59 protein-coding genes and 1 tRNA gene (1 of these 60 running past the window's edge) are annotated in these 56485 nt (G+C 64.3%); 15 read left to right on the forward strand and 45 right to left on the reverse strand.

Features of this window, described 5'->3' with window-relative positions; all coding sequences use genetic code 11:
• Nucleotides 1-135 precede the first annotated feature (135 nt).
• On the reverse strand, nucleotides 136-3369 hold the full coding sequence (locus ACFWPK_RS26785) for a (Fe-S)-binding protein (RefSeq protein ID WP_378920301.1): 3234 nt from the start codon (nucleotides 3367-3369) through the stop codon (nucleotides 136-138).
• 458 nt (nucleotides 3370-3827) lie between these two features.
• Between ACFWPK_RS26785 and ACFWPK_RS26790 the strand changes: the two genes are divergently transcribed.
• Nucleotides 3828-4553, forward strand: coding sequence for a hypothetical protein (locus ACFWPK_RS26790; RefSeq protein WP_378920303.1), 726 nt, complete (start codon nucleotides 3828-3830; stop codon nucleotides 4551-4553).
• An 85-nt stretch (nucleotides 4554-4638) separates the two neighbouring features.
• Here the strand turns inward: ACFWPK_RS26790 and ACFWPK_RS26795 are convergent, their stop codons facing one another.
• Nucleotides 4639-5163 (reverse strand): YdcF family protein, encoded by a 525-nt coding sequence (locus ACFWPK_RS26795; RefSeq protein ID WP_378920453.1) that lies wholly within the window; start codon nucleotides 5161-5163, stop codon nucleotides 4639-4641.
• Between the two features lie 209 nt (nucleotides 5164-5372).
• On the opposite strand from ACFWPK_RS26795, the gene ACFWPK_RS26800 reads away from it, so the two are divergent.
• Nucleotides 5373-6695, forward strand: coding sequence for a UDP-glucose dehydrogenase family protein (locus ACFWPK_RS26800; RefSeq protein ID WP_378920305.1), 1323 nt, complete (start codon nucleotides 5373-5375; stop codon nucleotides 6693-6695).
• Nucleotides 6696-6755: 60 nt separating this feature from the next.
• Complete coding sequence (locus tag ACFWPK_RS26805) at nucleotides 6756-8114, forward strand: Hsp70 family protein (protein ID WP_378920307.1); 1359 nt, start codon at nucleotides 6756-6758, stop codon at nucleotides 8112-8114.
• A gap of 26 nt (nucleotides 8115-8140) precedes the next feature.
• Here the strand turns inward: ACFWPK_RS26805 and ACFWPK_RS26810 are convergent, their stop codons facing one another.
• From ACFWPK_RS26810 to ACFWPK_RS26820, 3 genes are all read right to left on the reverse strand, one after another.
• On the reverse strand, nucleotides 8141-9415 hold the full coding sequence (locus ACFWPK_RS26810) for a YibE/F family protein (protein WP_378920308.1): 1275 nt from the start codon (nucleotides 9413-9415) through the stop codon (nucleotides 8141-8143).
• 463 nt (nucleotides 9416-9878) lie between these two features.
• Nucleotides 9879-11132 (reverse strand): pyridoxal phosphate-dependent aminotransferase, encoded by a 1254-nt coding sequence (locus ACFWPK_RS26815; protein ID WP_378920310.1) that lies wholly within the window; start codon nucleotides 11130-11132, stop codon nucleotides 9879-9881.
• 61 nt (nucleotides 11133-11193) lie between these two features.
• Complete coding sequence (locus tag ACFWPK_RS26820; protein WP_378920311.1) at nucleotides 11194-12453, reverse strand: helix-turn-helix domain-containing protein; 1260 nt, start codon at nucleotides 12451-12453, stop codon at nucleotides 11194-11196.
• A 202-nt stretch (nucleotides 12454-12655) separates the two neighbouring features.
• Here ACFWPK_RS26820 and ACFWPK_RS26825 point away from each other — a divergent pair, with 202 nt between their 5' ends.
• Nucleotides 12656-13165 (forward strand): hypothetical protein, encoded by a 510-nt coding sequence (locus tag ACFWPK_RS26825; RefSeq protein ID WP_378920313.1) that lies wholly within the window; start codon nucleotides 12656-12658, stop codon nucleotides 13163-13165.
• On the opposite strand, the gene dcd is transcribed toward ACFWPK_RS26825, so the two are convergent.
• Entirely contained in the window at nucleotides 13084-13683 is a 600-nt protein-coding gene (gene dcd, locus ACFWPK_RS26830; RefSeq protein ID WP_067455312.1) for a dCTP deaminase, read from the reverse strand. The two genes, ACFWPK_RS26825 and dcd, sit on opposite strands and share 82 nt — an antisense overlap.
• Before the next feature lie 176 nt (nucleotides 13684-13859).
• Between dcd and ACFWPK_RS26835 the strand changes: the two genes are divergently transcribed.
• Nucleotides 13860-14279 carry a transposase family protein gene (locus tag ACFWPK_RS26835; RefSeq protein ID WP_378920315.1) on the forward strand — a complete coding sequence of 140 codons (420 nt, stop codon included), beginning with the start codon at nucleotides 13860-13862 and terminating at the stop codon, nucleotides 14277-14279.
• Nucleotides 14280-14408: 129 nt separating this feature from the next.
• A tRNA-Gly gene (locus ACFWPK_RS26840) sits at nucleotides 14409-14479 on the forward strand.
• A gap of 224 nt (nucleotides 14480-14703) precedes the next feature.
• Here the strand turns inward: ACFWPK_RS26840 and ACFWPK_RS26845 are convergent.
• Nucleotides 14704-15396: a hypothetical protein gene (locus ACFWPK_RS26845; RefSeq protein WP_378920316.1), complete on the reverse strand. Its 693-nt coding sequence runs from the start codon at nucleotides 15394-15396 to the stop codon at nucleotides 14704-14706.
• Nucleotides 15397-15624: 228 nt separating this feature from the next.
• Here ACFWPK_RS26845 and ACFWPK_RS26850 point away from each other — a divergent pair, with 228 nt between their 5' ends.
• A complete protein-coding gene (locus tag ACFWPK_RS26850) occupies nucleotides 15625-16029 on the forward strand; it encodes a hypothetical protein (protein ID WP_378920318.1) in 405 nt (134 codons plus the stop codon).
• Nucleotides 16030-16039: 10 nt separating this feature from the next.
• Here ACFWPK_RS26850 and ACFWPK_RS26855 read toward each other — a convergent pair whose 3' ends face one another.
• From ACFWPK_RS26855 to ACFWPK_RS26875, 5 genes are all read right to left on the reverse strand, one after another.
• Nucleotides 16040-16537: a flavin reductase family protein gene (locus ACFWPK_RS26855; RefSeq protein WP_378920320.1), complete on the reverse strand. Its 498-nt coding sequence runs from the start codon at nucleotides 16535-16537 to the stop codon at nucleotides 16040-16042.
• A complete protein-coding gene (locus ACFWPK_RS26860; RefSeq protein ID WP_378920322.1) occupies nucleotides 16530-17057 on the reverse strand; it encodes an NADPH-dependent FMN reductase in 528 nt (175 codons plus the stop codon). The genes ACFWPK_RS26855 and ACFWPK_RS26860 overlap by 8 nt, the downstream gene beginning before the upstream one ends.
• A gap of 27 nt (nucleotides 17058-17084) precedes the next feature.
• Nucleotides 17085-18425, reverse strand: coding sequence for an acyl-CoA dehydrogenase family protein (locus ACFWPK_RS26865; RefSeq protein ID WP_378920324.1), 1341 nt, complete (start codon nucleotides 18423-18425; stop codon nucleotides 17085-17087).
• A complete protein-coding gene (gene sfnG / locus ACFWPK_RS26870; RefSeq protein WP_378920326.1) occupies nucleotides 18425-19540 on the reverse strand; it encodes a dimethylsulfone monooxygenase SfnG in 1116 nt (371 codons plus the stop codon). Before sfnG ends, ACFWPK_RS26865 begins: the two co-directional genes overlap by 1 nt.
• A gap of 92 nt (nucleotides 19541-19632) precedes the next feature.
• Nucleotides 19633-19935 carry a hypothetical protein gene (locus ACFWPK_RS26875; protein WP_378920328.1) on the reverse strand — a complete coding sequence of 101 codons (303 nt, stop codon included), beginning with the start codon at nucleotides 19933-19935 and terminating at the stop codon, nucleotides 19633-19635.
• 129 nt (nucleotides 19936-20064) lie between these two features.
• On the opposite strand from ACFWPK_RS26875, the gene ACFWPK_RS26880 reads away from it, so the two are divergent.
• Both ACFWPK_RS26880 and ACFWPK_RS26885 read left to right on the forward strand, forming a co-directional pair.
• Nucleotides 20065-20814, forward strand: coding sequence for a crotonase/enoyl-CoA hydratase family protein (locus ACFWPK_RS26880; protein ID WP_378920330.1), 750 nt, complete (start codon nucleotides 20065-20067; stop codon nucleotides 20812-20814).
• A gap of 166 nt (nucleotides 20815-20980) precedes the next feature.
• Nucleotides 20981-22087, forward strand: a complete 1107-nt coding sequence (locus ACFWPK_RS26885) for a DUF4185 domain-containing protein (protein ID WP_378920331.1) — start codon at nucleotides 20981-20983, stop codon at nucleotides 22085-22087.
• A 75-nt stretch (nucleotides 22088-22162) separates the two neighbouring features.
• Here the strand turns inward: ACFWPK_RS26885 and ACFWPK_RS26890 are convergent, their stop codons facing one another.
• The gene (locus ACFWPK_RS26890; protein WP_378920455.1) at nucleotides 22163-23434 is read right to left on the reverse strand and encodes an MFS transporter; all 1272 of its coding nucleotides are present in this window, start codon (nucleotides 23432-23434) and stop codon (nucleotides 22163-22165) included.
• 250 nt (nucleotides 23435-23684) lie between these two features.
• Between ACFWPK_RS26890 and ACFWPK_RS26895 the strand changes: the two genes are divergently transcribed.
• On the forward strand, nucleotides 23685-24356 hold the full coding sequence (locus tag ACFWPK_RS26895) for a class I SAM-dependent methyltransferase (protein WP_378920333.1): 672 nt from the start codon (nucleotides 23685-23687) through the stop codon (nucleotides 24354-24356).
• Here ACFWPK_RS26895 and ACFWPK_RS26900 read toward each other — a convergent pair whose 3' ends face one another.
• On the reverse strand, nucleotides 24357-24959 hold the full coding sequence (locus ACFWPK_RS26900) for an alpha/beta family hydrolase (protein ID WP_378920335.1): 603 nt from the start codon (nucleotides 24957-24959) through the stop codon (nucleotides 24357-24359).
• Between the two features lie 211 nt (nucleotides 24960-25170).
• Here ACFWPK_RS26900 and ACFWPK_RS26905 point away from each other — a divergent pair, with 211 nt between their 5' ends.
• Complete coding sequence (locus ACFWPK_RS26905) at nucleotides 25171-27006, forward strand: acyl-CoA dehydrogenase (RefSeq protein WP_378920457.1); 1836 nt, start codon at nucleotides 25171-25173, stop codon at nucleotides 27004-27006.
• A 405-nt stretch (nucleotides 27007-27411) separates the two neighbouring features.
• The gene (locus ACFWPK_RS26910; protein WP_378920337.1) at nucleotides 27412-28125 is read left to right on the forward strand and encodes a helix-turn-helix domain-containing protein; all 714 of its coding nucleotides are present in this window, start codon (nucleotides 27412-27414) and stop codon (nucleotides 28123-28125) included.
• Between the two features lie 184 nt (nucleotides 28126-28309).
• Here the strand turns inward: ACFWPK_RS26910 and ACFWPK_RS26915 are convergent, their stop codons facing one another.
• Nucleotides 28310-29284, reverse strand: a complete 975-nt coding sequence (locus tag ACFWPK_RS26915; protein WP_378920339.1) for a GlxA family transcriptional regulator — start codon at nucleotides 29282-29284, stop codon at nucleotides 28310-28312.
• A 74-nt stretch (nucleotides 29285-29358) separates the two neighbouring features.
• Between ACFWPK_RS26915 and ACFWPK_RS26920 the strand changes: the two genes are divergently transcribed.
• Entirely contained in the window at nucleotides 29359-29940 is a 582-nt protein-coding gene (locus ACFWPK_RS26920; RefSeq protein WP_378920341.1) for a cysteine hydrolase family protein, read from the forward strand.
• Here the strand turns inward: ACFWPK_RS26920 and ACFWPK_RS26925 are convergent.
• The 24 genes from ACFWPK_RS26925 to ACFWPK_RS27040 form a co-directional block, all read right to left on the reverse strand.
• Nucleotides 29937-30302 carry a DUF86 domain-containing protein gene (locus ACFWPK_RS26925; RefSeq protein WP_378920343.1) on the reverse strand — a complete coding sequence of 122 codons (366 nt, stop codon included), beginning with the start codon at nucleotides 30300-30302 and terminating at the stop codon, nucleotides 29937-29939. The genes ACFWPK_RS26920 and ACFWPK_RS26925 overlap by 4 nt on opposite strands.
• Nucleotides 30299-30742: a nucleotidyltransferase domain-containing protein gene (locus ACFWPK_RS26930; protein WP_378920345.1), complete on the reverse strand. Its 444-nt coding sequence runs from the start codon at nucleotides 30740-30742 to the stop codon at nucleotides 30299-30301. Before ACFWPK_RS26930 ends, ACFWPK_RS26925 begins: the two co-directional genes overlap by 4 nt.
• Nucleotides 30743-31103: 361 nt before the next feature.
• Nucleotides 31104-31541: a hypothetical protein gene (locus tag ACFWPK_RS26935; RefSeq protein ID WP_378920347.1), complete on the reverse strand. Its 438-nt coding sequence runs from the start codon at nucleotides 31539-31541 to the stop codon at nucleotides 31104-31106.
• Nucleotides 31541-31795, reverse strand: a complete 255-nt coding sequence (locus ACFWPK_RS26940) for a hypothetical protein (RefSeq protein WP_378920349.1) — start codon at nucleotides 31793-31795, stop codon at nucleotides 31541-31543. Before ACFWPK_RS26940 ends, ACFWPK_RS26935 begins: the two co-directional genes overlap by 1 nt.
• Nucleotides 31795-33078 (reverse strand): hypothetical protein, encoded by a 1284-nt coding sequence (locus ACFWPK_RS26945; protein WP_378920351.1) that lies wholly within the window; start codon nucleotides 33076-33078, stop codon nucleotides 31795-31797. The genes ACFWPK_RS26940 and ACFWPK_RS26945 overlap by 1 nt, the downstream gene beginning before the upstream one ends.
• A 41-nt stretch (nucleotides 33079-33119) precedes the next feature.
• Nucleotides 33120-34160 (reverse strand): hypothetical protein, encoded by a 1041-nt coding sequence (locus ACFWPK_RS26950; RefSeq protein ID WP_378920353.1) that lies wholly within the window; start codon nucleotides 34158-34160, stop codon nucleotides 33120-33122.
• Entirely contained in the window at nucleotides 34157-35230 is a 1074-nt protein-coding gene (locus tag ACFWPK_RS26955; RefSeq protein WP_378920355.1) for a hypothetical protein, read from the reverse strand. Before ACFWPK_RS26955 ends, ACFWPK_RS26950 begins: the two co-directional genes overlap by 4 nt.
• A 6-nt stretch (nucleotides 35231-35236) precedes the next feature.
• Nucleotides 35237-36292, reverse strand: coding sequence for a hypothetical protein (locus ACFWPK_RS26960; RefSeq protein ID WP_378920357.1), 1056 nt, complete (start codon nucleotides 36290-36292; stop codon nucleotides 35237-35239).
• A gap of 137 nt (nucleotides 36293-36429) precedes the next feature.
• Entirely contained in the window at nucleotides 36430-38034 is a 1605-nt protein-coding gene (locus ACFWPK_RS26965; RefSeq protein ID WP_378920359.1) for a phage tail protein, read from the reverse strand.
• Nucleotides 38034-38927 (reverse strand): phage tail protein, encoded by an 894-nt coding sequence (locus ACFWPK_RS26970; protein WP_378920361.1) that lies wholly within the window; start codon nucleotides 38925-38927, stop codon nucleotides 38034-38036. The genes ACFWPK_RS26965 and ACFWPK_RS26970 overlap by 1 nt, the downstream gene beginning before the upstream one ends.
• Complete coding sequence (locus ACFWPK_RS26975) at nucleotides 38924-40327, reverse strand: hypothetical protein (protein WP_378920363.1); 1404 nt, start codon at nucleotides 40325-40327, stop codon at nucleotides 38924-38926. The genes ACFWPK_RS26970 and ACFWPK_RS26975 overlap by 4 nt, the downstream gene beginning before the upstream one ends.
• A gap of 63 nt (nucleotides 40328-40390) precedes the next feature.
• The gene (locus tag ACFWPK_RS26980) at nucleotides 40391-40807 is read right to left on the reverse strand and encodes a DUF5361 domain-containing protein (protein ID WP_378920364.1); all 417 of its coding nucleotides are present in this window, start codon (nucleotides 40805-40807) and stop codon (nucleotides 40391-40393) included.
• A gap of 367 nt (nucleotides 40808-41174) precedes the next feature.
• Entirely contained in the window at nucleotides 41175-41684 is a 510-nt protein-coding gene (locus ACFWPK_RS26985) for a hypothetical protein (protein ID WP_378920366.1), read from the reverse strand.
• Nucleotides 41685-41835: 151 nt separating this feature from the next.
• Nucleotides 41836-42273: a hypothetical protein gene (locus tag ACFWPK_RS26990; RefSeq protein WP_378920368.1), complete on the reverse strand. Its 438-nt coding sequence runs from the start codon at nucleotides 42271-42273 to the stop codon at nucleotides 41836-41838.
• Nucleotides 42266-42895 carry a hypothetical protein gene (locus ACFWPK_RS26995; RefSeq protein WP_378920369.1) on the reverse strand — a complete coding sequence of 210 codons (630 nt, stop codon included), beginning with the start codon at nucleotides 42893-42895 and terminating at the stop codon, nucleotides 42266-42268. Before ACFWPK_RS26995 ends, ACFWPK_RS26990 begins: the two co-directional genes overlap by 8 nt.
• A 394-nt stretch (nucleotides 42896-43289) precedes the next feature.
• Nucleotides 43290-43811, reverse strand: a complete 522-nt coding sequence (locus tag ACFWPK_RS27000) for a hypothetical protein (protein WP_378920371.1) — start codon at nucleotides 43809-43811, stop codon at nucleotides 43290-43292.
• Between the two features lie 370 nt (nucleotides 43812-44181).
• A complete protein-coding gene (locus ACFWPK_RS27005) occupies nucleotides 44182-44709 on the reverse strand; it encodes a hypothetical protein (RefSeq protein ID WP_378920373.1) in 528 nt (175 codons plus the stop codon).
• A 14-nt stretch (nucleotides 44710-44723) separates the two neighbouring features.
• Nucleotides 44724-46565 (reverse strand): hypothetical protein, encoded by a 1842-nt coding sequence (locus ACFWPK_RS27010; protein WP_378920374.1) that lies wholly within the window; start codon nucleotides 46563-46565, stop codon nucleotides 44724-44726.
• A 202-nt stretch (nucleotides 46566-46767) separates the two neighbouring features.
• On the reverse strand, nucleotides 46768-47544 hold the full coding sequence (locus tag ACFWPK_RS27015) for an N-acetylmuramoyl-L-alanine amidase (RefSeq protein ID WP_378920376.1): 777 nt from the start codon (nucleotides 47542-47544) through the stop codon (nucleotides 46768-46770).
• Nucleotides 47545-47771: 227 nt separating this feature from the next.
• Nucleotides 47772-48068, reverse strand: coding sequence for a hypothetical protein (locus ACFWPK_RS27020; protein ID WP_378920377.1), 297 nt, complete (start codon nucleotides 48066-48068; stop codon nucleotides 47772-47774).
• Nucleotides 48046-48276 (reverse strand): hypothetical protein, encoded by a 231-nt coding sequence (locus ACFWPK_RS27025; protein WP_378920379.1) that lies wholly within the window; start codon nucleotides 48274-48276, stop codon nucleotides 48046-48048. Before ACFWPK_RS27025 ends, ACFWPK_RS27020 begins: the two co-directional genes overlap by 23 nt.
• A 32-nt stretch (nucleotides 48277-48308) precedes the next feature.
• A complete protein-coding gene (locus ACFWPK_RS27030; RefSeq protein WP_378920381.1) occupies nucleotides 48309-49076 on the reverse strand; it encodes an alpha/beta fold hydrolase in 768 nt (255 codons plus the stop codon).
• Between the two features lie 275 nt (nucleotides 49077-49351).
• Complete coding sequence (locus tag ACFWPK_RS27035) at nucleotides 49352-49921, reverse strand: ImmA/IrrE family metallo-endopeptidase (protein WP_378920383.1); 570 nt, start codon at nucleotides 49919-49921, stop codon at nucleotides 49352-49354.
• Between the two features lie 745 nt (nucleotides 49922-50666).
• Nucleotides 50667-51359, reverse strand: coding sequence for a hypothetical protein (locus ACFWPK_RS27040; RefSeq protein WP_378920385.1), 693 nt, complete (start codon nucleotides 51357-51359; stop codon nucleotides 50667-50669).
• A gap of 380 nt (nucleotides 51360-51739) precedes the next feature.
• Between ACFWPK_RS27040 and ACFWPK_RS27045 the strand changes: the two genes are divergently transcribed.
• Nucleotides 51740-52129, forward strand: a complete 390-nt coding sequence (locus ACFWPK_RS27045; RefSeq protein WP_378920387.1) for a helix-turn-helix transcriptional regulator — start codon at nucleotides 51740-51742, stop codon at nucleotides 52127-52129.
• Nucleotides 52130-52182: 53 nt separating this feature from the next.
• Here ACFWPK_RS27045 and ACFWPK_RS27050 read toward each other — a convergent pair whose 3' ends face one another.
• The 6 genes from ACFWPK_RS27050 to ACFWPK_RS27075 form a co-directional block, all read right to left on the reverse strand.
• Nucleotides 52183-52566 (reverse strand): hypothetical protein, encoded by a 384-nt coding sequence (locus tag ACFWPK_RS27050; RefSeq protein WP_378920389.1) that lies wholly within the window; start codon nucleotides 52564-52566, stop codon nucleotides 52183-52185.
• A gap of 545 nt (nucleotides 52567-53111) precedes the next feature.
• The gene (locus ACFWPK_RS27055) at nucleotides 53112-53264 is read right to left on the reverse strand and encodes a hypothetical protein (protein WP_378920391.1); all 153 of its coding nucleotides are present in this window, start codon (nucleotides 53262-53264) and stop codon (nucleotides 53112-53114) included.
• 69 nt (nucleotides 53265-53333) lie between these two features.
• Complete coding sequence (locus tag ACFWPK_RS27060) at nucleotides 53334-53705, reverse strand: hypothetical protein (protein WP_378920393.1); 372 nt, start codon at nucleotides 53703-53705, stop codon at nucleotides 53334-53336.
• Nucleotides 53702-53920, reverse strand: coding sequence for a hypothetical protein (locus ACFWPK_RS27065; protein WP_378920395.1), 219 nt, complete (start codon nucleotides 53918-53920; stop codon nucleotides 53702-53704). Before ACFWPK_RS27065 ends, ACFWPK_RS27060 begins: the two co-directional genes overlap by 4 nt.
• 131 nt (nucleotides 53921-54051) lie before the next feature.
• Nucleotides 54052-54921 (reverse strand): MaoC family dehydratase, encoded by an 870-nt coding sequence (locus ACFWPK_RS27070; RefSeq protein WP_378920397.1) that lies wholly within the window; start codon nucleotides 54919-54921, stop codon nucleotides 54052-54054.
• Nucleotides 54921-56276: a 3-oxoacyl-ACP reductase gene (locus tag ACFWPK_RS27075; RefSeq protein WP_378920399.1), complete on the reverse strand. Its 1356-nt coding sequence runs from the start codon at nucleotides 56274-56276 to the stop codon at nucleotides 54921-54923. The genes ACFWPK_RS27070 and ACFWPK_RS27075 overlap by 1 nt, the downstream gene beginning before the upstream one ends.
• Before the next feature lie 205 nt (nucleotides 56277-56481).
• On the opposite strand from ACFWPK_RS27075, the gene ACFWPK_RS27080 reads away from it, so the two are divergent.
• Nucleotides 56482-56485 carry the start of an acetyl-CoA C-acetyltransferase gene (locus ACFWPK_RS27080; RefSeq protein WP_378920401.1) on the forward strand. It continues 1334 nt past the right edge of the window, so the window shows 4 of its 1338 coding nt (coding positions 1-4); the start codon lies at nucleotides 56482-56484; the stop codon falls past the right edge of the window.

Genomic DNA, 56485 nt, shown 5'->3' on the forward strand with positions numbered 1-56485 from the left:
TTCTCCGGTGGGCCTACCTCCCGGCGGTGGGCGTTGGCTTTCATACATTATCTGCTGGCGCGCAAACTGCCGCGAAAAACTTTGAGGGGGTCTTCCGGGGCAACCCCCGCCTCACTGGGTGTTCGTGTTCAGTTGCTAGTTCTTGCGACCCGGGGACTTCGCACCGGACTTGAAGCCGAGGCCGCCGGGCTTGGCGGTCGGCGGAGCTACCGAGGTGCCGTTGCCGTTGCCGTTGGTCGGCTCGGCTTGGGTGGCCGACTCCGCAGCGGGGGCTTCCGGTTCCGCCGTCGCGGATTCAGCCGGGGCTGCGGGTGCAGGTTCCGCGGCAGGTGCCGGGGTCGCGGCAGGTGCCGCAGCGGTGCCGGGAGCCTTCGGGCCGGGGCGCTTCAAGCCCGACTTCATGGCCAGACCCTTGGCGGGCACCGACGGCTTGGACTCGGCGGGGGCCGAGACCTCGGGGGCGGCAGGAGCTTCCACAGGAGCCGCCTCTGCTGCCGGAGCTGCCGGCGCCTCGGTGGCCGATGTGGTCGGAGCTGCCTTGGCACCCGGCGCCTTCGCCTTGCCCTTCATGCCGAGGCCCTTGACCGGCGTGGCGGCCGGTGCGGGAGCGGCTTCGGCAGCAGGGGTTTCCGCGGCGGGAGCGGCCGGAGCCTTCGCGCCGGGCGCCTTCGCGGCACCCTTCATACCGAGGCCACCACCGGGAGCCTTCGCCCCACCTTTCATGCCCAGGCCCTTGACCGCGGGAGCCGCGGCTTCGGCGGCGGGTGCCGCTTCAGCCGCAGGAGCCTTGGCACCAGGAGCCTTGGCGGCGCCCTTCATACCGAGCCCGCCACCGGGAGCTTTCGCTCCACCCTTCATACCGAGACCCTTGGCCGGAGCGGCCGCGGTGGTTTCGGCAGCGGGGGCAGCTTCAGCGGAGGCCTTCGCACCCGGCGCCTTGGCAGCGCCCTTCATACCGAGCCCACCACCGGGAGCCTTCACGGCACCCTTCATACCCAGACCACCACCGGGAGCCTTGGCAGCACCCTTCATGCCCAGGCCACCACCAGCAGGAGCAGCCTTCGGCGCGGCTGTGGTCGCAGCAGCGACCTCGGCCACCGGCTCCGGCTCCACCTCGGGTTCGGGTTCGGCCTTGGGCTCCTGGACGACAACCAGATTCGCCGACAGCTCAGCAGCATCGATACGAGTGATCGAGTCCAACATCAACTGCGAGACATCGACGACCTCGACACCCTCGCCCTGACCCTGCTCCTGACGCGCGGTCACACCATCGTTGAGCATGACCCGGCAGAACGGGCAACCCGTCGCGATCTTGGTCGGGTTCGTCGACAACGCCTCATCGACCCGGTCGACGTTGATGCGCTTGCCGAGCTGCTCTTCCATCCACATCCGAGCACCACCGGCACCACAGCACATCGAACGTTCGCCGTGGCGGGGCATCTCGATCAGATTCGAACCCGACGCCTCCATCAACTCACGCGGTGCGTCGTAGACCTTGTTGTGCCGGCCCAGATAGCAGGGGTCGTGGTAGGTGATGTTCTGCGAGACCGTCGCGACCGGGACCAGCTGCTTCTGGCGCACGAGCCGGTTCAGCAACTGGGTGTGGTGGACCACCTCGTAGGTGCCACCGACCTGCGGGTACTCGTTGTTGAGCGTGTTGAAGCAATGCGCGCAGGTGACGACGATCTTCTTCTTGGACTGCTCGACACCCTCGAACACCGAGTTGATGACCTCGATGTTCTGCAACGCCAACTGCTGGAACAAGAACTCGTTACCCGCACGCCGTGCCGAGTCGCCGGTGCAGGTCTCTTCCGCACCCAAGACCATGAACTTGGTCCCCGCGGTCGCGAGGAGCTCCGCGACTGCCTTGGTGGTCTTCTTCGCGCGGTCTTCGTAGGCGCCGGCGCAACCGACCCAGAACAGGTACTCGTACCCGTCGAAGCTGTCGGCGTCCTTACCGAAGACCGGGATGTCGAAATCGACTTCCTTGATCCAGTTCAGGCGGTCTTTGGAGTTCTGGCCCCACGGGTTGCCCTTGTTCTCGAGGTTCTTGAACAGACCCGCCAGCTCGGAGGGGAACTCCGACTCGATCAGCACCTGGTAGCGGCGCATATCGATGATGTGGTCGACATGCTCGATATCGACCGGGCACTGCTCGACACACGCACCACAGGTTGTGCACGACCACAACACCTCGGGATCGATGATCCCGCCGATGTCCTCGCCGCCGACCAGCGGACGATCGGCTTCGGCACGAGCGGCCGCGGGGATCTTGGCCAGCGCGGCCTCATCGGGCTTGCCATCGGCGTCGACCAGGCCGACCTCGTCACCACCGGCGTCCTTGCGGCCACCGGCCAGCAGGTACGGGGCGGCGGCGTAACCGTGGTCGCGCAGCGACATGATCAGCAGCTTCGGCGAGAGCGGCTTACCGGTGTTCCAGGCGGGACACTGCGACTGGCAGCGACCGCACTCGGTGCAGGTGGTGAAGTCGAGCCAGCCCTTCCAGGAGAAGTCCTCCATGCGGCCCGCACCCAGGGTGTCGACCTCGGGGTCGACGTTCTCCATGTCGAGAACCTTGCCGTTGGAGATCATCGGCGCGGCCGCACCGAGGGCGACGCTGCCGTCGGCCTCGCGCTTGAAGTAGATGTTGAAGAAGGCCGAGAAGCGGTGCCAGGCCACGCCCCACGTGATGTTTCGGCCGACCAGGTAGAGGAAGGCCATGCCCGACATCAGCTTGACGAACGCGAAGATCGACACCATGGTCGGGCTCGCGGGCAGCAGCTTGGCGATCTGCATGGTGAAGAAGTCGGTGGAGGCGTGCCCGTGCCCGTAGGTGGCGATCTTGCCCGCCTTGACGAAGATCATGCCGAGGCCCTCCATCAAGACGATCGTCTCGATGACATAGGCGGGCGCCATCTTGGAGCCGGTGAAACGCGACAGGCGCGCGGGAATCCGCGGGTGGTTCAGCTGACGGATGATGATCAGCGCGCCGATGCCGATCACGGTGCCGATGCCGAGGATCTCGTCGGTCAGGTGGTAGATCGCCCAGTTGCCGATGATCGGCCAGTGGAACGAGCCGTCGAAGGTCTGGCCGTAGGCCTCGAACCACAGGATCGCGCCGAGGATGAAGCCGGTCATGACCAGCCAGTGCGCCCAGCCGACGGTGCGGAACTTGTTCATCCGCGTATGGGCCGCGACCTCGATGAACATGTTCTTGAACCGTGGGAAGAACGGTCGCCAACGATCGGGGGCCGTCTGGCCGATGGTGATGGCCTTGCCGATGTTCCATGCGCCGCCGATAAACGACGCCCAACAGAACAGGCTGAGCACAGCTCCAATCGTGCCCAACGTGATAGTCAGGGCATTCATGTCGCGACCTTTCTTTCGAGGCAACACGAGGGTCTGAGCGAGGAGACCTCACCCGATTGCTCGTATCGTAACTGCCACTAAGTTACCGGCCAGTAACTACAGCCGTCCACCGTAGGATCGGCTTTTGTGCTCTGACCTTGTTTACTGGGACTTGACCTGTGGTTTGCCTGTGAGCAATATCACAAAATTGTTTGCTACGGGGTTCCCGTAACGCCTGTTGAACACCGTAAACCGTGCGTGAACTGCGGTGAAGCTAAGGTCAGGCTTACTAACCCCACCGAAATTCCTGCTGGTCTCAGGGGATTCGGTCCATTAGGCTCCAGCTGTTCTGCATGCTGTGCCGGTCTTCACACTGCTCGGGGAGAAGTAGGGGACATCTCATAGGGATGCCCTGCTTGACGAGATCTCGCGTGTTGCTCGATCGCACGCCGCACCACACCTGATGGATTGGAACCTGAATGAACTTCCGTAAGACCACTGCGGCTGCCGCGCTGGTTATCGGGGCGATGACCGTTGCCATGGGCACTGCTCATGCCGAAGAGGCACCGCAGGACATCAAGTACTCGGTCAAGCTGGTCGACAAGACTGTCGTCGCCACCGTGAAGAACGGCACCTTCTCGATCGTCGAGCAGGACGGCGAGACCCCCGAAGCGCCCAAGACCAAGATCGCCGAGATCAAGGACACCAGCGGCGCGGTCGTGATCGCCCTGCCGATCGCCTTCTCGATCGGTGGCGCGGAGATCCCGACCAAGACCGAGGTCGTCAAGGACTCCACTGTCCTGGAGCTCACTCCGGAGCGGCCGGCCGGCGTGGCCATCGGCCAGCAGGTTGTCAGCCCGAAGCCGGTCCTGAAGGACATCGCGTCGGCGCAGGAGAACCAGAAGGCGATCAACGACTTCTCCAGCAAGTTCAGCATCGGCACCGCCATCGGTACGTTCGTCGGCACCGCCGTCGGCGCGCTGATCGGCTGCGTCGTCACCATCCCCGTCGGTTGCATCCCCGGTCTGACCGTCGGTGCCGCTGTCGGCGGAATCGTCGGCATGATCGCCATCGGTGGTCCGACCATGGCCGTCACCGGCTGGGAGCTGCTGCAGGTGCTGCAGGCTCCGGACGGCACCACGGTGTGGGCCGACAAGCCGAAGGCTGTCGCGGCCCCGGCTCCTGAGCTCGCTCCGGCCAACTGATAGGGCTTACGCCCCAACGGTTTCTCCGCTAAGGCCCCGCTCCTCTTCGGAGCGGGGCCTTACGCGTTCGGCGACTACGGCCCCTTCAGCAATCGGCGAACCAAGCCTTCACGAACCCCGCCGACTGATAGGTGTAGTCCCACGCCCAGCGGGCCGGCGAGAGATGTGGTTCGGGGTCGGCGAACAGCAACTCGCCGTCCCAGCATTCTCCGAGGATGTAGCGGGCGCGGGAGATGTGCGGGGTGAAGGTGACCACGATGACCCGGTCCCAACCGGCACCGAGGCGCGCCAGTTCGCGGCCTTCGCCGAGAGTGGTGCGGGGGTCGGGGTCGAAACAGATGACCTCGAAGCTGTAGCCCCCGTGGCAGATCCGATTCACCATCGGGCTGTGGTCGTAGGGGTTGGAGATCAGGACGCGGGGCGCGTACCCCTGCGCGGCCAGCCGCAGACCGAGTTGTTCGCGGCCGTCGTGCGCCCCACCGAGGACGAGAATCGCGTCGGCGGTCTGCGGGGTATCCGTGCGCGGCCGCACGTACACCGGCCACAGCGCGACCACCGCGATCAACACCACGACCAGCAATCCACCCGTGGCGACCAGGACCCGACGCACAGTCAATGCTCCATCCGCGATATTCGTGCGATTCTCGCCGGTGCAGGCCGACGATCCGAACCGTGCACCGACCAGCTATCGTATTCCCGCAGGTGAGAGCCCCGCACGCCGATCACCTCAGCCAGCGTTTCCCCCTGTACACCAGATGTTGCGCCCCCTCTTGCCTCGCTGACGCGGCGTAGCCACGCGCGCCGCTTACCAACAGAAGTATGCGATGCACAGTCTTCGGAACGGGGTACCTCGGAGCCACGCATGCAGCGTGTATGGCCGAGTTGGGACACGACGTGGTCGGGGTGGACGTCGATCCCGGCAAGGTGGCCAAGCTGGCCGATGGTGTGGTGCCGTTCTACGAGCCGGGACTAGAGGAAGTGCTGCAGCGCAACCTCGCCGCCGGCCGCCTGCGGTTCACCACCGACTACTCCGACGCCGCGGCCCACGCCGACGTCCACTTCCTCGGCGTCGGAACACCGCAGAAGAAGGGCGAGTACGGCGCCGATCTGAAATACGTTCACGCGGTGGTCGACACGCTCGCCCCGATGCTGGAACGCCCGGCGATGATCGTCGGCAAGTCCACGGTGCCGGTGGGAACCGCCGCCGCCCTCGGCATTCGGGCCCGCGAGCAGGCGAATGTCGAGGTGGAGGTCGCCTGGAACCCCGAGTTCCTGCGCGAGGGTTTCGCGGTGCAGGACACCCTGCGCCCCGACCGCCTCGTCCTCGGTCTCGACCATGCCCGCGAACGTTCGTCCTGGGTCGAACAGCACATCCGCGAGATCTACGCCGACCTCATCGCCGCCGAGATCCCCTTCCTGCTCACCGACCTGGCCACCGCCGAGTTGGTGAAGGTCTCGGCGAATGCCTTTCTGGCGACCAAGATCTCGTTCATCAACGCCGTCTCGGAGGTCTGTGAGGCCACCGGCGCCGACGTCACCATGCTGGCCGACGCGCTCGGCTACGACGCCCGCATCGGCCGCCGCTTCCTCAATGCCGGACTGGGTTTCGGTGGCGGCTGCTTACCCAAGGACATCCGCGCCTTCATGGCCCGCTCGGGCGAACTCGGCGCCGATCACGCCGTCGCGTTCCTGCGCGAGGTCGACAACATCAATATGCGCCGCCGCACCAAGGTCGTCGACATGGCCGCCCGCGCCTGCGGTGGTTCCCTGCTCGGCGCGAATGTGGCGGTCCTCGGCGCGGCCTTCAAGCCCGAATCCGACGATGTGCGCGATTCGCCCGCCCTGAATGTGGCGGGCATGATCCAGCTGCACGGCGCCGTCGTCACCGTGTACGACCCCAAAGCAGTGGAGAATTCGCGCCGCGTGTTCCCCACGCTGAACTACGCCACCTCGGTCTCGGAGGCCTGTGATCGCGCCGATGTGGTGCTGGTACTTACCGAATGGAACGAATTCACCGCATTGACTCCGGCCGACCTGGACCCGGTGGTACGTTCCCGTTCGATCATCGACGGTCGCAACTGCTTGGACAGCACCGCCTGGCGTCAAGCCGGGTGGGTGTACGCCGGACTCGGGACCCCGTAGAGTAGCGAGCCAAGCGGGGGCTGGGCGAATTTCGTGCAGCACGGACGAGATGGGCAGCGGATGAGTTCGGTTCTGGGAGTATCGGTGGGGGCCGGGACGGTGCGCCTCGCGCGTCCGCAGCACGGCGGCCCGCACGGTTCGGTCCCGGCGTATTCATTCGAGCTGCAATCCATCTCGATGCCCGAACAGCGGGCCGAGGAGTTCGCCGCCGACGCGATCGCCGCCACGCTGGCCGCCACGCCGGAGGTCGTCGCCACCACCATCACCTTCCGCAGCGATCCGCAGGCCAGGGCGGTCCGCGCCGCGATGGCCAGGCGCCAGCTCACCAACTACCAGCTCGTTCCCGAAGCCGTTGCCGCCGTGCACTTCGCCCACGCCACCAGCGATATGCGCGAAGTGTCCACGCTGGCCGTATACGACCTGGGCAGTTCGGGTCTCACGGTGAGCGTGATCAACGCCCGCACCAGCGATGTGTACCAGTGCGAGCGGATCAGCGACATCAGCGGCGACTACCTGGATTCGCTGATCAGGGAGCAGCAGATCGCCTCGGGCCGGATCGCGCATCCGGCCGACCCGGCGGGCCTGGCCGCACTCGACGCGCTGTGCCGGGCCGCCAAGGAGCAGCTGTCCAACAGCAATGCGGTGGCGCTACCCAGCGAACAGGGCCTGGTGCTGCTCACGCAGGAGAATTTCGAAGCGCTGATGATGCTGGCGATCGAGTCGTCGGCCCGGATGACCCGCGATGTCATCATCCGCGCGCAACATCCGGTGCAGGCGGTGATGGTTCTCGGTGGTGGCGCCCGGATTCCGTTGATCGCGCGCGTGCTCGAGCGCACGATCGGCGTGCCGGTGATCGTGCCCGCCGAGCCGGAGACCGCGCTGGCCCGCGGTGCCGCGTTGCTCGCCCGGCCCGCCCAGGTCCAGCAGGCGCCCGTCGCCCCGGCACCGATCCCGATGGGCGAACACGACGACACGACCCCCGCCTGGCTCACCGCACCCACCCGCGGCCGCCGTCCGCTCAGCGCGCTCACCAATCGCGCTCATTCCCGCCGGGAACTGAATGTGGCGGTGCTGACGGTGAGTTCGCTGGTGGTCGTCGCCGCGATCGGCCTCGGCCTCGGCTACGGCCCCGAAGTGCTCGAGCGCGGTTCGTCGAGTGACGGTTCGCAAGCCGTCCCCGCGTCGACCCCGCCACGCCCCAGCGTCGTCGGCCCGTCGACGGCTCCGGTCGCGACCACCGAGGCCCAGCACGAAACCGTGGCCGCGCCACCGGTGAATCCGCGGCAAGCGGAGGTAACCACCACCGCGCCGCCCGCCCAGGGCCCCAACACCTTCACCGTGGTCCCTGGGCTCCCCCCGGTCGTCCTGCCGACCCTGCCCCCGGTTGTCCTGCCCGGCTTCCCACCCGCCGGTCAGTAACCGCTCGATTCGAAGACCTGCCCGGTTCAGTTCCGGGCGTGTCTGGCGCGCGCGGGCACCACAGCTGCCTGCTTCGACCCGAAGGGCCGTGCCAGCATCACCGCGATCGCCGTCGTCAACGGCACCGACAACGCCAGCGCGATGCCACCCACCGCCGATCGCGTGATCTCGATGGCCACCGCGTCACCCGTCAGCACATCGGTGATCGAGCGCCCCGCCACGCTGAACAGCAGCAGCAACGGCAGCGCCCCACCGGCATAGGCGAGCACGAGCGTGTAGACGGTGCTGGCGATGTGGTCGCGCCCGACCCGCATGGCCGCGGTGAAGATCTCCCGCCGCGTCGCGCCTTCGTCGAGCGCGGCGAGTTCGAAGGCCGCCGAAGCCTGGGTGATGGTCACGTCGTTGAGCACACCGAGCGAGCCGATGATGAACCCCGCCAGCAGCAACCCGGTGATGCTCACGTGCTGGATGTAGGTCGCCACGTTGGTGTTCTGTTCCTCGGACAACCCCGTGAGATGGGTGGCCTCGATAGCCAGCCACGACAGCACCGCGGCCACCACCATCGACGCGAGCGTCCCGAGCAGCGCCGAACTGGTCCGCAGATTCACTCCGTGCGCGAGGTACAGCACCACGTAGAGAATCAGCGCCCCCGACACCAGCGCGACCGGAATCGCCGACTTCCCGTCGAGCAGCGCGGGCAGCAGGAACATCACCACCACACCGAACGCGAAGCACAACCCGACGAGTGCCCGGAACCCTCGCCACCGCGCGACCACACAGATCACCACGACGAACGCGAGCACGATCAAGGCCAACGGCAGCCCGCGCGAGTAGTCCTCGAACGCGTACATGGTGACCCCCGCCGGATCAGCGGCCCGCACCACCCGAATGTTGTCGCCCGCCCGCAGATCGGGCTGCCCCGGCCCCGGCGCGATCTCGAACAGCGTCTTCTTACCCTCGTCGGGCCCCGACCTGAGCTCGATGATGCTGCGCTGACACGTGTAGGAGGCGGTCCGCGGCGGTTGCGGCGTGTCCGCGAACACCTTCCCGTTCGACGGACTCCCGCAGGGACCGATGTCCTGCATGACAACGGTTCCGGCCTCGGTCTGCACCGCCTCACCGGTCATGGTCTGCATCGGCAACGGAATCTCGACGTGCTGCGCACTCGGCCACAAGATCACCGTCGCGACCAGCACCACCGCCCCGATGATCGCCAACAACCCGACAACGACCTTGGCTGCGGTGTCACTGATGGCAATCGGCCCGGAATGGTCGTGATGGTGATGATGATGCTCGCTCACGGCCCGAAGCTTAAAGGACTTCGTTTTCAATAACACCCCCGCAACACCAGATCTCGCAAGAACATGGGTAACTCCCCGGGAACGAGCAAACTGGGCCCACATCAGAACCCCCGCCACATACAAAAACCTCCCCGGGTCTAGGTCTGGCCTAGACCCGGGGAGGCGGGTTTGTGGGCGGCGGAGAGCAGGGGGGTGTCTCCGCCGCCGGAGGCAGGCGCCCAGGGGGGTAGGCGCGCGTACCTAAGGCTCTCGGTTGTCCAGGGGGGGTAGACAACCGGGCCAGGGCGCCGAAGCGCCGAGGTCTACTGTACACAAAAGATGGACTTTTGCACTAGTAGATCTTCAAAACATCCAACATTCCGAACTCTCAGTCTGTTTTATCTGCCATACCAAGATGGACATCCTGACGAGAGTCCCTAAACTCACTGGTCAAAGCCCTGACAAGTGAGCTCCGACTGTAGCTCTACTGTCGGTAGCTGGCGAGGAAGTTGCCGAACCGCTCGATCGCCACGGCCAGATCGCGCGCCCACGGCAGGGTCACGATCCGCAGATGGTCGTTCGCCGGCCAGTTGAAGCCGGTCCCCTGCACCATCAAGATCTTCTCCTGCAGCAGCAGATCCAGCACGAGCTTTCCGTCGTCGTGGATCTCGTGCACGTTCGGGTCAAGCCGAGGGAACGCGTACAGCGCGCCACGCGGCTTCACGCACGACACACCGGGGATCATGTTGAGCCGCTCCCACGCCACATCGCGCTGCTCGAGCAGCCGCCCACCGGGCAGGATCAGATCCTCGATGCTCTGATGTCCGCCGAGCGCCACCTGAATGGCGTGCTGAGCGGGCACGTTCGGGCACAGTCGCGAGGATGCGAGCAGATCGATGCCCTCGAGGAAACCGGCCGCGTGCTCCTTCGGCCCGGTGATCGCGAGCCAGCCCGAGCGGTAACCGGCCACCCGATACGCCTTCGACAGCCCGTTGAACGTCAGGCACAGCAGGTCGGGGGCGAGCGAGGCCAGCGAGATGTGCTTGGCGTCGTCGTAGAGGATCTTGTCGTAGATCTCGTCGGCCAGCAGCAGCAACCGATGCTTGCGCGCCAGGTCGACGATCTGCTGCAACACCTCCGCCGAGTACACCGCACCCGTCGGATTGTTCGGGTTGATCACCAGCAGGGCCTTGGTCTTGTCGGTGATCTTGGATTCGATATCGGCGATATCGGGCTGCCAGCCGTTCTCCTCGTCGCACAGGTAGTGCACCGGAGTACCGCCGGCCAGGCTGGTCATGGCCGTCCACAGCGGGTAGTCGGGCGCCGGGATCAGCACCTCGTCGCCGTTGTCGAGCAGGGCCTGCATGGTGACGGTGATCAGCTCGGACACTCCGTTGCCGAGGTAGACGTCGTCCACATCGAGCTCGGGGAAGCCCGGCACCAGCTCGTAGCGGGTCACGATCGCGCGCCGCGCCGACAGGATGCCCTTGGACTCGGAGTACCCCTGGGCATACGGCAGGGCGGCGATGATGTCGCGCATGATCACATCGGGCGCCTCGAAGCCGAAGGGGGCCGGGTTGCCGATGTTGAGCTTGAGAATGCGGTGGCCCTCGGCCTCCAGGCGTGCTGCCTGTGCGTGAACCGGCCCACGGATCTCGTAGACCACGTTCTGCAGTTTGGTCGACTGCTCGAGAACGCGCGGGGGCACATGCGGCAATTGAGGACTCACCGGTCCCATGTTGCCATCCTGTGCAACCTTATTTGGGCGCGCGGTCGCCTTGTGCCCTGGTGACAGCCCTCTACGGTCGCGGGTGGGTGGCCAAGGCCGCGGTCGCGACACAGAATTCTTCGATGCGTTCGTCGAGGCCGCGTGCTTCCACCGCGTCCCGATAGGTCGGGGCGGCGATGCGGCGGCGCAGGCCAACGAGGCGTTCGCTCAGCTGGGCGATGCGCTTGTCCTCGGGGAGGTCGAGGACCGGGCGCAGGGCGTCGGCGGCGCCGTCGATGCTGCCGTTGATGAGGTGCGCGGCCGCGTTGTCGACGCGGGCCAGCGATTCGGCGCCGTAGGAGCGTTGTAACGGTGGACCGCTCGAGTAGAGGGTGATGGCGCGTTCGGTGGCGGCCAGTGCCTGTTCGGCGCGGCCGAGCTGGATGCAGGTGGCGCCCGCGTAGTAGGCGGCCTTGGGCGGGCCGAAACCGAACACCCCGCCGATCTCGTCGTGTAGTTCGTCGCGGCGGTCACCGGCCGCCACCTCGGCCGCGCGCAGGCACCGGTCGGTCTCGGCGTCGCTGCCGAGTCGCGCCCACACTCTTGCCTCGATATTGAGCAGCCGCACCCGGCCGAGTCCCGGTCCCGCGAATTCCTGTCCGCTGCGCGCCAATTGGACGGCGTTGCGCGGCCGGTCGGACCAGTTCTCGATCAGCGCGTGCATGCCGCGCGTCCACGCGCGCAATCCGTTGTGCCCACTCAGCTCCGCGTAAGCCCAAGCGGCCCTGATCTGTTCGCCTGCGGCATCGAGATAGCCCAGGTCGGTACTCGCGTTGGCCAGCAGCCCCGACAACGTCCCGGCCAGCAGGTAGAGGTGGCTGGTGTCGACCGGCTTCTGCTGCCCGTCGAGTAGTCGATACACCCGCCTGCGCACCCGCAGCATCTCCACCATCATCGGTGCGGGTGCGGCATGGACGTATTCGTTGGCGATGCGCCGGACGTCGGCGTCGAGCTGGGCCAACGTCGTTGCCCCCACGTTGGTGCCCTCCGCGGCGGCCGCGTGTTCGCTGGCCTCGTGCGCAGCCGCCATGATCAACTCCCTCTCCGACAACACCTCGGGCACAGCACCTTTGACAGTTCCCGCATCGACGAACGCGAGCAGGTCAGCATCACCCGCGGGCGCCAGCAGGGTCGAGAATCGCGCGCGCACAACATCATCGGACCGGGCCAGTGACGTATCGAGCGCGGCCTGATTCACCGGACGTGGGCGCACCCGCACCCCGCCGGCTTCCCATTTCGACACCAGCCGTTCGTGCACACCGAGATGAGCCGCGAACTCCCGGATGCTCATTCGTTTGGCATCGCGAAGAGCTCTGGCCTCTCTCCCTGTCCACTCCCCGACCACGGCGTCACCTCATCCGACGGACAACTCCCTCCAGAGTACGAGCGTGACAGTGAGACACACCACAAGTTCGCGGAATCGGTTGCCAGAGGCAGTGAAAGGGCGGTGCGGGGCAGTGGTCACGCGCGCTCGCATGCGCGATTCTGGAAGCGTGGAAGCCAGAACTGTCGACGACTGGGTGCGTTGTTACCAGCGTGAATTCCGGCTGCCCGTCCGCGAGCGCGGCGGCTTTGTGATGCTGCCGATCACCGACCGGCTCTGCGTGGTGCATCTCCCGACCACGCGCGCCGAGAAGGTGCTCACGGCGCTACGCGAGCAACGCTGCGAGGGTCCGGTGCTGGCACGCCAGATCCGCTGGAGCGTGCTCGCCGTACCCGACGCCAGGCCCTCCGAGGAAGAGGCCGCCGAGCTCGCGGGGCTCGATATCGATATCCCCGGCACCGGCAGCGCCGTGATGCTGCCGACCAATCTGGGCCGCTGGAGCCGCGAGGGCTGTCACTGGGTGCGCCCGCCCACCGGCGGCGGCGACACCCTGCCCGCGCTGTCGCTGGTGCTGAGTCTCGCCGTGGCGTCAGGCCCTCAGCGGGTCTCGACCGCGCTCAGAGAATCGGGTGATAGGGGAAAGTTGAGGTACGACCGCGACGGCGTCGGCCCCCGCTGACCCTGATACTTCGACCCCGCTTTGGCGCTGCCGTACGGATGCTCGGCCGGGCTGGACAACCGGATCAGGCACAGCTGCCCGATCTTCATCCCCGGCCACAGCGTGATCGGCAGATTCGCCACGTTCGACAGCTCCAGGGTGATGTGCCCACTGAACCCCGGATCGATGAATCCCGCCGTCGAATGCGTGAGCAGCCCGAGTCGCCCCAGACTCGACTTGCCCTCCAGCCGCCCCGCCAGATCGTCGGGCAGCGAGCACACCTCGAGCGTGGACCCGAGCACGAACTCCCCCGGGTGCAGCACGAACGGCTCCCCCGGCTTCGGCTCCACCAGGCTGGTCAGCTCGTCCTGCTGCTGCGCCGGATCGATATGGGTGTAGCGACTGTTGTCGAACACCCGGAACAGCCCGTCGAGGCGCACGTCGATGCTCGACGGCTGAACCATCGACTCGAGCATCGGTTCGACGCCGAGACGCCCAGCGGCGATCTCGGCCCTGATGTCACGATCGGAGAGCAGCACCGGCCCAGTGTAGACGCTGCCGAATCCGCACAACGCCGTGCGCGCGACCCAGCAAGACCCGAACATTTGGGGCATCGAAAGGGCTCTGATCTGGGAATTCGGTCCCACCAACGAAACTCTGAACCACTAGAGTTTCACTAGGTGCCACGGTGGGACCGAAAGGATGCCCGCAGAGAATGAAAAAGATCGGATCGGGCCTTGCCGTTCTGTGCGCGTTGACGGGGCCGGGCCTGTTCGCGGCTTCCGCATCCGCGACCGTCGAAGACATCTACGTCACCGGTCCGTCCACCCCCGGACAGCCGTACTCCCGAGCCTGCAACTACGTAGGCGCGCAGTGCGAGATCGTCGCGCGCCTCATCGGCGCCGACAATCAGGATCCAGTGGTCATCACGATCAACGGAACCGACCTCGGCGCCCCACGCTACGCCCGCTACACCAACCGCTCCGCGGCTTTCATCGAGTGGCGCGCACCCGCCCTCGGCACCTACACCGTCATCGCCGAACAGGGAACCTCGACATCGACACTCGTCATCAACATCACCGAGGCATCCTCCGGCACCGGTTCGGCACTGCTGCCCTCCGGTTCGGCAGGCTGATCGGCACCACACACCCGCAGTCGAACCGAGCTCGGCGCCCATCGCGATCGAGCAGTGTTTCCTGGCAAGCCCGACGCAACGTCTGCTACAGTCGCGATTGGCACTGGTGGTACACCGCTGGCGCAGTTCGCCGATGTAGTTCAATGGTAGAACTTCTGCTTCCCAAGCAGATGGCGCGGGTTCGATTCCCGTCATCGGCTCAACAACGAAACCCCCCAGGTCATCCGGGGGGTTTCGTCGTTTTAGTTGATCTTGCCCGAGCGCTCGAGAAGAGCCTTCGTGCCCCGTACGCGCCCCAGAGCTGCCATTTAGGAACTGGATCGGCCGTCACGGAAGTCCTTCGCCATCTGCGAAAGATCGTCAGCGATGCGACGTTCGGCGTCGTCGGTCGCCCGTCGCTAGATCAGAGCAGACGCCGGCGCGGTTAGCCCAGGACCCCGGCGGCTGTGAGGTACTCGATCACCGCAGGTTGGTCGGCATCGAGAAACTCGAAGAATTCGCCGGTGAGTGCGCCTCGGTCGGCCGCCTCGCACAGCGCCTCGAGGTGTTCGGAATCGGTGACGGTCTCCTCGGGGTCGTCATTCTCGTCGTCGGGAATCCATCCGGCTTCGTCAGCGAGCACGTCGATCTCGCTGCCATAGCGGACGGGGTCAGCGGTGTTTTGCAGCCCCGAGACCGCGCCATCGTCACCCACGATCTCCGACCAATTCCACCCGCTGCCATCCCACCAGCGAACGAAGGTCACCTCCGAGTCGTGGTCGATACGTGCATGGTCACTGGTCAGGTCGGCGGACCGCACCCACGGAGGCGCATCGGCCAGTGGGTCGTATGCCTGCTGCCAGAACGAACTGTCCTCGTCGTGGCCGAACAAGATCGCTCGGGAATCCGGGTATCGGATTATGGTGAACCAGTTCCCCGCACCGTCCTCGCTGGAGATCCGCCCGTCGCGCACTCCATCCAGGGAATCAGCGAGATCGCTCGAGCCGTCGAAAGCGGCGGCGCTGAGCGCCTCGCTTACTGCGATACGGGCCCAAAGCACGTCTGGTCCAGGCCAGTCCATTGTCATGCGACGAAACCTAACACCGCCCGCTGACAAATCAGCGTCGTGATCATGCAACCGCAGATCCGGCCGTCCTCACTTCCGGCCGAGAGCGTGGCAGCCGGAAGGTTCACGCGTGCAACCGGTTTCATCTCCGATGGACACCTCCTTCGAAATCCCCGGCTGTCACGCTCTAGACCACATGGGCCTGTGTGCAACCCACCCCAGCGCCGGTCGCCGAGAACATGCGACAAGCGGCATGAGCGGACGTTCCGAGGCAGGCAACGGTCGGACATAGTTGGAGGTATGAGGACCAACAGGCTCAGTGGATGGACCGAGGATTTCCACGAGATGCCTTGGAGTGAGGTCGCACGCTGGTATCAGGGGTTGTCCGATCGGCATCCCCCTATGCAGCACCTGACCGACATCGTGGACAGTGTCGTGCGCTCCGGCCGTGATCAGGACTTGGCGGCGACGATGTCGATGCACGATCTGATTGTCACGACCCGGCCGGTGTCCGAAGGACCGATCGAGGAGGTCGTCGTCCGCGCCCCGGGATCGCTTGTCCCGGTGGCCGACGGCACCGTGGTCATCGAGTGTCTCTCGGATTTCCACCCCGGCCAGATCGTGGGCTCGGTCGACGAGGCTGTCCCACTGTTCTGGCAGTGCGTCGCCACAGTCTTCGGCATCGTGCCGCCCTCGACCGAATAGGTTGGTCGGTTCAGCCGGTGTGCAGGGTGCGGAACTTGCTGCCGTGGAATACCAGTGGGTCGATGTCCTCGCGGGCGGCTACGCGGTTTACGCGCAGGATTACTACTAGGTGGTCGCCTGCGGTGACCTGGGTTTCCGGGACTCCTTCGATCCAGGCTGTGGCGCCGTCGATGAATACCGCCTCGCCGGTGCCGCGGTGGAGGGCGGTTTCGCGGAAGCGGTCGCCGTTGCGGGCGCCGAGTGCTTTGGCCGCGGCTTGCTGGTCGGTGCCTAGCAGGCTCAGGCCGAGGTGACCCGCGCTTGCCAGTTTCGGCCAGGTCGACGAGGAGTTCTGTACGCAGAACGAGACGAGCGGTGGGTCGAGGGAGACGGGTACGAAAGTGCTCACCGCCAAACCGTGTGGGGTGCCGTCGATCTCGGCGCACACGGCGACCACGCCGCTGGGGAAGTTGGCGAAGGCGCGGCGCAGGCCGTTGCCGTCGGCGGGAAAGTCCAAGAGCTCATGCATGATTCGTTGCCTCCACCGGCCGGACGGCCGGGTCTGTCAGTGCCGCGACGACGGGTCCCCATCGCCGCGCGTATTCCTCGATGACGCCGTCCTCGCCGAAGGTCCGGTCGGAAAGGTAGAGCCCTGGCAGCGCGGCGGTGCCGCCGATCTCCACCAGGACGGGCTTGAGCAGCAGGTCGGGTGCGAGCGCGTGGGCCGGACCCGCGCCGAGCATCACCGGCACCGTCACCACACCGGCCAGCCCGGTACCGCCGTCGAACTGTTCGAGGAACAGTTTCAGCAGTCCGGTGTAGGTGGCCTTGAAGGTCGGGCTGGCGAACACGACGAGCTCGGAGGACGCGACGGTGCGCGCGGCCGCCGTCACCGCCGGGTCGCCCCAGCCGAGCAGGCCGGGCCCGAGGGTGACCAGGTCGATCACCGCGGGCTCGGTGTCGGGACGCAGTGCCCGCGCGACCCGCACGGCCGCGGCGAGGGTGCGCGATGCGGGTTTCGGGTTACCGACGACGACCGTCACTGTCATGGGATGTCCTTGTCTCGCGTGGTGGTTCTAGATGACGCCGTGCAGCGGCGGCGGCCGGTTGTGCAGAACGGCCCGCCCGATGTGCTGGTACTTCCAGCGAACGGGGTCGTGCAGCGTGTGGGTGCGCGCGTTGCGCCAGAAGTGGTCGAGCCGGTGTTCGGCCGCGGCGCTGCGGGTGCCGCCCACTTCGAATATCGCCGCGGATACCTCGTTCGCAGCACGGTCGGCGAGGATCTTGGCCGTCGCGACCGCGATCGACGCCTGCGCGCCGTCGCCTTCGAGAGAGGCCACCGAATGCGCGTTCTCCGCTACCGCTTGGGCAGCCACCGCACCCGGCCGGACCGCCGCGTCCACCGCCGCACCCGCGACGATCAGCGTCGATTCGGCAGCCGCGACGGCGACAGCCAATTCCCCGAACCGTTGCGCGACCAGCGGATCGTCAGCCGCATGCGCGACCTCGGCCTCGAACCACGGCCGACTGCGCGTGCGCACGAACTCGGCCGCCGCCTCCAGCGCACCGCGCGCGATACCCGCGTCGATCGCGGCGTGCAGGAGCTGCGCGAACGCCCCGTACCCGGTCGGTGCGTTCACCGCGGACGTCCGCGAGACCAGCTGCTCGAGCCCGACAACAACCCCGGCGAACTCGACCGTCCCGCTCCCGGTTGTCCGCTGCCCCAGCGCATCCCAGTCGTCGATGATCCGCACCCCCGGCTCGAGCGCGGGCACGAAAGCCACATACTCGCCGGGCTTCAGCCCCGAAATACCCTGCGGGTCATCGAGTCTGGTCAATACCGCGAGCACGTCGGCGAACAGCGACCCCGTGCAGTAGTACTTCGTCCCCTCGACCACAAACCGCCGAGCCCCGATACCCGCTGAACCGGCATCGGTCTGCGACGGCACGACGTGCTCGCGCTCGCCGTTGCCTACGCTCGCATCGTCGACCAGCCGCAGTACCGTCGAGATCTCGGCAACCGTCGCCCCACCACGTTCGGACTGCGCGTTGGCGATCCGCGCCCCCGCCAGCACCTTGCCGAAGTAGTCCCGGCGCTGAGCCCGAGTTCCCGCCAGCCGCAACAGGTTCAGATACACGAAGTGACTGTGCGGCACCTGCGCGATGTTCGGATCGGCCGCGGCCAGGATCCGCACCACCTCGGCGACCACGCTCGGCGGCAGATCGGCCCCACCGAACTCGGCAGGCACCGTGATCGCGAGCAACCCACTGGCCGAGAGCTGATCCAGCTCCTCATGCGGCAGCCGACGCGAGAAATCACGCTCGGCGGCACCCGCGGCGAACACCTCGGCCAGCTCGGCCGCGATCCGCACCGCCTGGCCCGCCGTGGCGATCCGCTCAGCGGTCACCACCGTCATCAGCGTCCCGCCGCGACCGGCGTCGCGGCGGCCTCCAGTTCACGCACCAGCGGCAGCACCTTGGCACCGAAGTACTCGACCTCTTCCTGGAAGTGCAGGAACCCGGCCAGGATCAGGTCGACGCCGAGCGCCCGGTAGGCCACGATCCGCTCGGCGATCTGCTCGGGCGTGCCGATCAGCCCGGTCCGGAACCCGTCGTTGTACTGGACCAGATCCTCGAACGTGGAGTCGGCCCACATGCCCTTGCGGTCACCGGTGGACGCGCCTGCCTGCTGCACCGCGTCGCGGAACCCTTGCACCGCGGGCTTGTTCGCCTTCTCGACGATCTCGCGCAGGGTGTCGCGCGCTTCCTTCTCGGTATCGCGGGCGATGATGAACCCGTTGAGCCCGAACTTCACCTCACGGTCGTTGGCCCTGGCGACCTCGCGCAGATCGTCCAATTGCTCTGTGACGCCGTCGAAGTCCTTACCGTTGGAGAAGTACCAGTCCGCATGTCGACCACCGTTGCGCCGAGCCGCCGTCGAGTTACCACCTTGGAACAGTTCAGGATTGGGACGCTCGGGAGTATTGAGCGGCTTCGGCTTCAACGTGAAGTCACGGATGCGGTAGAAGTCGCCGCCGTAGTTCACCGCGTCCTCGGTCCAGATCTTGCGGATCACCTCGAGGAACTCGGCGCTGCGCCGGTACCGCTCATCGTGTTCGAGCCACGGCTCGCCCAGCGCCTTGAACTCACCGGCGAACCACCCCGACACCACGTTGATCGCGAACCGGCCGCCGGACAGGTGGTCGGCCGTGGCACCGAACTTGGCCAGCACCGCCGGATGCCACAGCCCGGGATGGATGGCGGCGATCACCTTGAGCCGCTCGGTCGCGGCGAGCAGCGCGAGGCTGAACGAGGTCGACTCGTGCTGGAACTCCGCGCCGTAGGAGGCGGTGTAGCGCACCTGGGTGAGCGCGTAGTCGAAACCGTTGCGCTCCGCGGTCTGGGCGAGCTTGGAGTTGTAGTCGAAATCCCAGCTGGTGCGCTGCTCGATATCGCTGGTCACCAGCCCACCACTGACGTTGGGTACCCAGTAGGCGAACGAGACCTCGTCGGCGATTCTCTCCGTGGTCACGGCAGTTCCTCCTCGTCGTCGGCTGTTCCAGTGCAACACCGGCAGCCGACCCCGACGAGGGTTTGAATCGGCGCGATCGATACGCGCTCGGGTCAGCTCCCCACGCGCACGCAATCGGCCGCGATCTTCGACTGCGCCGCGCTCACCTTGGCCGCGTCGCCCTCGCCGAGCAGCTTGGCCGGATCGTCGGACTGCGCGTTCGACACCATCACCCGCAACCCGTCCTGCGACATCCCGGAGTCGAAGAACACCTTCGCCGCGCAATCGGCCAGCGCGGGATTCTTCAACCCCTTGTCCTGCAACGACTTCGACAGCTCGGCCTGAGTCACCGCAGGTGCTTCGTCGCCACTGCCGCAGGCCGACAGCACCGGCAGCGCGAGCAGTGCCGCAGCCATCAGACAGATCCGCATTCGGTGAGTCCTCTCGATCGTCACGCATCGAGCGACGCGCGATGCGTTCGGATCATGCCGCACCATCGTCCGTGTGGCCACCCACTCGAACTGACTCACGAGTAAGATAGGCGCATGGGAGACAACATCACCGTCCGATTCGACGACAATCGCGCCTATGTCGAACTGAACAGGCCCGGCAAACACAACGGGCTCACCCTGGAAATGCTCCGCGATCTTGTTGACGCGGCCCGAAAAGTGGCCGACCACAAGACAACCCGCGCCGTCATCATTACCGGAAACGGCCCGAGTTTCAGTAGCGGACTCGATATCGCCGCCGCCACTCGCAATCCGGTGGCTATCGTCAAAGAATTCCTCCCGCGACCATTGCGCGGCACCAATACCTTCCAGGAAGCCTGCTGGGCCTGGCGCCGCCTCGACGTCCCGGTGATCGCCGCCGTCCACGGACGCTGCTTCGGCGGCGGCCTCCAGATCGCACTGGCCGCCGACTTCCGGATCGCCGCCCCCACAGCCGAATTCTCGGTGATGGAAACCGCCCACGGCCTGATTCCCGATATGACAGGCCCTGCCACATTGTCACAGCTCATCGGCATCGACCAGGCCAAGCTGCTGGCGATGACCGCCGACTCGATCGACGCCGATTACGCGCTCCGGATCGGCCTGATCACCGACGTCGCCGACGACCCGGTGAAGGCCGCGCAGGCGCTCGCCGACCGCGTCACCGCCCGCGACCGCGACGCCGTGGCGGCCGCCAAACACCTGTTCGACCGCTCGTGGCAGCGCGGTTCCCGCGCCACCTTCGCCGCCGAGCGAATGGCTCAACTGCCATTGCTCCTGCGTAAGGCCATGAGTAGTAGCGACTGACAAGCAATCCACCGGGAATTCATGCCGACTACCGAAGGTATGTACCGCACATCACTGTTAGCGGCTGTTAGCATCGCTTCGATTCGCTGACCAGTCGAAGAGTGGTACGTGACGGCAAGCCTGGAACGTGCCTGGATTTCGGCCTGACCCGGAGGCTCGAACACCTGTGAACAAGACCGGCTCTGCCCTGTTGTCCGCACTCACAGGTATTACGGCCTTGCTGGTGAGCGCGGCGCCGCCCGCCGTGGCGAACCCGAACGCCATCAACCCGATTCCCGTTCTCAACGGCACCTATGGCCTGCCCGTCCTGCACGGGCGCACCCAGGCGGTGTTCCAGGTCACCGGCATGGCCAGCCCCAACAACACCCAGAACTACAACGTGCTCGGCACCGACCTGGGCATCATGTGGGACAACGGGCGCGGCGAGATGCTCACCGCCTTCGGCGACACCGCGGGCCTCGGCTTCCCCAACCTGCTCGCGGGCAGTACCTGGGCGTGGCGCTCCAACATCCTGGTCCGCAGCCATGACCAGAACCCGTCCGACGGGATCATGTTCGACAGCGTCGTGCGCGATGTCATCGGCCAGGCGCGCGACCTGATCCCCAGCCCCAAGATCCCCTTCCTGGAGATCAGCCGTATCCCCACCGCGGGCATCTCGGCCAACGGCGTGCAGTACATGTCGCTGATGTCGGTGAAGACCTGGGACGCGCCAGGTGAGTGGACCACCAGCTTCTCCGGCCTTGCCGCCTCGGCCGACAACGGCGAGACCTGGGCCGATCTCGGCCACACCCGCCGTCCCGACGAGGGTGGCAACGCCAACTTCCAGATGAACAGCTTCGTGAAGGACGGCGGCTTCGTCTACGAGTACGGCACCCGCGCCGGCCGCAACAACGACGCCTTCATCGCCCGCGTCCCCGAAGCCCAGATCGAGAACCTCGGTGCCTACGAGTACTGGGACGGCCACGAGTGGAAGCTCAACGAGGTGAACGCGGCAGCCCCCATCATGGGCGGCGTCGGCGAGCTCTCGGTGATGTACAACGAGCACCTCGGCCAGTTCGTCTCCCTCACCACCGACCCGTTCAACTCCGTGGTGATGCGCCGCGCGTCCTCCCCTGTGGGCCCGTGGAGCGGACCGGAGGTACTGATCGAGGCCCGCGATCTGCCGACCGCCTACGCGCCATCGATCTTCCCGTACCAAACCGGCAGCGACCTGTACTTCATGACCACGATCCACACGCAGTACAACGTCGTCCTCATGCGCACCAGGCTGTAATTTCCGGTGGCCCGCGGCGCCCACGCATGCGCCCCGTTCGATGACGAACGGGGCGCATCACGTCATTTCCGGGTCCTACATGGCCTGGTCCTTGGTCTCGACCAGCGCCTTGGTGCAGACCAGGCTGAGCACGGCGAGCCCTGACAGCATCACGCCGATCGCGATACTGCCGTAGGACGCGGACAGCGGTGCGGCGATCAGCGGGGGAATCGCCCCACCGAGCACGCCGGCCAGGTTGTAGCCGAGTCCGGCGCCGGTGTACCGGAAGCGGGTCTGGAACATTTCCGGCAGGAGCGCGCCACACGGCCCGTAGGCGATACCGAAGATCGCCAGGGTGACCCCGACGCCGATCACGAAGGCCGCCGGAGATTTGGTGTCGAGTAGCGGGAACAACACCAGCGACCAGACGACGGCCAGCCCGGACGACACCATGATCACCCGACGGCGACCGAGGCGATCCGAGTACAGCGCCGAGACAACGATCGCCGCGCCGAAGATCAGCGCGGCGGCGATACCAACTGTCAGTACGAACGGCCTGCTGAAACCGAGGGTCTTGGTCCCGTAGCTGGTGAGGTACGCGGTGCCCATATAGAAGAAGGCGAACAGCAGAGCCAGCGAACCGGCCGAGAGCAGGATCTCCTTGGCCTGGAAGCGCCAGGCGTCGAGGAACGGCAGGGTGTTCGGTTTGGTCGTGTCGAGTGCCCGCCGCGCCTGGTTCGCGCGGAACACCGGCGTCTCCTCGATCGCCAATCGCATGTACAGGCCGATGGCGACCAAGACGATGGAGAACAGGAACGGGATGCGCCAGCCCCAGGTGAGGAAGGCGTCGTTCGCGTCGCCGAGGACCGCGCCGGTGATGAGGAAGGTACTGCTGGACAGGATGAAGGCGAAGGCCGGTCCGATCTGCGGGAACATGGCGTAAAGGCCGCGTTTGCCCGGCGGGGCGTACTCGGCGGTCAACAGGGTCGCGCCCGCCCATTCACCACCCACCGCGAACCCTTGGCCGAATCGCAGCAGCACCAGGATGATCGGTGCGGCCACACCGATGGTGTCCGCGCCAGGGAGCATCCCGATGAGCACCGTGCACAGACCCATCAGCAGCAGAGTCGAGACGAGCGTCTTCTTGCGGCCGATGCGGTCGCCGTAGTGCCCGAACAGCACGGCGCCGACCGGCCGCGCGATGAAGGCGACAGCGAAGGTCGCGAAGGAGGCGAAGGTGGCTGCCGTCGACCCGAGGGCAGGGAAGAACACCTTCGGGAACACGAGGGCCGCGGCGGTGCCGTAGATGAAGAAGTCGTAGAACTCGATCGTGGTGCCGATGCAACTCGCAATGGCCACCTTGCGCATACTCGTACCCGACGTCGTCGGGGTTACCGCCGCCGTCACTGGAGACACTTTCACAGCTGTGTTCCTCTTCTCTGCCCGTTGCGGTGCCCGATCGGCTCGCTGGGTAACAGCAAAGTAGTGATCTGTCTCACGTATCAACTACCCCCGAAAAGGGGTGGGCGGGGGCGAACGGGCTAACATGACTCCAGGCCGACCGGCGGCCGCGGCGCTGCGAACACGCCTGAGTCCGGCCATGAATCGGGGAGGCGGAATGCGCGCGGCGGATTGGGACGCACGGTATGCCCGCAGCGAATTGGTGTGGGGCGCACCGCCGAACAGCACCGTTGTCGAGCACGTCTACGGTCTGGACCGCAGAATCCCCCTGCTCCCCGATGAGTCGGGGGTCGCGCCGTCGCTCCCACGGGCACTGGACCTGGCCTGCGGTGAAGGCCGCCACGCTCTCTGGCTCGCCACCCATGGCTGGCAGGTGACGGCCGTCGACTTCTCGCAGGTGGGGATCGACAAGGGCAGAACGGTCGCCGCCCGCCTGTCGCGATCGGTCCGTTCCCGCGTGCACTGGCAAACAGCCGATATCACCGAACTCGAAGCCGCTGAAATCACCGGCCCCTTCGAGCTGATCCTGATGGTCTTCGTCCATCTCGCCGCCGACGAGCGCCGTGCTCTGCTGCATCAGCTGTCCGGCATGCTCGCCCCCGGCGGCATGCTCCTGGTCCTCGGTCACGCCACCCGCAACGTCACCGACGGCTACGGCGGTCCCCAGGAACCCGAGATCCTCTTCTCTCCCGAAGACCTACGCGCCGACCTGGCCCGCGACGATGTCACCATCACCCTCGCCCACGAGGTCTTCCGCCCCACCGAAGGCCCCGACGCCATCGATTCCCTGCTCATCGCCGAACGCCCCCTCCCCGAGCCCACCGACTGATCAGCCGTCCAGCTTCCAGCGCCCGAACCAGGGCGCCACGGTTGCCTCGATGACGTCGAATCCGGTGCGGAACGAGTGCGCCTGCTTGGGGATCACCCGCACTTCGGCGGCATCGGCGGCATCGGGCACCCCGAACGGGTCGCTACCGCCATTGATCACCACGACCTCGATATCTCCGGGGGCCAGCAGCTCATCGCGCCTGCTCTTCTCGGGCTTGCCCGGGGGATGCAACGGGAACGACAGCGCGATCACACCCCTCGCCCCGACCTCAACGGCCGTGCGGCAGGCAACCCGCGCCCCGTTGCTTCGACCCCCCTGAACGACCGGCACCCCGGGGAATCTCGCCCGCAACGCCGCCACGATCTCGAGCCAGGCCTCGTCCTGCTTGTCCGCGTTCCCCGGCGCCCGCCGACCGGCAACCCGATAGGGCTGCACCACCCGAGCTACCGCACCACCCGCTTCGACGGCCGAATCACGCACGGCCAGAATGTCTTTCGCATCGACGCCACCACCGGCCCCATGCGTGATCACCAGCAGGAATGCCGGATCACGCACGTCGTCGAGCTCGATCTCGGCCGGTCCAGCAGTCGTCTCGATGCGCACATCTCACGGTAGCCCCGCGGTCGCGGCGAGCAACGTTGCGGCACCCGCGCGTGTTTTTCACATCACATTGCCGCCCACCCCTTTGCCGAGAGGATTACCCACCGGTAATATGGTCTATAAGTTACCCGCGAGTAGCATGCGGAAAACCGGCGACGGGCGGGAACGGCACACCACCGACCGCACCAGAACTCAATGGAGAGTGAGTACTCACATGGGCCACTACAAGGCAAACGTTCGCGACCTCGAGTTCAACCTCTTCGAGGTCCTCGGCATCGACAAGGTGCTCGACGCAGGCGCCTTCGGCGACCTGGACACCGACACCGTCAAGGAAATGCTCTCCGAGGTCCGCCGCCTGGCCGAGGGCCCGCTGGCCGAGTCCTTCGCCGACGCCGACCGCAACCCGCCCGTGTTCGACCCGAACACCCACACCGTCGCCATCCCCGAGTCCTTCAAGAAGTCCTACAAGGCGCTCGAAGACGGCGAGTGGGCCAAGGTCGGCGTCGTCGAGGAACTGGGCGGCCTGAACGCACCGTCGGCCGTCACCTGGGCCCTGTCGGAGATGGTCCTCGGCGCCAACCCGCCCATCCAGATGTACGCCGCGGGCGCCGGCTTCGCGCAGGTGTTCTTCAACAACGGCACCGAAGAGCAGAAGAAGTGGGCGGCCAAGATCGCCGACCGTAACTGGGGCGCCACCATGGTGCTGACCGAGCCCGACGCCGGTTCCGACGTCGGCGCGGGCCGCGCCAAGGCGATCAAGCAGGAAGACGGCACCTGGCACATCGAGGGTGTCAAGCGCTTCATCACCTCGGGCGACTCCGACGACATGTTCGAGAACATCATGCACCTGGTGCTGGCTCGCCCCGAGGGTGCCGGACCGGGCACCAAGGGCCTGTCGCTGTTCTACGTCCCGAAGACCCACTTCGACTTCGAGACCGAGACCTACGGCGACCGCAACGGCGTGTTCGTCACCAACGTCGAGCACAAGATGGGCATCAAGGCCTCGGCCACCTGTGAGGTCACCTTCGGCGGCCACGGCGTGCCCGCCAAGGGCTGGCTGGTCGGCGAGGTGCACAACGGCATCGCGCAGATGTTCGACGTCATCGAGAACGCTCGCATGATGGTGGGCACCAAGGCCATCGCGACCCTGTCGACCGGTTACCTGAACGCGCTGGAGTACGCCAAGACCCGCGTCCAGGGTGCCGACCTGACCCAGATGACCGACAAGGCCGCGCCCCGCGTGACCATCACCCACCACCCGGACGTGCGTCGTTCGCTGGCCACCCAGAAGGCATACGCCGAGGGCCTGCGCGCGATCTACCTCTACACCGCCGCGCACCAGAACCCGGAAATCGCCGAGGTCGTCTCGGGTGCCGACAAGGACGTCGCGTTCCGCGTGAACGACCTGCTGCTCCCGATCGTCAAGGGTGTCGGCTCCGAGCGCGCCTACCAGTACCTGACCGATTCGCTGCAGACCTTCGGCGGCTCGGGCTTCCTGCAGGACTACCCGATCGAGCAGTACATCCGCGACGCGAAGATCGACTCGCTCTACGAGGGCACCACCGCCATCCAGGCGCAGGACTTCTTCTTCCGCAAGATCGCGCGTGACCGCGGTGTGGCCCTGGCCCACGTGGCAGGCCAGATCCAGAAGTTCCTGGAGTCCGACTCGGCCAACGAGCGCCTCAAGGGCGAGCGCAAGCTGCTCGCCACCGCGCTCGAGGACGTGCAGACCATGGCCGCCACCCTGACCGGCCACCTGATGGGTGCGCAGGAGCAGCCGACCGAGCTGTACAAGGTCGGCCTCGGTTCGGTGCGCTTCCTGATGTCGGTCGGCGACCTGTTCATCGGCTGGATGCTGCTGAACCAGGCCGAGATCGCCCTCGCCGCCCTCGACAACGGCGCCACCGGCTCCGACGTCGCCTTCTACACCGGCAAGGTCGCCTCGGCGCAGTTCTTCGCCCGCAACGTCCTGCCCGAGCTGACCGCCACCCGCGCGATCCTCGCCAACCTGGACAACGACATCATGGACCTGGACGAAGCCGCGTTCTGAGGTTTCTCACCTGATCCACGCACAAACGGGCCGGAGCATTCAGCTCCGGCCCGTTTTGTCTCCCGCGAGGGAGGTTTGTCGCGCGATCCCTAGCCGGCGGAGCCGCTACCGAGTGCCGCGAGCGTGGTGAGGAAGTACATCAGGCCATCCATGAAAATCTCCTTCGAAGTGGGTCGGCCATTCTTATCACCGAATGGTTACGTACAACGTTGACGAGATGAACGCCGAGCGAACATGCCCGCTCAGTCCACACTCGACGCGGTGAGCACCTGAACCCAGCGCGTTGACGCGCTCGGCGGTCGTGCCGCCGGGCAGCTTCTTCAGGCGCCGGTTCCCCGCCGTCCGGCTACCCACCCGGCGTACCCTGGGATCTACCGTCGGTCGGGGTGAGGCTCGGGGGTTGGGATGGCTGACAGCACTGCGCTCAGTGTGTATCTGCGCGAACGGAGGCTGGCCGCCGGGCTCGCGCGGGCCGAGCTCGCCACCCGCACACAGCTCGCGCCCCTGCTGATCAGCCAGATCGAGTCCGGGGCACTCGTACCGAATCCCGCTATGCTGCAACGACTATTCGACAGCCTCGACGTGCCGCTGTGGTATCGCAAGCACATCCTGGTCCTCGGCCTGCCCGCCGTCGAATCCGGCGCCGTCGCGACCGCCCCGTCGGCCGAAGACCTCGCCGACCTGGCCAGCCTCACTCACCCCGCCTGCCTCGCCCGCTTCCCCACCATGGACATGCTCGCCGCGAACTCCGACTACCAGCGCCTTTTCCCCGGTCTCGGCGCCGGCGTGAACATGCTCGAGTGGATGTTCCTCAATCCCGTGGCGAAGAAGGTCTACCTCGACTGGCACACCGAAGCCCAGCTCCTGGTCCATGCCTTCCGCATGCTCGCCCCGCTCGCCCCCACCCAGCGCATCACCGCCATTACCGCAGTGTGCAGCGATTCCCCCGACTGGGATCCGGTGTGGACCAGCGAAGTCCGCCCACAAGACATCGCCCGGCGCCACCTGCGCCTGCGCGAACGCAGCACCGGCCTGGAGCGCCGCATGATGCTGCGCATCTACGACCCCGCGTTCCCCAGCCGCCCGTGGTGGCTCTACCGCCTGATCCCCGTGCGGTGAACACAGCAGGACAAATCCTCAGGAGGCCAACAGGCCCGCTACCAGCTGTATCAACGACGTCAGCCCCCACAACACCGGCGTCGCCGAACCCGTCGACCATTCCTCGGCGATACCCGTTCCCATACTCGAAACCCCTTGTTGCTCATACCAACACCGACAATGTCCCGACCGACATCATAATGAGTCACCCGATCCGAAACCTGCGGCGGTACTCGTTCGGGGTGGTATCGAGCTGGCGACGGAAAGCACGCGCGAGCGTATCGATCGTGTTGAAACCGCAAGCGGCAGCGATTCGCTGGAGCGTTTCGTCGCTCGTCTCTAGCCGATGCCGCGCCACCTCCACCCGCGCCGACTCGATGTAGGCCGCGGGCGTCATCCCGAGTTCGGTGCGAAAGATCCGCGTGAGCTGGCGATCGCTGACATGAACCTGCTCGGCCAGATCGGCGACGGTGAGCGGACTCGCGATATTGCGCGCGATGTAGTGCCGCAGATCCTCGATCCGCCGCGTGGTCGACACCGGCTCGAGCGACACACTGAACTGGCTCTGCCCGCTCGGTCGTTTCAGATACATCACCAGCTGGCGAGCAACCCGCAACGCCAGTTCGTCCCCGAAATCATCGGCTACGAGCGCCAGCGTGAGATCCAGACAAGCCGTGAGTCCCGCACCCGTCCATACGTTTTCGTCGCGAATGTAGATCGGATCAGCATCGACGACGACCTTCGGATGCTCGTCCGCCAACTGCTTCGCGGTCGACCAATGCGTGGTCGCCCGCTTCCCGTCGAGCAGCCCCGCCGCGGCCAGAATATGCGCGCCGACGCACACCGAGGCCACCCGCCGAGCCCCCTCGGCCAACCGCGCCACTTCCGCGACCACACCCGGATCGACCACCGCGCTGACCCGCCGACGACTGTCGATCTCCACAGCTCCCGGCACCACCACCGTGTCCACCCGCCCCAACTCGGCGAACGTCACATCCGGCAGAATCCTCACCCCCGCCGAGGTGGTCACCGCCGCCATCGACTCGGCGGCCAATACCACCTGATACCCCGTCGGCTCATCCATCTCCCGCTGCAACAGCGAGAAGACCTCGGGCGGGCCCGTGACATCCAGCAGATCCACCCGATCGAACAACACGATCACAATGAGCCGCTCAGTCACCCACAACCTCCATGTCTGAATCTGCAGGTTACATGACATTGCCGACACATAGCGCCGTCCATAACGTGGATCCCATGACCTCCACGACCCTGCGCGAACTCAACGGCTTCGACGAAACCCCCGCCTCACTGACCAACTCCACCCTCGTCCTGATCGACTACCAGAACACCTACACCCAGGGCGTCATGGAACTGACCGGCTGGGAACAAGCCCTCGACGCAGCCGCCGAACTCCTCACCGCGGCCAGGGCGGCGGGAACCCCCGTCATCCACGTCATCAACGACGGCGGTAAGGACACCCCCTACGACATCACCACCGACATCGGTCGAATCCATCCCCAGCTGTCCCCAACCCCCAACGAACCCACCATCGTCAAATCCGTCCCCAACGCCTTCGTGAACACCGACCTCGCCGAATTGATCGACGCCGCAGGCAACACCAACCTCATCATCGCCGGCTTCATGACCCACATGTGCGTCACCTTCACCACCGAAGGAGCCTTCCTCCGAGGCAACACCCCCACCATCGTCGCCAACGCCTGCGCCACCCGCCCCCTGGGCGACATCCCCGCAGCTCAACTCCACACCAGCGCCCTGGCCACCATCACCGACCTCTACGGCATCGTCGTCCCCACCCCTGCCGACCTCAGCAACTAACCCTCAGCGGACTCCAGGTCAACGAGTATCTGTCGGACTAGCGCTGCTTCGCGGGGCAACCGATTCGCCAGAAGATTCCAGAGGATGTTGTGGTCGATAGCGTCGTAGTTGTGCGCGACCAAGTTCCGTGTCGCATTCACCCCACGCCAAGAAACCTCAGGGTGCGACGCGACGAATTCTGCAGGTAGGCGGGCTACGGACTCGCCGAGTCGATGCAGCACCGCCTCGGCGGCAAGTCTGGTGATCTCATCGGAGTCGTAGGCGGCCTTGCCACCACTGACGATGCGTGCCGCCATGTCACTGAAGGCAAGGAAGTCCTGCAGGCTCTTGACTGTCCGCTCACTGGCATCGCGGCCGCTCACAGCGGCTTGGCCTCGTCCCGAATGGGGTGCGGCCCCGGCGGCAGCCCACCTTCGGACACCAGGTCGACGTGAAGACCGGTGAGCTCCTCCAAGTCGAGCATCAACTCCGCCATATCGAGCAGGTCGGCATCGTCGTCGAACCGCACCAGCAGATCGATATCACTACCCGAGACATCGTCGCCCCGAGACACAGAACCGAACACACGCACGCGATTTGCCTTGTGCCGCAACGCGAGCGCGATGATCTGATCTCGATGCGCTGCAACGACCCCGGACGGGCGGGGCTTGGCAACCTCGCGCAGCCGCGCCATCATCGCGGCCGAAGGTCGGCGGTTACCACTCTCGTAGGCGGCGATATTGGGCTGCGCCACCCCCGAGCGCTGAGCCAACTCGGCCTGGGTGAGGCCGGCAGCCAGGCGCAGCCCACGCACGGTTTCCATACCTCGATAATATCGGAAGATATCAAACCCGCCGAGCCATCGTCTGCGATTTCATCACCTCCCTCGCCGACCTCACCGCCGAACCACGCTCGTGGCCTTCTACACGTTCGTCCGCCGAACCACGCTCGTGGCCTTCTACACGTTCGTCCGCCGAACGCGCCGCGGACGCGACGACCGCCCACACGAGCAGCGGCCCGAATCAACAACCCGAATGCAACTGCTGCACAACATATTCAGCTCTAAGCTCCGCAGAGACGACAAATCGGCCCACACCCCGATTCAGGGGTGTGGGCCGATGCGCAAGGCGCGAGATTCTGCAGATACCCGCCGCCCGTTCTCATGCCGGGCGGTTCACGGCCCGTCAGCCGATTCGCAGGAAGGTGACCACACCGCCCGTGATCGTGGCGTACCATAGGGACGAACTCACGGTGTGCGTCAGTTCGACGGTCACCACTTCGCCCGCAGCGATCGGCGCCGTCGTGTTCACCACCAACGTGCCGCTCGTCCCCGAAATGGCGGTACTCGTAGCGACGACTGTCGTGCCGACCAGCAACCTGGCCTGGAAAGTACCGGCCATTCCAGCGCCTGAGAACACGACATTGGCAGTCAACGGCGCAGCTGCTGCACCACCCTGCGCCTGTAGCCCGTTACCGGAAACCACAGATCCCGGATAGCCGACGGTGTCAGCAGTCCATCCACCGACCACGGTCCACACGTTGGGCGCACCCGTCACCACGTTGCCGTTCTTCGTCATCGCAGACGGACTGAATGAGTCCCCGCCAACAAAGATATGCGGCATCAGTTGCTCACCTCCGCCGTTTCCACCGGGACCTCGTCGTCCGCCGGCGGCTCAGGCTGCGGCTCGACCACCGGCTCGGGTTCGGGCTCAAGCTCAGGCTCAGGCTCAGGCTCAGGCTCAGGCTCGACGATCGCACCGGGGTAACCGGACTCCGCGCTCTTCCAGTAGGGCGTACCGTCGGGACTTTCCGGTTCCGGACGAGTTTCGAGTGCCTCCCACTTCAACATGGGTCCCCCGAGGAACATGGTCGCCATCAGACGGTCACCCCTGCCAGACTCGCCTGCAGACCACGCCCCGCCGGACTGTCGACAGTGGTGATCTGCACCGTGATCCGATCACCGGCAGCGAAGGTCCACGCCCCGGTCAGACTGGTGTCGAGCGCGTGGTTGGCCGCACCGATAGTCGCCGAGGTCCCTGCGACAACCACGCCGTTCTTGCGCAGTTCGACGACCAGATTGCCGGTACCCGCCGTCTCGCCACGGTAGGTCACCTTCGACACCGTCAGCGCCCGCTCGATCCGAATCCCTTCCGGCACAGCGGTTCCCGCACCGGCAGCCCGGATACCCCCGTGCGACTTGATGGCGATGTCATACGCCTGTCCCGCCGAGGTAGGAGTACGCGCATTCGTCAACCGCGGGTCCGAGTCGGCCACGGCATGGATCGCGCTGCGAACGGCCGCGTCATCCGGGGCGGTGAGCAGGGCGCTGCCCAGCGGACTCGTTCCGGTCAGCTGACCGATCGGGTGGGTGTGTGGCGTCGGTGTTCGAGGGTTCGTCAGCCGCGGGTCATCACCGGCGACCGCGGTCGTGGCGGTATCACCGATAGCCGGCGGAAACGTGACGGGCTTACCCGAGATCCCGCTCCACAGCGTGGTACCCGCCGGCCCGCGCACGACAATGCCTTGACCGTTCGGTGTCCAACCGCCGACTGTCCGATAGATGTACAGCAGCCCATCGGATTTGACGATGTACTGGCTACCGTCCGGCGGCGTGGCAGGGAGTTGCGGATAGGTTTCAGCCTGTCCGTCGATCTGGATGCCGTGACCTGCCGGTCCGACGACGACGGCGTTGCCCGACGAAGCGGGCACGGGAGCCGCGAGAGTCAGGTCGACCAGGCCGGTAGACCCCGTATCGGGGCTTTCCGGGTTCGGCCCTGAGACATATTTGGGAACCTGGAAACTGAACGGTTCCAGCGGAATTCGCTCACCGTCGTAGAACAGATCGAACGAGACGCGCCAAGTCCACTCGGACGGATTGGTCGCGGGCCCGGGCGCGACCAGGCGCACACCGCGCTTTCCGCGCCAGGTCAGATAGCCGAACTCGTCGAGTTGGCACTCATAGTGCTGCGGAAGCTGGACATAGGTCGCCGGCGCCGGCTGCGCGTTGCGAACGAGGATCTTCGGCGCGTCGGCGATGAAGGTGATGGTGCCGCTCATGGGCGGGAACTCGGGCAAGTCGCCGAGGTCGGGGCCGTCGATCACGTTGGCGAGAAATCGCCCGACGACCTTGCCGTACTCGAGCGGAGGCAGATCAGCCATGGCTCAATACCTTTCGAGATGGTGTGCGAGGGTGCGCCGCATCAGACGGGCAGCGCACGAACCTGGAGGTGGGAGAAGTTGCCGTAGACCGAGTACGTGCCGCTGCCCGCGGCACGAGTCGCGACCACGTAGAGGGTGGCGGTTTGATTGGCAGGCACAATTCCGATCTGAGCTCCCGGCTCGACCGGGAAGTCGAATCCTGGAGAAATCAGCACGTGGCCTGATCGCGCTTCCCAGTGGCCCCAGCCCCGGGCGACCACTTCGCCGTCCGGCGCACCGATCCGAACCGTCGCATCGCACCGGGTCGGCGCCGCGGAGGAAAGCCCGACCGCACCCTCGATCCAGGGCCGCCACGGGGTCGGCTGCGCCGGAATCGTGATGGCTGCCAGTACCTTCGAGTCTTCCTTGAGATTCTGCGCGCTGAGGAATTGGTTGTTGCCGATCGTCCATGGGCCGCGCAGGCGAGGCGAGGGAATCGGCCGGAACTTCTCGGTGGCGCTGTCGAATCCGAGCACATAGCCCTGACCGAGTGGATTCTCTTCGGTCACCAGGACGTCGGAAGCATCGGCGATTCGTCCTGTGGTGCCAGGGGCGCCCGGCGCACCCTGCTCACCACGGGGAAAAGTGATCTCCAACTGCTGATTCGGTGCCGTACCGAGAATTCGCGCCGAGGCGGCCGATCCGACCGCACCCGCCAGTCCGACACCGGTGAGCACGTTCACCGGGCCCCGGCGCCCCGGCTGCCGGAAGGCGTCATCGAAGGCGATGAACTCGGTGCCGGTCCAGTAGTAGATCGCGTTCTCCGACACCACGCGCCAGGCCTTGCGCGCATCGGCAGTGATCAGCCCCAGTGCTGACAGCGCGGCGACATCGGCGATATCGCCCTGCCAGGCCCAAGGCCACGCCGCGGCGCCTTCTGTGCCTGCGACACCGGCCGGTCCTTCGCGCAGTTCGATCAGGACTTCCCGGTCGACGATCTCGACCGGATTCACGGTATAGGGCAGACCGACCGAGTCGGCCACTCCACGCATGGTGATCGTGACGCCCTGGTCGAAGACGGTTGTCACCTCGTCGTCGTTCACAACACCCCCACGGGTCGGGCCGTGCACACGATTTCCGCGCCGGCCATCTGATACTCGAAATTCGACGGACCGGCCCGATTCAGGGACACGACGAGTGTCGTCGCCTGGCCTGCTGGGATGACACCCACTGTGCTCGCCGGGGTGATGTTACGCGCGCCGAAGTGCGGCTGGAACCGCGCTCGCGTCTGCAGGCCGGTGGTGTACCCGGTGCCGAGCGCGACGGTCTGCCCCGTCGGCGAGCCGATATGAACGACGGCGTCGACGCGGGTACTGAATTCGCTCGCAGTTCCGTGCGGGCGAACAACCACGCCACCGGTGATCATCGGAAGCCACGCGGTGTCTTGCGCGGGGACCTGCAGCGTTGCGATCACCATCGTCGTGGCCGTGACCGTGAACTGTGACGGCGCGAACCCGGGACCACCGTCCCACGCTCGATCCTCGCGAATGGTCCACGGCCCCCGCAGGCCTGGATAGGGTCGTCCCGACCATTTGTTCGTTGTCGCGTTCCAGACGGGCACCGCCTTGTCGGAGTGCGAACCGTCGGCGTAGTCCGCGGCCTGACGAATGGGACCTGGGGGGCCGACCGGCCCCTCGAGCCCTTTGACGCCGCGGGGCACGACGATATCCAGTACGAGGTTCGGCGCGGTGCCGCTGACTGTCACCTGTAGATCGGAGTTCGCCGGTCCGGTGGTGACGCTTCCGATCGTGACCGAACACGACTCACCGTCGGGCCCCAGTGCGCCGAACGCATCGGTGAAGGTGTCCATGCCGGTGCCGTTCCAGTACGCGAGTGCGCCGGATGAAATGACACGCCAGGCTTTGCCTGCGTGGGCGCTGCCCAATTTCGCGGTGAGGGCGCTCAGGGCGGCATGGTCGGCGATATCGCCTTCCCAGCGAAACGGACGCGCGGGCTCACCTTCGGGTCCCTGCGGCCCGGTCGCGCCCGTTGTCAGTTCCAGGCTGCCGTCACGTGGTGTGCCGTGCAGAGCCTGCACGAGTCCGGGCGTACCGAGTCCCTCGTCCAATCCCCGGATCAGTGTTGCGTCGAAATAGTTTCCTACCGAGTTCATTTCATCTCATTCCGTAGGCTCGGCGAAGGCGACGAGCGAGGCTCCTACCGGGGTGAACCCGATCTGGTCGGAGTCGGGGCCGGTCCCGATCCGCTCGACCGACACCACGAGGTGTCCCGGCTGACCAGCCGGAACTGTCGCGAAGTCGGAGCTCGGCGAGAGCGCCTTGGCGGTGGTGCCGTCGCGCAGGCACGGGAACAGCGCCACGTACATCCAGGCGCCCGGCGCGCCGATCCCGAACGCGGTGCCGGTCGCGACGATCGGGCCCTGCGCGCTACCGAGCCGGACCGTCAGCTCGGCGGACTGACTGACCGTTTTCGAGTACGCGGCCATATGGCCGTACACGACCGGTCGCCACCGGAACGGCTGCGCGGGGATGGTGAAGGTGCCACCGTCGACCCGGCTGGCCGCGGCGACGTGTTCGCCGAGGAAGTCCTCGTGGTACCACCCCCATGGCCCCGAGCCCAACGGCGCCGGCGTCGAACGGAATCGACGGCTGGCACGGTCGTAGGCGAAAACGCCGCCGTGGCTCGGCCCGTTGGTGGTCTCGTAGTCCTCGGCTTCGGTGATCGTCCCGGAGTCACCGGGCGGACCAGCCGGGCCACGCAGACCCGCGGGAACCGTGGCCCGAAGCTGCTGGTCAGCGGCACGACCGACAATCTCCAACGCCGGTTCGATCAACGCCGGTTCATTGACGGTGTCGGTGACCGTGATGCTGTTGGCCTCGGCCGCCGGACCCGCCGGCCCCACCGCGTCGACCGAGTGCACCCACCCCGCTTCGGTCCACACGTCCATGCCGTTGTCGTCGAGCCGGTGCCACCACTTGCCCCGATCCTGCGGACCGAGACCCGTAGGTCGCGCGGCACTGTCGGCCAGCACGCCCATCTTGCGAAACGACGTCCGCGGACGTCCACGCACACCCGCGATTCCGGCCGGCCCGCCGGGCAGCGGCAAGTCCGCCACCTCTGGTGCCAGCTCGACCCGCGCGGTCAGCAGCGGCAACCCGTCGATATCGGTCTGACGATCCGCGCGCAGCCGTGCGGCAAAACTACTGTCTGCCATTGTTTCTCCTCAATATGAGAAAGGTATGATGGTCACGCCGGACTGCGGTTGACGCTCCCGGCGCCCTCGGCGGACCAGATCTCGCGACCAAGTAGAAGCGGGAGTAGTGGACCGTCGCCTATCCGGCCCGGACCGAATTAGAAGATCAGAAGGTCAAGATCAGCACCGACGTCGGTAGACAAATCCTTCAACGCAGATGCGACCCGTCCCAGCCGCTGCCATGCCTTGACTGTCGAGTCTTCCTCGTCAGAGCCATCGCCAATAACGATTTCCCATTTTGCCGATGTCTCGCGATTATCGATGAACGTCAACTCAGTGACAAAGTCTGTCAATACGTATTTGTCGAGCGCGAAGCCGATCTGATCTCCGAGCTCGAAATCTCGACCCAAGATATACGGAGCGTTATCCTCGATAGTGACCCGCTTGCTTGTATATCCCCGTGTGAGATGTAGACCCTGAAGCCCAGCAACCAAACCATCGAGGGTAAAAGCCTTGTCACTGCCCGTGATATACAGCTCACGGAAGGCATACGGGCCTGCTCGCCGGACACGACCGATGTCTCGATAAACCATCCAAGCCAGGAACGTATCGTCCAATTGGCCACGGTACAGCCAATCGAGTCCAATAAGCGAAAGGAGTCCCTTGATCGCCATCTCGATCCCAGCGTTAACCCACCCGGGCGACTTCCCTCCGACGATAATGTCAGTGGCAGTTGGCTTGTGCAGGGCCACCTCTGAAGGGCCGATTCCTGAGTATTCACCTTCAAAATACCAGACCCATGGGAAATTCTTGGTCGTGCCGAGTGCGCCTTGCTGGCTGTACACAGCCTCGTAGTCAGACGTCGAGTCGAATCGTGGATACCGAACCGGCGTAGTGCCGTCATCCGTGAACTCTTCGATCCAGGAAATGATTCCATCAAGCAACGTTCCCGTCGGGCCGGTCACGCCAGATTTGTCAACAGTTTCGAGAACAACCGTAGGACGGTCCAAATAGAACCATTCAGGTGCGGGCTGTTCATCTTCGCCAGGCAGAAAGAAGCGCGCAGTAAGGTTAACACCAGAATCCTCCAGAATAGGCTGGAAGAGCTTATCTGCCATGTCGAACCGAGCCGACGCTGCACTCCATCGACTCGTATCTGCCATAGGGTTAACAGGAACTACAGCAATAGGGAACAAAGCGTTGGCCGACTCATCCCATTCGAGTTCACTGGATGAACTCCCCCAATTCTGCAACCTCATTAGATTCGCCGTCAGATACGTCGTTACAATGCTTCGCGCAGGCCCAAAAAGTATATGATGCCTGGGAAACTGCGCTAGAACGGGAGCGAACGGGCTCGCCCAGCAGCATATCGTCGCGATGTGATTCCAGCAGTGGATAGCCTCGATGTCGACGGTCTCGATGCCATTCTCGTCACGGACGAGCGACGCTTTCGTGATGTAGCCGTCCCAGCGAAATCCTTGAGTGTTCACGGTGATCGGGATCGTCGCATCTTCGCCGTCTGGATTATTGAAAAGATGGTCAAAATGCACCATGTCACGCGGACAGATCATCTTCAGCCCACCCGCAGCGTTTCGGGGGTAGGTGAACTCCAGGGAAAGGTAGCGATGCTCCTCGCCAACCTCACGCATGAATTTGTCCCAATACCGGACCAGAACTCGCGGTTCACTCCACTGAGCCTGTTCACTAATGTAGGCCGCATCCATGCGCATCGACTCGGCATGCGGGTCCCAAGCAGCGGACATCAGAAAGGCCTCGACGAACGCGGAGTTACGGCGGCAATGAGACTGGACTGCGTGTTTCCGCCGTCGACTTTGACAATAATATCTGCCGAGCTCCACGCAGGAATTGGCGCCAACCATCGACGTCCAGCAAGTTGCCCCCACACATTCCGTGGAGTGGTGGTTCCAGCTGTGTGGATACGTGCCGTGCGGTGCCGGGGGTGTGTATCAATCCGCAATGTCTCCCCCATCTCTAGCATCGGAGTCTGAACAAGTCGTGGCGAGTCTCCGGGAACAGGATCCAGAATCGACCATCGACCCGGACCATTCATCGTGTAGCGGGGCCAAGCTGGCTGATCCGCAGCATTACGCGCGCGGACGTTGCCTTCACCCGCCCCGCTCACATTGGTCCAGACCGAAGTCTCATCGAAGTGCCGCTCGAGCGGGTCTAGTGCGACCGCGGACATCTTGTACACCGCAACACCGTTGCGAGTCGGGTCGACATCGCCGATAGCCTCCGGCGCGGCATCGATCCGCATCTGCTGGAATCGCCAGCCCTGGTGCCGGGTGAAGTGACCGACGGTCACAGGCTTATCCGTGGACCATCCGCGAAACCATGCATCGTGTATCGCCTGAAAGTCACGCGTCGCATTGGTTTCCGTATGCCGGCCAGTACCGGAAATCACAGCGAGGAAATCCCACTCCTTCTTCGATCGGACCGACCGGTGAAAGGTGGCGCCGTCCTGCCGTGCGCCTTCTGAGACCAGGAGTTGAACCGGCGCGAACATATAGCCGGTCTGCGCGGACAGACGTACACCCTCGCGGCCAGCGTTCGCACCGGAAAGATGCCAACAGCGCCCGTTGATATCCCACACGACCACTTTGGTGCCCTGGTTATCAGTAAGTGAGTGGATCATCGTCCGAGTCCTCCTCCGCGTTGTTGCGCCACTGTGCGGCGCCTGCGGACCCGCTCCACCGCAATCGCGACGCTTTTGGGATCCAGGCCATTGAAGTTGTAGATGTCGCCGCGGGCTGTGTGACCGCCCTGGCCCGATGCAAGGTCCAGCAGCCCGAACCCGCTGCCTACCAGTTCTTTTGCGGTGTCACCCGCGTATTGAACAACCTGTTCAATCGGTTTTAGTGCGGCGTCCGCACCGACTTGACCAACCAGTGAACCGATGGCCGATCCGATCGCGGTGCCGATGCCAGGTGCCACAGCCGTACCGAGGGCCGCACCGATCTGACTTCCGGCAGAGGAAGCCAGACCAGAAATTCCGCCGCTGACGGCACCAAAGAGACCTCCACTCGCGGCCCCGCTCAGCGCACCCTGGAGGCCGCTCGCTGCAGCAGACGCTGGATCGAACGAGAAGGGTGACGCAGTCGCCGGCGTATCGGCACCTAAAGGCCATTGTTGAGCTGGGTCGCCGTAGACCTGCGTGGTCAAACCGTCGCCAAACTGACTCGCCAATCCAGCAGTCAGTTGACCAGTCGGGTCGAGGATCGATGTCAGGCCAGAGGCCGCCGAGCCCAGCCATGTGCCAACGGTGCTGCCGACCTGCGAACCGAGGACCGAGCCCGATGTCGGGCCTTGACCGAGCAACGACGAAGCGGAGCTTCCGATGGTCGAGCCCATCTGGGCACCTGACACCGCAGCCAAGCTGGTCAAGTTGCCAGGCACGGCACTGAGTTCACTACTACTCAGCGCGAGGTTCGAGGCCTGCTGACTGGTGGCCGAACCACCGCTACCTACTGATCCGCTCGCCTGATCAGTAAAAGAGTCCAGGATGTTCGCCGTGGACCGCGATTGGCCGCCGGTGCTCGTACTCGAATACGAGCCGGACGTCGAGCGTCGGCTGGACGAACTATCGCTATTCAGCCGGTTCGAGCTCGAACTAGCTGAACCAGAGCCGGTCCCAGAGTCAGTCTGCGCAGATGGCGCACCCGTGCGCCCACGCATTGTAGTGTTGGTCGGGATCCGACCTGCGATCTGAGTTCCGATCGCTTTGCCGATCTCGACACCGATCGCAGTACCCAGCACGGACGCCGGGCCTACGACTGGAGCGATCGCGGCTCCCAGGCTCACGCCGATGTCTTCGCCGACATTCGCCAAGCCGTGCTCAACACTTGAGGCCATCGCGTCGATAAGCGCATCAGCTAGTGATGTCTCACCCCCGTCGCTCATCCCCTGACCAAGCATTGGAACGAGGCCCTTCAGGCCACTCGATGTCGCCTCCAATGCGACGATCAATTCGCTACTCAGTCTTTCAGAATCCTCACCGCCACTATCCGATGAGTTTGGGTCGAACCACTTCTGCACAATTTCACATCCAATTCTCGCCGATTGACTCTAAATGGGTCGAGTCAGCCTCAATAGATCCGATCAACTTATCCAGTCCAGGAAGCGATTCATTTGGTCAATCCCGATTGCGGTGCCAATCCGCTCGCGGTCCGATTTAACCCCAGGTCGCTGAATCGGCGTCGGCCGATTTCGACCATGCCGGGCATCCTCAGAGCGAGCCCACACAAGCCAGCGCAGCGAGTCCGCCATGTCGGCCATCAGGTGCTGATCAAGTTGCCACCGATGCGTGTCGGGATGCATGGACCTGATGAGGGCCGAGTCTGCCGGCAAGTGCTTCACCACAACTTTCAGATCACGCCAGCTAAAACCTTCGGAGCCGAGACTCCGAAGGCGAAGTCCCAATGAAATCAGATCGAATTCCAGAGCCTCGCACTGCTCTTCGAGAAGAGCGTCGAGGCTCAGGATTCCCCCAGGCCGACTCCCGAATGAACTCGCCACGATTCGAGCATCGCACTATAGTCGCTCGGATCCATCTCATCGATTGCAGAAAGCGATTCCGGAGTAAGCGTCAGTTCCAGCAAAGTGTACATCGCATCGATATCGCCGAGTCGGCGGATTCTACGAACGAGCCCAGGCTTCAGATAGGTAAGAGATGGGAGACTAACCTCGGTCCCATTAGCCACATACTTGAACTCATCAGTAACGATCCTCGACTGTCGAATCGTCGCGGGAGCTTTCGGGTTTGTCATCGGGCGCAGTCCATTTCGCTATATTTCAAATTGGGGCGCAGGCATAACAGAGAAGGGCCCAGTGGCGGTGGCCGGGCCTGCGCATAGGTGTTTAACCACCGCCACTGGGAGATTTATCAGGAGGCGAGCACGCCGTCGTCGAGGTAGCGGTACGCCTTTACGCCCGCGTCATCCTTGAATGCCTCGACAGTGATGGTGAATCCAGCCAGTTCGGTAGACACGAACTTCTTCTCTGTGATCTGCGAGATCTTGGCATTCGGCAGAACAATGCGCAGTTTCTTGGCGTCATTCTTCATGTCGAAAATCCACGACCGTGGGGTCAGGACCGTACCAGTTTCCTTGACTTTGTACAGGTTGCCGGAACTCGCAGTCGCAGCAGTCGCGGTGATGTTCTCCGAGCCGAAAACCTCGCGCAACACGTCCTGGTCCCACACTGCGTAGAGGGTGAGAGCAAACCGGACCGAATGCTCGGTCTGCAGCTGGGCGACGATGTCGGCATTCCAGTCCTTGACGGACTCGATCTTGCGTTCACCCTGGGACTCGATTCCGTCTTCGGAAACGTAGCCGAGAGCCTTGAATGCGGCGTTGGGGGCGTCGGCGGCACCGACGGGCAGCAATGTGCCCACCGGGGCGACAAGAACGCCACCGGTGACTGCGATGTTCGGAGTTCCGGCACCGATCAGCTTGCTAGAAGGCAGAGCCATGTGTTTTCTCCCTTGGGATTGTTGCGCAGGCCCTCGGGATGGTTATTTAGTTGTTCCTCCGATATTCTCGGAGTCAGGCGAGGACAGTGCCCCGCACGTAAATGTCGGCGACAACAGTCAGCCGAGGAGCGGATGTCTCCGGGTCCGCGTCGTTTTCGACACCGATATCGTCGATGTGATCGCACCACACGGATCCGAGATACCCAGGAGAAGCGGCACTCAGGATAGAACGGACCCGGCCCGCCAGAACACCAGCTTCACCGGCCTCGTCGCTACATTCCAGCACCACACGCGATTGGTCAGTAATTGAGTTCTGGCGACGACGCGTTTCCGAGAGGTCGCAATCATCGCGCCACTTCCGATCATCGCGCCTCACTCGAACCATTCGGGCGGGGCGCGGATCGGGAACCCGCGTCACCACCTGCGCCGAATCGGCCAGTTCAGCCAGCTCGCCCGCCACAAACGACACCAATGTTGCCTCGACGTCCGGAAATGAGATTCGCTCATTCATAAATGTGTCTTTCGTCAGCGGTCTTGGCCAGCTCGATCCGGTTTCGCAGAATGTCGACCATGGCGGCATAGGCTTCGGACTTAGTTGCTGCTTCGACACTCACGCCACGAGGATGGGTGGCGGACCACAGTCCATTGTCTACCTGTTTGACCTGGATCTCCTCCAAGTCATAGAACTCATCGGGATCCGGTGCAGGCCAACCGCCAGCCTCGTCCTTGACAATATGTAGACCGGTGTCGAAAGCGCCCGGCAGACCGCCAGGCGTCGGCATCCACCGAACCTCCTCGAGTTCGGGATGCACGCGAACACCGCGCTTTACCAGATAGTCTGCCACCCGGACCGCCTGCTTCATGCTCGTCACAGTCGGATCAGCCCGCTTGCGACCAACCTCGTCTGACCACTCGGGCAGATGGATCACCGACAACTCTTCGGCTAGCGCACGAACCTGCGGGTCCAGGTCTGCAGTCCCCTCCGACTGCCCGATCCGGCCGGATAGTGCTTGCTGGATAAAGGCCATGAACTCCGGGGTCACTTGCTGCCCAGACTCTGCACGGGAGTACTCTGGCGCAGGCGGCTGATGGCTACCAAACTGAATCGCTTGCACAATTTCCTTGTCTGTCAATGTTCATACTCCTTCCACTATTTCGATTGGTTAATCAACTCGTCAATGCATATCCCGCATCATTCGATGACAGCAGATTGAATATCATCGGTCAATACATTTTGGTCACCCTTAAGCTTAAATAGATAGCTGACTTCTACCGCCATACAGAACTACGTCGAACGTTATATCTACCCTATTGGTCACAAGCGCAAATACTCCGAAGCCGCGAGCCATCTCCGCAACCTACTCAAGGAGTCGCCGCGGCGTGAACCGGTCGAGTCCTTATGCCCACGCATGAATCCGGGCGAGTGAGTTCCTTTGCGCGGTCGACATAGAAGATTTCCGTCGTCGGCAGCGCAGATCACAACGGACCAACGACGACTGCGTAGCCTCGAAACCAGGATACGATCTTCTAGCCCCGCACATCCATCTTTCGAGCCCAGGAAATGTAGTCACAAGCGCGATCTGCGGCTATATTGAAGTATGCGGTGGTTGATGAATACCGCACTGGATCTCGCCCATCTTCAGACAGCTCCCATAGAGGCGGGTTCTCATTACCAAGGTCTGAGCCATCAACAACCAAACAAAACTCGCTTTGCGATTTCATGACTACCAGCAAGCCATCTGGGTCATTAAGTGAATCAACACCTTTCGGCAGATCTTCAAAAAACTCGATGGCCATTTCCTTAGCATCTGGCCCAAGATACGAAACACAGAACGTCCCCTGTGCCGCGAACACCCCCTCGATCATTCCGATATTTCGAAATATCTGACGTACCGCTGCAGGAACCTCGGCAACACTCTGGACGGAGGCCAACGCATCAATCTGACTATCCGTTGCGCCGACTGGACCTCCCAATTCATCATCTGTACAGAAATCAACTACCTTCCCGAAGGATCGATTGATCTCTACAATCAGGTTTTCATTATCCATTGCCGGCACCTATCCATTCCGCTTCGGCGGCTTAGTGTACAGAACTCGGCCGTACATGTCGCGAATCTCGATGCTCACATGAACGACCTCAATTCTAAACTGAAAGAGCACACGGAGAGACGAGGCGCAGATAACGACGTGAGCCGACTTGATAACGTCGCGACGTTATCGCATCCCTCAAGTCCACGACTGCGGACATACCGAACCGGCGAGCCAGCCCCAGAATAATTGCGCGCAGACAAAACCGCAGTACGCATCGACTCCATAGCAATCAATTCCGGACGTCGGGTCAAGTCTCTGATGTCAATGCGAATACTTCGGCGGGTATGGCACTATACTTCCAAAAATCTCAGCCGATCAAATCTGCCGACTACGGCAGTCGATACCATAGTCCAATCCAAGGTCTGATCTCCGCCGGAACGAGCGGAACACAGTCCAACAAGCATCGCAGGACGTTCAGCTCTTCCTTGACCCGCCGAAGTTCCCTAATTCTTTCAAGTGGTAATTCGCGCCACATATCCGCATCGGCAGCTATTTTCTCAAACTGCCCATTGTGACGAGAAATAAACCAATCGAAAATACTCCGGTAATCGAGCAATGGATCGGCGACCAGATTGTCACGGAATCTACTTATCATCTCAGCACGCAATCGCATGGCCTTCATGCTGTGTAACCACTTCGTAGCACTATCTACCGCCAAGTCCGCAAGAACACCTCGGGCAGATACGCCGATACGCGCCCATACCAACGCATTCCCAACATCGCCGCGGACCGCCTCTTGTCCCGATATCTCGGACAAACCTAGCCAGTTGAACCCCGCCGAAACTTCGCTACCATTGACCCAATCTTCGATCTCCAGGGGGCTGCACGATAGCAAATCCTGTAACGAGTACTCCACAGCATTCCTCACTGCTAGAAGAACGAAATTCCATACCGAGAAAATGCCTCACGTCCCAGTCCTAAGCTCTCAAGACTCGGTTGGAAATGACCCGAATGTGGCGTAATCTCCAGTCCATAGTAGCCAGAAGCTCTACTGCCCGCGATCTGAGCCTCGCCAGCTGCCATAACACTTGCACCTCGAGTGAGAACCGAGTGCGGAATTTCTCCATACCCAGCTATGTCATGCGGCAGAACCAGAAGATCACCGTCCATAGTCAGCGCCCACTTAATTCGCTCGCCGCTATTGATTATTTCGTCGAATCCATCATCAGATGGCCTCAACGGTCTAATGCCAGCAGCGTCTGCCTGCGCAAGCTCACGCTCGAGCCGATCGGCCATCTGGTTCGGAAACGGCCCCTTCCCTAGCGGAGCTGCCCATTCCTCACCTCCGCCAGGAACTCTACGTGGAGAAGTTTTTCGCGGCCACATTCGTCCCGCCCGTTCCATCGCCTCACGGGCTATTTTGGCGATGTCGTCTAGGCCTTTGCCGATGCCTTCGACTATGCGTGGGGCCAGGATGCTGAATGGTTTTGCGAGGATCTTGGCACCGATACGGCCGAGTGCGCCGATACCGGTGATGTCGAGTACGAAGAATCCGAGATTGGCGGCGAACCCCGTCCAGTCGCCGGCCAATCCGTCAGCAATGGCTTGACGGAGCGGCCCCCAAAGTGGGATCAGACTTTCCAGGAAGCTCGGATCGGTTGAAATGTATTCGGATAGCTCGCGTAAGAACTGATCGAGAAGCGATTGTTCAGCCTCGGTCGGTTCAGGACCAGGTTCCGGTAGCGGCTCCGGGGGCGGCGGCACCCGCATCGGGGGTGCGTCTGGATTGGGTGACAGTGGCGAGAACCCGCCGCCTTCACCAGATTCGGTGCCCGCCGCAGCCGCGGGGGCACCAGCATCGTTATGAGGTCCGTCGGGGTTGCGGTCTTCTTCCTGAGTCGGTGAACTTTCGGTCCCGCGTGGGCTGGACGGCTGGTCTGACGGAGAGTTTCCGCGACTCGGGTCTTCTGTCGTGCCGGGTTCCGGAACGACGCGGTCAGACCCTGGTGCAGGGACGGGATAAGCGTCGTCTTCGCTGCCAGGGATAGGAACCGGGTAGCCATAGTGAACACGTTCCTGGCCGTTCTCATAGGTGCGCCAGATATCGACCGGCGTACCATCATCCCAATAGGGCTCATCGTTGTTCCACAACAACTTTCGCCCGGGTGGGTTCTCAATAGAATTGCGCTGCGGAGCGGGAACTGATGTTCCCGGACCATCGTCAGGTCCGCCCTGGGTATTGCCACCCCCACCGGAACCGCCATTGCCTGAATTGCCACCGGCGTAGGGAACATTGCCTGCACCACCAGAACCAGGCCGCTGAGAACCCGGGTCCGGGCCAGTCCGATACAGCGCATCATTGGGCTCATCCGGATTTCGATGCGATATATCCGGCTCACCAGGTGCAACGATGCCTGGATCAGCGTTATCATGCGGTTGCGCTGGCTGGGCATAAATGCCTGGGTCCACATTATTTCGAGGACCGGTGGGCGCGATGCCCGCGATTGGGCTAGCCGTGAGCGTAGGGCCTTCGGATACTGAAGCGATCGTAGCGGACGAGATGAGCTGATTGCGGTTATAGACCCGCTCAACCATCCGCGCTGCACTGGCCGCAGTCATCCCATGAAACTCTTGAACACGACCGCCTGCGCCTCGCTCTGAATGGCGGCTTGGCGCTGCAATCTTCTTCGACAGCGCAGCCAGTAACGCAGAACGATCAGCGACCCACGGGGCGGCCGGTTCGATAAGCGGGCCTACCTCGTCCGAATTCACCAAAATCAACACCTCGTATGACCTGGCTCAGGTCGAACTCGATCTGAGCCTGAATTGAAGAAGTTCGACGGCTCGCCGATCTGCCGACCGTTCGCGTTGTCGCGAAGAGATGGCGGAGGTCAAATGCCGAGCAGCGGCAGGATCACCGGGGCTAGCAGCACGGCCAGTTCGAGCAGGTCGAGCAGGACAGGAAGCATGGAAGTCACCTCCTCTCGAGGGCAGGCGTTTCGAGGGCCTTCAGGCGGTCCAGGATGTCGGCCAGGGCGTCCACCACGGTCATGCCGTCGAGCTGTTCCCAGCCGGCGAACATGCCCGCATCCCGCTGCTGGCTACCGCACAGCTGCTCGCGGATGTCCTTCACGTCCGTGCCGATCGGGCCGCAGAACGTGGTGATGAAGTCCTGGATCTGGGTTACTTCGGATGCGCTCATCGGAGCGTCCTCTCCGTCGATGAATGCCTGTACGTCGCGACGGAACTCGTCCATGTCGATACCGGCGGGGTCGATTTTTCCTTCGTGCGAGTACTCGCGGTGGGCCACGCAGTCCTCGGCATCGCGGCCGATGCGGGCCAGGATGGCCGCGCAGCCGCGCTTGTAAGCGTCGAGTTGTGCTGGGGTCCAGTCGGTTCCGTCGCCGCGGGAGACGGCTTCGATGCCGATCACGTGGTAGTTTGCGTTGTCGGTGGGCCAGCCGGGCCAGGAGCCGCGGCCTGCGTGCCAACAGACGCCTGCGGCGATCACGCGGAAGGTTCCGTCGCGTTCGAGGACGAGCTGGGCGAGGGGGCCGGGGAGGTCGGCGCGGCCGTCCTGGACGATGCGCCAGTCGTTCTTGCCGCCGCCCGCGGTGTGGTGGCACAGCACGCCGCGCAGGTCACGGAAGTCGCCGTGGCCTCGGTCGCGCCAGCCTTCGTGTTCGATGACATCCAGCCCGGCAGCGCGCAGCACGTCGGCCAGCCATACCGGGTCTCCTGTCCAGCCCATGGTCTCTCCTTGTGTGAGTGAAGGTTTGGGGTCCCGCCCTCGTGGACGAGGGGAGGCGCCGAGGGCGGGACCTTCGCTCCTGACACAGCGGCGACGTCTACGACCGCAGACCACCTGCGGGAGACGGGCGCGTCAGGAGCGCGGCATGCGGCGGGCTCGAATCCCGCACCGTGTCGAGTGTTCTCCGGGGGCCGACCGCATGCAGTTCGGGAACGGCGGGGTCGCCGTCAGATTTCTTCTTGGAGGGTGGCGGGGATCTTGTAGTCCGCCACCGGGGGCTCCATGCCTGGGACGTGCAGGCGCAGGAAGCCGAGCAATTCGTCGATGTGGCGCTGAAGTGCGCGGATCAGGCGGATCGCGTCACGGAATCGGAGGTGATCGTCGGCGGCCTGCTCCTCGAGCGCCACCACCCGCTCGCGCAACTTGGCGACTTCGCGGGCCTGCCACGCCGTCACCGCGCCGATCACGGTGGCCAGTGCCATGCCGGTCGCTTGCACGAATTCAGGGCTTAACCACGATGCCATCCGGTTCACCCACCGATCCGGTCACCGGGGTAACAGCGGGCCTGATGAGTGCGCCCGCGATCAGCGGCGTCGCCAATCCGTAAAGGGTGAGCAGTGTTTCGATCCACGCGGCATCGATCTCGCGACCGAGCAGATACGCGAGGACACCCGTGACGGCGACGAGTACCGACCGGACCAGCGCGGGTTCTGGGGTGTTGCTGATTCTCATGATGTGTTCCTTCCCACAGCTTTTCGCGGGTCTCAGATGCGCCCTTCGGCGACATCGCGGTTCAGCGCCTGGGCGAGTGCGCGGGCGTGGCCGTAGCGGACGTAGTCACTGGTGTGCCTGCCGTCGAACAGGTAGCCGCGGGCGTAGGCGATAGCTCCGGTCCAGTGACTCCAGTTCGACGGAGACCACCAGCGCTGCAATTGCTTTCGAGTGGCCGTGTCCAGCATTCGCTGCGCCCATCGGATCGCGGAGTTCGCGCTGGCGAAGCTGAAGAAAGCACTCAGATCCGCGATGGTCCGCAAGGGATTGCCCGCAGGCAGGGCGGTGATGGGATCACCGGGTGCCGCGGCCCAATAGGCGGGAATGCCGTCGATCGGTCGCTCGCCGACCACGCCATAGCCGCCTGGGTCGGTGTCGCCGAGGTATTTGCCCGCCGGTCTGCGCGGATCAGCGATCAGCGCGCAGGCGATAACCTCACGACCCGGATGTTCACCGCGGCCGATCTCTGCCGCCAGGTCACCTGCAACCGCCGCACCCTGCGAATATCCTGCCAAAACAACCGGATTCGGCGAGCGGTCGATTGCGGCGAGCAGAGCACGTTTGCCTTCGGCGACGCTCTCGGCGTAGCTCACGTGCGACCCGTAGTCGGCGGGATACGGGACCATCCGGGGGGTGAACATCGCCTTGTTCAGCGCGTCGGTGAAGGCACCTGTGACACCGTCGCCGCCAGGATTCCAGGTACCGCCGACCACGAGTACATCGATCGTGCGGGGCGATCCTTTCGGAGACCACAATGACATGTTCGTACCTCTCTGGGACGTGAGTTGAGGTCCCGCTCCGGCGGAGTGCTCCCCCGGAGCGGGACCGATGCGCCCCTGCGCTGCGACAACGCCTTTCGACCACAGCGAGCTGTGGGAGACGGGCGCGTCAGGGGCGGGCATGCGGCGGGCTCTGAACCCGCTGGATCGAAGTGTTCGTGTCCGGGGGCCTGCCGCATGAGTTCGAAGTCGGCTGCAAGTGCCAACGACGAAGCCCCCGTGCCGTTTTCACGGAACGAGGGCTCAGTAGGACTTGACTATCGGTGGTGTCGGCCGGGTGCCAGCTGGCGCAGTATCTCGCCTGAACTGGATGTCGGCCACAAGCACCGATAGGGGTATTCCGACGGCATCCCGGGCAACCAGCCAAGGCGGTTCAGCAGGTGCACCGGTATCACCGCGAATTCCTCGTTCGCCAGGTGTTGCAGTCGCCAACCGAGCAGGAACTCGGTGACCCCGAGGAGCGCCGCGACATCGGTGAGGTTGTCGCCGACCTCCAGCGAGTCACGCAGGTCGGCGACAGGGATGAGACGGTGCGCGACAACATCGTGGACCTGCATCTCGATCCGGCCTCGCCACCGCTGGCCGTCGAGTGCTGCTGCCAGTTCGCGTGATTCGGCCATCTCGATGTGGGCGACGGCGTGTGCGATGACTTCGTTTCGTACGTGACCGGACAGGTCCGCTTGGATAAGGACCGCGCGGTCGGCTACCGACCAATACGACACGAAGTCGAAGACCACGGCCGAATCGACCCGGATTCCTTGGTTGAATGCAGATTCTTGGGCATTGAACCCGTTGCGCTGCACCGCGATATCTTGTCGGTCAGGCATCGAAGCATCCGACTCACCTTCATCACCCATGGCAATACACAACTCTCACAACTCGGAACTGACCACAACCCGTCACATCATCACCACCCCGACGGTGTCAGATGCGTATGTCAGGTCACCGAGTGGTGGGACGCGTCACAGTGGTCGGCGGCCGGAGCGAACGCCAACGATCCACCGCACCAGCGACGACTTGGAGGTCTTCTACACAGATGTCGGAGAGATCGACATGGCCGACGCGGTTCCTTCTACCTGGTATCGAGTCGTCTACTCGAGGGCGCCCGCCTTCACGAGTAGACCTCTCCCCGATCGGCTTACCGGAATCGTCGGGAGGAAATGCATCGAATGCATCTGACACAAGAAGAACCTCACCAGCAGCCGAAATGTCGAGACTCTCGGTCGAGAGCACGCGTCCATTCTAGCGTTGACGTGAACCCAGATCCCGTTCAGGATCTGCGGGGTCAGCGCTCGCTGGCATCGAATCGCGGTGTGCCCAATCATTTTTGGGCGCGACAAATCCCGCTGGCACTAGTTTGCGTCATCGGCCACAACTTGTCAACACTCACTTTCTGGCGGCGCTAAATCCCAGGTAGAGGTGGGTTTTCCGATCCAGGGCGGCGGCCGATCCGACCCGAATATCGTGCGGCCTAAGCCCTTTGGGTGCCTGGATACAGCCGGGTCGGGTGCCGACAACGCCAGCGGGGCGCCGGCAACAATCTGCCGACGCCCCGCTGGGTCACTCTGTTCGCTATGCATCTTTCACCCGTTGCCGCACCGGAAGGGCGCGGTGCGCATCCAAAACCTCACCCACAATGAAGAGCTCCGGCCAGTCCGGCGACCAGGGCCCTGGGACCGGGTTGATCAGACCGGCCTTGCGCAGTGTGCGCACACGCCGAGAAGTGAGGTTCCGGAATCCGTCACCCAGCTCCTCGGCGAGCTTGCCGATCGCGGCCGCATGGAGGCGAACGGCCCTGGCGCGCAGGACCAGAGCCGCGTCGGCGGGTGCGAGATCGACCGGCGGGCACACCACCGCTTCTGCGGCCTCGATCGCCGCGGCGATCTCAGCAGGCGCGGCCTCCACACCTTCCGTCATCGCCAGCGCGATGATGTTGCGCTGCAACCACTCCGCCATGCCGCTGATGCTCGCGACCCCGGTGTAGTCGACACCGCGCTGTTCGCAGACCAACCGAACCCAGGCCACCAAGACCGACTGGAGATGGTCGGCCGTGCGAGCGGCGGCCGGATTGAACGGAAGTCGTTGTTCCCGTGCGCCATTGCGCGTGCGGTAGTCCACCGTGCCGAATCGGGTCTGGCGCGTGCGCGCATCCAATAGATCCTCGGCCAGGTCGGGGATGTCACCGAGCATCCTGGCCAGATCCCGCGCGGCTTCTCGATCCAGGTACAAGTGGTTGTCGTCGGCCCACCTGTCCAACGGGGTCACACCGCATGAATCCTCACGTATGCGGTTCGACGCCGGCACGGCATCGTTTGTGCCCATGTACTTGCTCCTTCGGTCGATAGCGGGCCGGAGCCCCGGTCGTACCCTGCTACGCGGCCGAAAATGGGTGGCGCGCCCGGGGCGGTGTCGACGAGTGGCTCCTACTGGGACCCACAATCGGACACACGTTGTATGCAACGTTGTTGCAACCAGCCTGTCAAGCCGAGTCGGCAGGCCGTCCTACCCAGTCACCAGTTCGCACAAACAATCTCATCTATCCCTGTTACGATTTACAATCTGCGACGCAGTCGGATTCGCAACTTCGCAGCCGGTGACTACATGCACTTCATGCATCAGTGCAAACAATCTGCTACCCTCGATGCATGGTGAGACAACGGAGCGCGGTGGTCCCGTCCGAGGTCAGCGCCACCCTGCGGCTTGCTCGCAAGGAGCGCGAGATGTCGATGGACCGCGCCGCGAAAGCAGCACGGATCAGCACGAGTCTGTGGACGCAGGTCGAGAACGGAACCCAGTACAAGCGCGGCCGGAAGGTCCAGGCCAGCACCACGGCCGAAACTTTGCAGGCCATGGCGGAGGCAGTCGGGCTCGATGCCGAGCCGCTGCTGACGCAGGCCGGGCTGGACCCGGTCGAGACGGAGCCGGCTCGGCCGCAACCTGCCGAGGGCATCGTCGATCTCTCCGGGTTGTCCGAAGGGGATCTGCGGATTGTCGCCGCTTACGTCAACGGGCTTCGGGCGGCCAGGCACAGCTGAGCCAAACGACAAATGCCCCGCTCATGGCGGGGCATTTGTCGTTGGATCATGGGTCAGGCAGCCGGAGTCGTCTCGACCGGCTCTTCCTCGGCCGCGGCCGAACCGGTGGTCAGCGCCTTCAGGATCGCGGCAAGGCTGTCGGCCGAACCGGTGGTGGCCTCATCCTCCGTGCCACCGGTTGCCGGCGGAACTTCGTCAGCGACCGCGTCGACGTCCGTGTCCGCCGGGTCCTCGGCCGCGGCCGAACCGGTGGTCAGCGCCTTGATCAGCGCGGCAAGACCCGCGGCCGAACCGGTGGTGGCCTCGTCCTCGGTGCCACCGGCTGCCGGCGGGGTGGTTGCCGGCGGGGTTTCCTCCGCGGCGGCGATGCCCGTGCCGAACATGGCCATCCCGGCTGCGATGACGATGCCGAAGCTGAGCGTGCGAATCTTCTTCATGAAGTGAAACCCCTTGGTATTAACCATGATTGTCGACTTTGTTGCCGACTGAAAGTTTCTAACACGCGTCAGCGGCGCTGCCCTAGCCCGAGACATTCGGGGCATTCGCGGATCGATTGCCACATGGTTGCCATCGGCGTGGAATCGGGCAAGCCCCGCTTCGGGGATCTCATATCGATTGCTCGGGGATCCTCGTTCGGCACCGAAGGCGCGCCTTCGAGCAAGTTCATTACCGCTGGACAATCGATCAATCGCACGCACCGCACGGAGACGTCCGTAGGGAAAGGCCGAGGGCGGAGCTGCACGCTTTTGCCGAACCTTGCTGTATACCCAGTTAATGCACGGCTTAGTCCATGATAGATATCACTGCGAAAACATGTAACGAAATACTGAGTGTAACCGATTGTGGCGCATCGACATTCATGGATTCCCGCTCTACTGAGCGGCTACCGGAATATGTGCTGCCGATTCCCTACCGGGTAGCTGTTACACAGGGCCGCACACCTTTTCAAGCATGCGGCCCCACTCCTCGGGTGGACGGATCGCTACGACGGGCAGTTGACCGTGTACTCCCATTGGGTGTCGTTCGGACCCGTGACCCGGACGCTCACCGTGGACGATGACCCCGCGGGCAGCGAAACCACCCGAGATCCGGTGCCCTGGTTGGTGTTGTCGCCGACGTAGCCGGTGTCGAGCACTGCCGCTTTCGTAGAAGACCTGGATACGGTCGTTGACGGTTCCGTAGGCCCGAACGAACGCGCTCCGCCCTAACGATTCAAGAGCTGGCCTGCCCGCTGAAAGGAGACGCCGAGGACCTGTCCGATTTCCCGCAGCGTCAGACCCTCGTCAGCTAGTTTGCGGGCTGCTCGCTGGGCCGCAGCAGCCGCCGAAGCCTTGATTTCGTCAACCTTGGTCAACAGCCGCTTCGACTCTTCCCACTCTGCTCGAACCGCCTCAGGCAACTCGACTTCGACTGCGACCGCGAAGGAGTCCGGCTTCACGTCCAGCATCGTGACAATCAGGTCACGGGCCATAAGCTCGACTTCCCGCAGGTTTCGCGCCTGAGTCCACTGGTCGATCTCGAGCACATGGACCAGCCAGAAGCGTCCGTCACGCTCCGCACGGGCGGTGTATTTCATTTCCGCCACCATCCTTCTCCGAGTACTTCCTCGCACTGTTTGTAGACCATCTCAGCGTAGCGATTGCCGAGTTCAGCGTGCCGACCGATCGGGATCTTCTTGCCTCCCAAGTTGTAGATCGTGTGGTTACCACCCTCTCGCTCGACCTCCCAGGCCAGCTGTGCAGCCTTCGCTGCGTCACCGATCTTCCTCAGCAGGTCGTTCCGCTTCGTCATGAATGATAGTCTAGCCTGCCATTGACAATCAAGTCAATGGCACACTAGACATTACAGTTACGTCTGCGGAGCCGAATACGACAAAGGCCCGCACACCCCCCTGGAGTGTGCGGACCTTGTCGGTGGAGACCTCAGCGCAAGGTGGCGGTGAGGTGAGGGTAGCCCTTTTTGGCGTGCAGGATGGAGAGGTCCCAGCCGGATCCGACCTGGTCGGCGTAGATGTTCACCGAGGACGGAAGGAAGATCGGCTTGCCGAATTTGACCGCGTAGGTGGCCTTTTCGGGGACGCGGCCCTCGATGGTGCTGAGGATCGCGGCGGCGGACCACATGCCATGGGCGATGGGCTGCGGGAAACCCATTGCCTTGGCGCCGATTCCGGAGACGTGGATCGGGTTGTGGTCACCGGAGGCGGCGGCGTAGCGGTTGATCATCTTCTGATCGACGCGCTGCACGCGCAGCGGGGGCGGCGGAACCTCGTCGGCGGGAGGTACCGGCTTCGGGCCGCCCGAGAGCGAGGTGCGCTGCTGGTGCAGGAAGGTGGTCACCTGGCGCCAGACGAGTTCCCGGCCGACGCGGATCTCCGTGATCGCGTCCACCAGAAGGCCTTTCGGGTGTTCGCGGAGGTTCTCGATGTGGGTGGAGAAGTCGAGGGGCTCGGCGACCGAGATCTCGCGGGTGCGTTCGATGACGTTCGCGGCGTGCACCGAACCGATCGCGCTGAACGGGAAATCCCGTGCGACCACCAGTTGCATCGCCAGCGGGAACGACAGGATGAACGGATACGTCAGCGGCAGGGTGTCGCTGAACCGCAGGCCGGTGGCATGGCAGTAGGCGGCCAGGTGGTCGGGGTCGACCCGCACGCCTTCGAGGACTACTCGACGGTCGGGCACGGTCGGCCTACGAGCCGACAGCGGAGATGGCAGCGGGATGGCGCCCAGTGCCGCCTTGGCGTACAGGCCGCCGTTCTTGGGAACCTCGGTGAGGGTGATGGTCTGGGTCATCAGGCGCCGATCAGGCTCTGACCGCAGACGCGAACCACGTTGCCGCTCACCGCGTTCGACGCGGGGCTCGCGAAGTAGGCGATGGTCTCGGCGACGTCGATCGTCTGGCCACCCTGCAGCAGCGAGCTCATCAGGCGGCCCGCCTCACGGGTACCGACCGGGATCGCGGCGGTCATCGCGGTCTCGATGAAGCCCGGCGCCACCGCGTTGATGGTGATGCCCTTCGCGGTCAGCAGCGGGGACTCGGCATCGACCATGCCGATGACGCCCGCCTTGGAGGTGCCGTAGTTGGTCTGGCCGCGGTTGCCCGCGATGCCCGCGATGGAGGACACGTCGATCACGCGGCCGCCTTCCTTGAGCACACCCTTGGCGACGAGGCCGGAGGTGATCCGGTGCGGTGCGGCGAGATTCACGTTGATGACCGAGCTCCAGCGACCCTCGTCCATGTTGGCGAGCAGCTTGTCGCGGGTGATGCCGGCGTTGTGCACGACGATGTCGATGCCGCCGAAACGCTCGACGGCGAACTCGGCCAGCCGCTCGGCGGCGTCGGCGGCGGTGACGTCGAGGGCCAGCGCGGTGGCGCCGATCTTGTTCGCGGTGTCGGACAGCGCCTCGCCCGCGGCGGGGATGTCGGCGACGATCACGGTGGCGCCGTCACGGGCGAACACCTCGGCGATGGTGGCGCCGATACCGCGCGCGGCACCGGTGACCACGGCGACCTTGCCCGCGAGGGGCTTGTCCCAGCTGGCCGGCGCGACGGAGTCGCCGGAACCGACGCGGATGACCTGGCCGTCGACGAAGGCGGACTTGCCCGAGAGCAGGAAGCGCAGGGTCGACTCGAGGCCGGTCGCGGCGGCGCCCGCTTCGGGGTGCACGTAGACGAGCTGGCCGGTGGCGCCGCGCAGCAGCTCCTTGGCGACCGAACGGGTGAAGCCCTCGAGCGCGCGCTGGGCGATCTGCTCGTCGACCGAGCCGACCAGTTCGGGGGTGGTGCCGAGAACCACGACACGGCCCGAAGGGGCGAGGTTGCGCATGGCGGGCTGGAAGAACTCGAACAGCTGCGCGAGCTTGTCGATCGAGTCGATGCCGGTGGCGTCGAAGACCAGCGCGCCGTACTTGGTGCCCGAGTCGAGCGAGTCCGCGACGGTGTAATCCGACAGCAGCGCGCGGACCGGCTCGGCCAGGCGACCCTTGCCGCCGAGCAGCACCGGGCCCGGCAGGGCGGGCTCGCCCGCCTTGTAGCGGCGCAGCTCAGCAGGCTGCGGGAGGCCCAGCTTGCTCGCGAGGAACGCGCCGGGGGCGGAGTGGATGAAAGATCCGTAGAGGTTCGGTGCACCCTTGCTCTTGGCTGCCACTGTTCCTACCTTCTCTGTGGTCGACGAGTTGTGTGACCGTGCTCCGCCCAGTGTCCCCCGTGTGAGCGCACACTTGCGGGTACGGTGTCGACAACGAACTTACTCCGGAGTAAGTTTAATGTAAACCGATACGACGCTGTACCCGCACGGGGGCCTATTCCACGGCCGGCGTTACCCGGAACCGACGAGACCATGGAGAACTCGAGTGA

This window comes from Nocardia sp. NPDC058519 (assembly GCF_042719755.1).
Classification (GTDB): Bacteria; Actinomycetota; Actinomycetes; order Mycobacteriales; family Mycobacteriaceae; genus Nocardia.

What these genes read in the sequence shown, in the direction of transcription:
- ACFWPK_RS26785 (WP_378920301.1), bottom strand. Translation starts at nt 3,369, where the DNA reads ATGAATGCCCTGACTATCACGTTGGGCACGATTGGAGCTGTGCTCAGC.
- ACFWPK_RS26790 (WP_378920303.1), top strand. Translation starts at nt 3,828, where the DNA reads ATGAACTTCCGTAAGACCACTGCGGCTGCCGCGCTGGTTATCGGGGCG.
- ACFWPK_RS26800 (WP_378920305.1), top strand. Translation starts at nt 5,373, where the DNA reads ATGCGATGCACAGTCTTCGGAACGGGGTACCTCGGAGCCACGCATGCA.
- ACFWPK_RS26805 (WP_378920307.1), top strand. Translation starts at nt 6,756, where the DNA reads ATGAGTTCGGTTCTGGGAGTATCGGTGGGGGCCGGGACGGTGCGCCTC.
- ACFWPK_RS26815 (WP_378920310.1), bottom strand. Translation starts at nt 11,132, where the DNA reads ATGGGACCGGTGAGTCCTCAATTGCCGCATGTGCCCCCGCGCGTTCTC.
- ACFWPK_RS26820 (WP_378920311.1), bottom strand. Translation starts at nt 12,453, where the DNA reads ATGAGCATCCGGGAGTTCGCGGCTCATCTCGGTGTGCACGAACGGCTG.
- ACFWPK_RS26835 (WP_378920315.1), top strand. Translation starts at nt 13,860, where the DNA reads ATGAAAAAGATCGGATCGGGCCTTGCCGTTCTGTGCGCGTTGACGGGG.
- ACFWPK_RS26850 (WP_378920318.1), top strand. Translation starts at nt 15,625, where the DNA reads ATGAGGACCAACAGGCTCAGTGGATGGACCGAGGATTTCCACGAGATG.
- ACFWPK_RS26855 (WP_378920320.1), bottom strand. Translation starts at nt 16,537, where the DNA reads ATGCATGAGCTCTTGGACTTTCCCGCCGACGGCAACGGCCTGCGCCGC.
- ACFWPK_RS26860 (WP_378920322.1), bottom strand. Translation starts at nt 17,057, where the DNA reads ATGACAGTGACGGTCGTCGTCGGTAACCCGAAACCCGCATCGCGCACC.
- ACFWPK_RS26865 (WP_378920324.1), bottom strand. Translation starts at nt 18,425, where the DNA reads ATGACGGTGGTGACCGCTGAGCGGATCGCCACGGCGGGCCAGGCGGTG.
- ACFWPK_RS26875 (WP_378920328.1), bottom strand. Translation starts at nt 19,935, where the DNA reads ATGGCTGCGGCACTGCTCGCGCTGCCGGTGCTGTCGGCCTGCGGCAGT.
- ACFWPK_RS26880 (WP_378920330.1), top strand. Translation starts at nt 20,065, where the DNA reads ATGGGAGACAACATCACCGTCCGATTCGACGACAATCGCGCCTATGTC.
- ACFWPK_RS26890 (WP_378920455.1), bottom strand. Translation starts at nt 23,434, where the DNA reads ATGCGCAAGGTGGCCATTGCGAGTTGCATCGGCACCACGATCGAGTTC.
- ACFWPK_RS26895 (WP_378920333.1), top strand. Translation starts at nt 23,685, where the DNA reads ATGCGCGCGGCGGATTGGGACGCACGGTATGCCCGCAGCGAATTGGTG.
- ACFWPK_RS26905 (WP_378920457.1), top strand. Translation starts at nt 25,171, where the DNA reads ATGGGCCACTACAAGGCAAACGTTCGCGACCTCGAGTTCAACCTCTTC.
- ACFWPK_RS26910 (WP_378920337.1), top strand. Translation starts at nt 27,412, where the DNA reads ATGGCTGACAGCACTGCGCTCAGTGTGTATCTGCGCGAACGGAGGCTG.
- ACFWPK_RS26920 (WP_378920341.1), top strand. Translation starts at nt 29,359, where the DNA reads ATGACCTCCACGACCCTGCGCGAACTCAACGGCTTCGACGAAACCCCC.
- ACFWPK_RS26930 (WP_378920345.1), bottom strand. Translation starts at nt 30,742, where the DNA reads ATGGAAACCGTGCGTGGGCTGCGCCTGGCTGCCGGCCTCACCCAGGCC.
- ACFWPK_RS26935 (WP_378920347.1), bottom strand. Translation starts at nt 31,541, where the DNA reads ATGCCGCATATCTTTGTTGGCGGGGACTCATTCAGTCCGTCTGCGATG.
- ACFWPK_RS26940 (WP_378920349.1), bottom strand. Translation starts at nt 31,795, where the DNA reads ATGGCGACCATGTTCCTCGGGGGACCCATGTTGAAGTGGGAGGCACTC.
- ACFWPK_RS26945 (WP_378920351.1), bottom strand. Translation starts at nt 33,078, where the DNA reads ATGGCTGATCTGCCTCCGCTCGAGTACGGCAAGGTCGTCGGGCGATTT.
- ACFWPK_RS26955 (WP_378920355.1), bottom strand. Translation starts at nt 35,230, where the DNA reads ATGAACTCGGTAGGAAACTATTTCGACGCAACACTGATCCGGGGATTG.
- ACFWPK_RS26960 (WP_378920357.1), bottom strand. Translation starts at nt 36,292, where the DNA reads ATGGCAGACAGTAGTTTTGCCGCACGGCTGCGCGCGGATCGTCAGACC.
- ACFWPK_RS26965 (WP_378920359.1), bottom strand. Translation starts at nt 38,034, where the DNA reads ATGTCCGCTGCTTGGGACCCGCATGCCGAGTCGATGCGCATGGATGCG.
- ACFWPK_RS26970 (WP_378920361.1), bottom strand. Translation starts at nt 38,927, where the DNA reads ATGATCCACTCACTTACTGATAACCAGGGCACCAAAGTGGTCGTGTGG.
- ACFWPK_RS26990 (WP_378920368.1), bottom strand. Translation starts at nt 42,273, where the DNA reads ATGAATGAGCGAATCTCATTTCCGGACGTCGAGGCAACATTGGTGTCG.
- ACFWPK_RS27000 (WP_378920371.1), bottom strand. Translation starts at nt 43,811, where the DNA reads ATGGATAATGAAAACCTGATTGTAGAGATCAATCGATCCTTCGGGAAG.
- ACFWPK_RS27015 (WP_378920376.1), bottom strand. Translation starts at nt 47,544, where the DNA reads ATGGGCTGGACAGGAGACCCGGTATGGCTGGCCGACGTGCTGCGCGCT.
- ACFWPK_RS27020 (WP_378920377.1), bottom strand. Translation starts at nt 48,068, where the DNA reads ATGGCATCGTGGTTAAGCCCTGAATTCGTGCAAGCGACCGGCATGGCA.
- ACFWPK_RS27025 (WP_378920379.1), bottom strand. Translation starts at nt 48,276, where the DNA reads ATGAGAATCAGCAACACCCCAGAACCCGCGCTGGTCCGGTCGGTACTC.
- ACFWPK_RS27030 (WP_378920381.1), bottom strand. Translation starts at nt 49,076, where the DNA reads ATGTCATTGTGGTCTCCGAAAGGATCGCCCCGCACGATCGATGTACTC.
- ACFWPK_RS27035 (WP_378920383.1), bottom strand. Translation starts at nt 49,921, where the DNA reads ATGCCTGACCGACAAGATATCGCGGTGCAGCGCAACGGGTTCAATGCC.
- ACFWPK_RS27045 (WP_378920387.1), top strand. Translation starts at nt 51,740, where the DNA reads ATGGTGAGACAACGGAGCGCGGTGGTCCCGTCCGAGGTCAGCGCCACC.
- ACFWPK_RS27050 (WP_378920389.1), bottom strand. Translation starts at nt 52,566, where the DNA reads ATGAAGAAGATTCGCACGCTCAGCTTCGGCATCGTCATCGCAGCCGGG.
- ACFWPK_RS27060 (WP_378920393.1), bottom strand. Translation starts at nt 53,705, where the DNA reads ATGAAATACACCGCCCGTGCGGAGCGTGACGGACGCTTCTGGCTGGTC.
- ACFWPK_RS27065 (WP_378920395.1), bottom strand. Translation starts at nt 53,920, where the DNA reads ATGACGAAGCGGAACGACCTGCTGAGGAAGATCGGTGACGCAGCGAAG.
- ACFWPK_RS27070 (WP_378920397.1), bottom strand. Translation starts at nt 54,921, where the DNA reads ATGACCCAGACCATCACCCTCACCGAGGTTCCCAAGAACGGCGGCCTG.